We start from the raw sequence: 57,671 nt of genomic DNA on the forward strand, positions 1-57,671 counted from the left end.
ACCCGGGTCCGGATCACGAAGCAGATAGCGCAGCCCGGACAGATTTCGCGGGGCCGTCCACCGGACACTGCCATCGACCGCGGAGCGGTACAGCCGTTGGGTGCAGCCCTCGACCTGCCGCCCCGCCTCGGCATCGGTCGACGCCGCACAGACGGCCAGGTGGGCCGACACCGCATCGCTGACGGCCCCGGCTCCGGTGGCACTCAGTTCGCCGACGACCCGCACCGCCATGGGTCCCCGGGGCGCGGTCGGATGATCGTCGTCCGATGCCCGCGCGGTGAAATCGGTGTCGCGCGAACCCCATCGCTGCGGCCCGGGGAACAGGTGGACCGTGTCGCCCTCCTCGACCTCGGCACCGAAGAGCGTCGGTTGCACGACGTGCAGTGATGCGATCCGCACCGCGACCGCGCCGTCGACGACCGCCCATCCGTCGGCGACCCGCGTCGTCCGGATCTCGGTGTCGATCACCCGCGTCCCCATCCGGTAGCGCGCCGGGACGTCGGTTTCTTGGCCATCGGCTTCTGGGACATCCGATTCCGGTTCGCCCTCAGCCGCAGGCCGGACCTCGATGTCGGTGAGCTGCGCGGCTGCACGTTGTGCGCGCAGGACATTGTCGGTCAGGAACCTGGTGTCAGGGCGGGGGGCGATGACCCCCAGGGCGGAGTCGGCGTCGGCGTCGGCAAGTGCGTGAAGGTAGGTCCGCACCGCGTCCACGGGTGTGGCCGCGTGGTCGTCCTCTCGGGCCAGACCCACGACGAGCGCGGCGACCAGCACGACTGTGAGCACAGCCGCCGAACCGCCGAAGACGATCACTCGTCTCCGGCGGCTCACCGGCGTGACGTCCGTTGTCGGGAGGACGGGATCAGGACTCCGAGCCGGCCGACGACCCGCTCCCGGCAAACGAGTCGGTGAGGCGGCCGGCGAGGATCTTCGCGAACTCGGCCGGGTCGTCGAGCTCGCCGCCCTCGGCGATGACGGCCATGCCGTACAGCAGCTTCGCAGTCGGCACCAACTGCTCGTGATCACCGTCGCCGTAGGCCTTGTTCAGGGCGGCGACCAGCGGGTGATCGGGGTTGAGCTCGAGGGCCCGCTTCGACTTGGGGAACTCCTGCCCGGACGCCCGGTACAGCTTCTCCAACTGCGGCGACATCGAGAACGTGTCCCCGACCAGGCAGGCGGGCGACTCGGTGAGCCGAGACGACAGCCGCGTCTCGCTGACGTCGTCGGACAGGGTGGTCGTGAGCCAGCCCAGCAGATCGGCGTAGGTCTTGTTCTGTTCTTCCTTGGCCGAATCGTCGGTGTCCTCGTCGTCACCCTCGAGATCGACGGCGCCCTTGGCGATCGACTGGAAGGTCTTGCCGTCGAATTCGGCACCCGCCGAGACCCACATCTCGTCGACCGGATCGGACAGGACGAGGACCTCGATCCCCTTGGCGCGGAAGGCCTCCATGTGCGGCGAGTTCACGATCTGCTGACGGGACTCGCCCGTCATGTAGTAGATCGTCTCCTGACCGCTCTTCATCCGGCCGATGTAGTCCGCGAGTGTGGTGAGTTCGTCCTCCGAGTGGGTGGAAGCGAAGGACGACGCCTTCAGGAGCGCATCGCGGTTGTCCGGATCGTTGACGAGACCTTCCTTGAACACCCGGCCGAAGGCATCCCAGAAGGTGCGGTAGTCGTCCGGGCGACCGGCGCGCATCTCGGTGACCGTCGAGATGACCTTCTTGGTGAGACGCCGACGGATCGCACGGATCTGCCGGTCCTGCTGCAGGATCTCGCGGGACACGTTCAACGACAGGTCGGCCGCGTCGACGACGCCCTTGACGAACCGCAGGTACTCCGGCATCAGTTCGGCGCAGTCGTCCATGATGAACACGCGCTTGACGTAGAGATGGATGCCGACCTTGCTGTCCCGCATGAACAGATCGAACGGCGGCTGCGTCGGGATGAACAGCAGCGCCTGGTACTCGAAGGTGCCCTCGGCCTGCAGCGTGATGGTCTCCAGCGGCGCATCCCAGGCGTGGGAGACATGCCGGTAGAACTCCTGGTACTCCTCGTCGGTCACCTCCGAGCGCGACTTCGCCCAGAGCGCCTTCATCGAGTTGATCGTCTCCGACTCGACGACCGTCTTGGTCTCGGGCGTCTTCGGCTCGTCCGACTCGTCGGTCTCGGTCTCGGCGGCGGGGGTCTCGACCGGGACCGTCTTCTCGACGTCCATCCGGATCGGCCACGCGATGAAGTCCGAGTACCGCTTCACGAGCTGACGCAGTTTTGACTGATCCGAGTAGTCGTAGAGGTGATCCTCGGTGTCGACTGGCTTGAGCGCCAACGTGACCGAGGTTCCCTGCGGGGCGTCGGGAACATCGTTGATCGTGTACGTGCCGTCGCCGGTCGACTCCCATCGGGTACCGGTGCTCTCCCCCGCCTTGCGGGTCACCAGGGTGACCTTCTCGGCGACCATGAACGTCGAGTAGAAGCCGATGCCGAACTGGCCGATCAGCTCCTCGGCGGCCGCGTCGGACACCCCGTTCGCGCGTGCTTCCGCGAGCGACCGGCGCAGCTCGGCCGTGCCCGACCGGGCCAGCGTGCCGATCAGTCCGACGACCTCGTCCCGGGTCATGCCGATCCCGTTGTCGGCGACGACCAGCGTTCGGGCCTCCGGGTCCGGGTCGAGCGTGATGTGGAGGTCGGAGGTGTCGACGTCGAGATCCTTGTCGAGCAGGGACTCGAGCCGCAGCTTGTCCAGCGCGTCGGATGCGTTCGAGATCAACTCGCGCAGGAAGCTGTCCTTGTTGGAGTAGATCGAGTGCACCATGAGATCCAGCAGCTGCCGGGTCTCGGCCTGGAACTCGTGGACTTCGGGCTGAGCGCTCATCGCAGACCTCCATGTTCTGTTCTCGTGCACCGTGCGGCGAGGATCCCCGCCCCGGTGCGACACGTGGGGACGGACACCGACTTTACCGAGAGGTGGTGTGGCTACCCTGGGTCGGGGACCGACTAACCCGGACGACATCCGTGCCGTGCGGGAACGATCAGGAAGCCAGGTGGATGGGCACACCGCGACTGCTGTTGGTGCACGCGCACCCCGACGACGAATCCCTGTGGACCGGCGGCCTCATCGCGCGTCACACCGACGCCGGCGGCGAGGTGGACCTCGTGATGTGCACCTGGACCGACGGCACGGTCCGGCACCGCGAACTCACCGATGCCGCGACCATCCTCGGCATGCCCCGGCCACCGATCATGCTCGGCTACGCCGACGACCGGCGACCCGAATCGGCCCCCGACGCGCAACGACTGTGCGCCGCGTCGTTCGACGAACAGGTCCGGGCACTCACCCACCACATCCGTGCCCTCCAGCCCGACATCGTGATCACCTACGACCCGCTGGGCATCTACGGTCACCCCGACCATGTTCATGCTCATCGACTCGCATGCGCGGCCGCCGACGCCGCAGCGTCGACGAAGCTGTACCACCGTGCCGGGCCTGCCTGGCGAGTCCGCTCGCTGTACTTCGCCACGATCCCGGAATGGATGATGGACATCCTCGCGGAGAGCCTGTTCGCAGACATCCCCCGGGCGCAGCTGCCCGGGACGCCGGAGTCCGAGATCGACGTGGTCGTCGACGTGTCCGACCTCGCGGCCCGCAAGCGAGCCGCGGTCACCGCGCATCGTTCCGAGATCGATCGCAGCCGGGCCATCTCGGGGTTCATGTCGCTGCCCGACGACATCCAGGAGAAGTTGCTCGGCGTCGAGTGCTATCAGCGGCGGGACCTCGTCCCCGGTGGTTGCGACCTCATCTAGGACGTCGACGAACACATCGCGCAGTCACATCGCCGCGCCCGCACACCCATTCCTTGTCCGGATTCTCACCGCGCTCGGACCGGGTGGGTTCACGGAGACGGGGTGGGTGTGCCGGAAGGTGGCGACCATCGATCATCCCGGTCGTCGAACGGCGTGACCGTCGATCGCAGACCACTTGCTCGCTGCACGCGACGGTCGACCGCTGCGGCGAGCACCTCCGGCGTGCCGACGATCCGCACGTGTTCGCGGGCACGGGTGATCGCGGTGTACAGCAGCTCGCGGGTGAGCAGCTCCGAACCCGTGGGCGGGAGGATCACCGTCACCTGTCGGAACTGACTCCCCTGACTGCGGTGGATGGTCATCGCGTGGACCGACACGACGTCGGCGAGCTGCGTCGGATGCAACAGTCGCACCGTCCCGCCACGCCGGAAGGCGACCCGGACGGCGTCGACTCCGGACATCCGTCCCTCGGGGTCGGCGATCACGACTCCCGTGTCGCCGTTGAAGGTCGAGGTCTGCCGGTCGTTGGCGGTGACCAGGATCGGCTGTCCCGGATACCATCCGGCGAGTTCGGCACCCGTGGTACCGAGCCACTCGGTGATCCTGGCCGACCACCCTCGGACTCCGGACGATCCCTCCCGATGCGCGCACAGCACGCGGTGGGCGTCCAGTGCATCGAGCGCAGCTGCGGCATCGGCACGGCGGGCGGCAACACGCAGCGTCCTCCCCCACTCGACGAGATCGGCGCGTACATCGTCGAGCTCGTCGGGAGCCACGAGCTCGACATTCGGGACGTCCGCTGCCGCCACGAGCCTCAGGACCTCGTCGGCGTCACCGGAATTCACGGCGGCGGCCACTCGTGAGATACCGCCGCCGAAACGGAACTGCCGACGCAGGGTGATGACGCCGTCGGCGAGCTGATCCCTGTCCGCCGGGTCCGGTTCGTCGTCGGCATCCGCGCCCACCGCCTCGAGCGCGGTCCACGACACCGCCATGGCGGTTTCCGAATCCTCCTGCGCCCCGGTCACATCGGTTCGTTCGACGAGATCGGCGAGCACCGCCCCCGCCTCCACCGAGGCGAGCTGATGCGGGTCACCGACGAAGAGCACCCGCGCGTCGGGTCGGACGGCGTCGAGCAGGCGGCTCATCGCCGTCATCGACAGCATCGAGGTCTCGTCGACGACGATCACGTCGTGTGGGAGCGTACGTCCGCGGCCGTATCTCGGGTTGGCTCCCGGGCGCCATCCGAGCAGCGAATGCAACGTGACGGCGTGTGCCGTGACCGGGACAGTCGACTCCGCCTCCACCGAGGCCTGCAGCTGAGCCGCCGCGCGGCCGGTGGGCGCACACAACCCGATCCGCAGGCCGGGTCCCTGCAGCGCGTCCAGGACGGCGAGAATGCGTGCGACGGTGTAGGTCTTGCCCGTGCCCGGGCCGCCCGCCAGGACGGTGGTCCAGCGGGTCGCGGCCACCGCGGCGGCGAGCTTCTGCAGGTACCCGTCCTCGGGCGAGGTGTACACCGCGGCGATCGCGGCGCGCAGCGCGCCCGCGTCGACCACGGGCGAGGTCTGCGCACGCCGGGCCAGGGTGTCCCGGATCGTCTGCTCCTGCCGGAAGTACTTCTGAAGGTAGACCAGGGGGCCGTCGACGGAGCGCCGTACGACCAACGGACGCAACGGACCCGCCTCGCTGCCGGCCACCAGCGGGCTCTCGAGCAAGGCGTCGAGGACCGCTTCCGACGACGGGACCGTGAGATCCGGGATGGTTTCGCCGGCGAGCTCATCCAGCCGATCCAGCGCCAGGCACGTCGAACCCAGGCGCACGGCACGTACGGCGAGCGCGGCGCCGAGTCGCGCGGTCTCGGACACCGGCTCGGCGCACATGGCGACGAGACGATCGGTGATGTGCACGTCCGCGGCCGCCAGCACCCCGGCCTCGTTCCACTCGGCGAGCACACCAGTGGCCCATTCCGTCACCTGGACATCGGAAATGCTCATCGCGAAACCCCTGCCAGCGCGTCGGACAGGTCGACGACCAGCTCCGCGGGCAGCGCCCACTCGAACACGCCGCAACCGGGCGGCGTGTCCGGACCGGCCATTCCCCGCACGAAGTGGTACTGCACCGGACCGAGGTGCCGGACCGGATCGTAACTCGGTACACGCCATCGCAGATAGCGATGCAACGCAACGGAATACAGCATCGCCTGCAGTGGGTAGTGCGCGGCGGTCATCTCGCCCGCCATCGCCGTGGTGTCGAAGTCCTCGACGAGGAGGTCGCCCGGACGGATCCGGTTCGTCTTGTAGTCGACGATGACATAACGCCCATCCGGGGTCCGCAGCACCGAGTCGATGCTGCCCGTGAGGAACCCGCGCAGCTCCCGGGCGGGCAGTTCGCGGAGGTGTTCGGCGTAGTCCCGCAGCGGATCGTCGTCGGGCAGATGTCGGTCCAGGAGCTCGGCGAACCCACCCGGCGTCGCCCCGGCACCGCCGGGTGTGCGGTCCGACGGTCCCAGCGGGAGCTCGAAGTCGAGTTCGGCGAGGCGATCACCTGGTTCCACACCCCACAGGTCCCCGAACCCGAGTGGCGTGGTGAGAACGCCGACGAGCGCGGTGACCAGGGTGTCGGCGTCGATGTCGGCCGGCAGGACCCCGAGTGCGCGCGAACACAACTCGCGCACATGCGCGTCGATGTCGGGTGCCGAGGTGTCGACGTACTCCAGGACCTCGTGCACCAGGGTTCCGAACGCCGCACCGTAGGGCAGCCCGTTCATCAGCGACGGCGTACCGGTCCGTTCACCATCCGGGGCCTCGTCGATGTCGGCCGGGTCGACGGCCGGCTCGTCGTTCAGGATGTCCTCGGTGGGTTCGCTTCCGGTGGTGACGACCGGGCCACCGGGCGCTCCCGGCGCGCCGTGCGCGACGTCGGCGACGATGGCCGAGTACGACGTCCGACGCCATTCCTGATCGATGGCGCGCCGGAACCGCGCCACCCCGAGCGACGCTGCCTCGTCGACGGCCTGCGCCGGCGTCGTCACCCCGACGGCCTCGATGCGGCCGGCGGGCTCGACCGAGATCGCCGCGTCGCGTTCGGTCAGGGTGCGGAGCACGCTCACGCAGGTGGGGTCGTCGTCCGGGATGGGCACGTCGGAAGCGACCGCCCAGACCGACTCTCCGGTCTCGGACGGGATCCGTGTCGCGGTGTCACGCCCGAAGATCAGCCGGTGCAACGGTCCACTCGTGGTGTTCATCGACGGCGCCCACCACGCCACGACCTGCGACTGCGCCCGCGTCAGCGCCACGTAGAGGAGTCGGAGATCCTCGCCGGCGGTCTCCTCGGCGTACCGTTTGCGTCGGGCCGCACGCCCGGGGGCCTGCCCACCGCCGACGTCGAGCCGCCGCGTACCCGACTCGTCGTGGTAGGTGATGTTGCCGCGGTCGCCGATCCACGTCCCGTCCCAGCCATAGGGCACGTAGACGATCGGGAACTGCAGACCCTTGCTGGCATGCACGGTCATGATCTGGACCGCCTGGGTGTCACGGTCGAGTCGCCGGCTCTGGTCCTCGTACCGCTGTCGGGCGGACGTGTCCGTGATCCGCTCCGCCAGCCACTCCACGAGGCCGCTGAGTCCGGCCGAGGTCTCGACGACGTGCTTGTTGCACAGCGCGGACACCTGCAGGAGATCGGTGAGGACACGTTCGCCGTTCTCGGTGGCCAGCACCCGGGCGGCGACCCCGTGCGAATCGAGGAGCCGCTGTGCCATCGCGGCGAATCCGCCCTGCCCGAACACGCGTGCCAACGACGACATCTCGGCCCCGAGCTCGGCGATCTCGGGTTCGCCCGCGGTCGCCACCCGCTCCGTCGACCAGCCGAGGAGCGTCGTGAGTGTGGCCAGCCGCACCCGCTCGGCACGCGACGGCTGCTCGACGGCGCGCATCACCCACAGCCAGTGCTGGGCCGCGGTCGTGGAGAACACGTTGACCCCCGACCCGATGACGGAGTTGATGCCGCGCTCGGCGAGTTCCCGCTGGAGTGGCTCGATGGTGCTGTTGAGCCGCACCAGGATCGCGATGTCACCGGGGTCGACCGGGCGGGAGGTGCCGTCGACCTCGATCCTGGTCCCCTGGGCGAGTGTGTGTGCGATGTCGTCGGCGACATCGATCGCGATCCGGGTCCGGACGTCCTTCACCGAGGGCAGGTTGTAGGAGTTGCGCGACGAGAAGTCGTTGCGCAGGAACGCGCGGATACGCAACGGCGGGCGGCCGTCCAGACGGCTCCCCGGATGGGCGGCCGAGACCGGATGAACCACAATGCCCGGATGTCCCAGCGCTGCTTCGCCATACAGGTGACCGAGCGCGTCGACCAGGGCGCCGTCGGACCGACGGTTCACGTCGAGCGCCTGGAGGGTGTCGGCGGAGGACACCGCGGCGAGATAGCTGAGGACCTCCGCACCGCGGAACCCGTAGATCGACTGCTTGGGGTCGCCGACGAGGATGAGGCGACGGTGACCGTGGAAGCAGCGCCGCACGATCTCCCACTGCAACGGGTCGGTGTCCTGGAACTCGTCGACCAGGACGACGGTGAAGGTGTCGCGAATCCGCCGGCACGCGCGCTCGCCGACCACCGGGTCGGTCACGATCCGGTGCAGGATGGCCTGCAGGTCGTCATAGGTCCGCACCCGCGCATCGCGTTTCCGGGTCTCGACGATGCGGCGGACCGCGGAGGCGAAACTCACCCGGCGGGCGGCGACCGCGTCGGCGGCGGGCCCGTCGGTCGCCTCGGACTCGTCCGGCGCCAACGCGACCGACGCCTGACGCACCGCGTCGCGGGCGATGGCGCGGGCCTCGGAGAAGTCGAACTCCGGTGTGTCGCTTGCCCAGAAACCCCGGAGGTAGAGGTCCAGGGCCACTTCTTCGGTGAGCTCGTCGACCTCCTCGACGATCGAGTAGACCAGTTCGCGTTCACCGAGGAACCCGAGCGCCTCCAGCATCCGATTGCAGAACGTGTGGGTGGTCGCGATCGTCGACGCGTCGAAGTCGCTCAGGGCCCGGGCCAGATTGCGACGCCGCGCGGCGACCTCGTCCGGTGTGCCCTGCGCCAGCATCTGCAGCAGCGCGTCGTGACCGGTGTCCGCGCCCGGGCGGCCGAGCCCGTCGAGCAACTCCCGCACGCGGTCTCGCATGCGTTCCCGCAGCTCGGCGGTCGCGGCCCGACTGAATGTCACGAGCAGCATCTCCGAGATGGGTACGCCTTCGGCGATGTGCCGGGCGGCGAGACCGACGATGGCATAGGTCTTTCCGGTACCCGCGCTGGCCTCCAGGACCGTGGTGTGGTCCGGCAGGTCGGCAGTGATGTCGAACGTGGCCGGGCGTCTCATGTGCCCTCCCGATGCTGGTTGAGCGGCACCCACACAGTGCGCGCGAGGCCGGCGAACAGCGGTTCGCCGTCGGCCATCGGCAGTTCGACCCCGCCGAGCGTGCGAGGCCCGGAATCGACACCGCCGACCGTCCGGTCCTCGGGTGGCGGACAGGCGAGGAGGTCGTCGAATTCGACGTCGGCCAGCACGTCTCCGCCGAACGCCAACCGCACATGGGGGTCGCGCGCGGGACCGAATCTGTCCTCGAAGTTCCTGCGCGCGTTGGCCAGCGAGAACGTACTGCGCCGACCGGGACCGTCGTTCTCGACGAAGGTGCACGCGGGTTCGAGGGGCAACGGCAGCGGACGACGCAGACCCTCGTCGCGGAGTCGGACGAGGTCGTACAACAGCGGGACCGGGTCCTCGGGGCGCCGGAATCGCACGGTGCTGGTCCCGCCGCCGCGGGCGGCGCGCCCGACCAGGACCGCCGACTCGACCGACCCGGCCGCGTCGTTGCCCTGGGTCGCCGCGGCGGCGACCGCGAGCAGCGTGATCCACCCGCTGAGTTGCTGTTTGGCCTTGAGCTTGGAATAGGTCGCCCGCACCACCGCCGCCGGCCCGGAGTCGCCGAACACCTCGCCGACCGTCCCGTGCACCCGCCGCCCGTCGGGCAGACGGACCAGGATGTCCAGGGTCCGGGGAGTTCCCGACCGCAACGGCTCGACGACACCGTGCAGGCGTGTCACCGCCCGGGAGATGGCGCGGAGCTCGCGGGTGCCGAAGGCGAACGGGGGCAGGGTGCCGCGCCGGAGCTCGGCGGCCTCGCAGTCCGAGATGGGCACCCCGGTCAGCATCCGGGAGAGGAACCGGTCGCCGATCCCCCACTTGTCCAGCGGTTCGAGTTCGACGTCGAGCTGATCGTCGTGCGGCCGGTCGTCGTCGGGAATGCGGGCACCGAGCCGTTGCCGGATGAAGGCGACGATCGGATCGACATGGAAGTCGATGAGGGTGGCGAGGTCGATGTCGTCGGTGTCGAGGGTGCGTTCCGGCGCCGGGAGGACCTCGCGCGCGGCCACCACCGGGCGTCGCGGCGGCTCGCGCAGCGCCTCGGCGCCGGCGAGCATCGACGAATCGTGACTGAAGGGTCCCGAGATCCCTCGAACGCCACCGGGAGTGAAGTTCCGCGCGTCGAATCCGTGCAGAGAGTGTCGACGGACCGGGTCGGCGCCGGTCTGGCCGGTCAGTGTGTCGACGAGCTCGCTGACGACGACGGCGGGCGGGATCCGCCGGCCGGAGACCGGGTCGGCACCGCTGTAGAAGACGAGAAGTGAGTCCTGCGCGGCGCAGATCGCGTCGAGGAAACACTGCCGGTCCTCGTCCCGCGGATTACGTTCGCCCACCAGCGGATCCACCCCGAGGACGTCGTCGCCGTCGATCCGTTGGACGCGTGGGAAGACCTCCGCGTCCACCCCGAGCAGCACGATCACGCGGTGCGGCACCGAGCGCATGGGCACCATCGTGCAGACGGTGAGTTCTCCGGTGCGGAAGTTCGAGCGGGTCGGTCTGCCGGCGACCAGTGCCGCCAACAGGTCTCGCACGTCCGCCAGCCGCAGCACCTCCTCCGGTTCGACCGGCCGGGTGTCTCCGAAGGCCTCGCTCAGCATCCGGATGGCCTGGGCGCGTTGCCAATCGTCGGCGGGCTCGGTCGCCGTGAGCGACGACACGGCGTCGATGAGCGTCTCGGCCCAGCGGTGTGCGGGAGCTGCTTCCCGCAGTTCGGCCAGCACCCGACCCAAGCGGTCGAGGAACTCGTCGAACCGGCCGACGAGGTCGATCCCGGTGCTCTCGACGCCGGCCAGCGGCAGTGCGGTGCCGAGCCACTCGTCGTCGGCCTCCTCGGCGACGACACCGAGGGCGATCCGATCCAGACCGGCATCGAAGGTTCCCTGCCGGAATCGTTCGAGGCCGTACCGGGCCCGTTCGGCGACACCCAGGCCCCAGCGGACGTTGCTGTGCGCCAACCATTCCCGGATCAGGTCGAGGTCGTCGTCGGTCATCGCGAACCGGGTGCGTACCGGCGGGGCGCCGAGGAGGTCGACGACTTCGCCGGCGGTCACGCGACCCGCGGCCAGCTCCACGACCCCGACGATGACGTCGAGGATCGGGTTGACGTGACGGATTCCGCGGTCGGCCAGGCGAACCCGTAGATCGAAGGCGGGGTGCGGCAGACCCGCCTGGCCGAACGCGCCACGGATCAGCGGCGCGAACGTCTCGACATCCGGGCACATGACGAGGACGTCCCGCGGCTGCAGCTCCGGATCGGCCGCGAACAGATGCAGCAATCGGTCCCGCAACACCTCGATCTGGCGCTCGGGTCCGTGACAGGCATGCACCTCGACCGACGGGTCCGCGGTATCCGGGATGTTCGAGCTCGCCGAGGCGGCGGTGAGGTCAGCCGCGGGGGCCAGGTCGTCGCGGATCCCCGACTGCACGGCGTGCAGTGCCGTATCCGCCACAACCGGCTGCCGCGGGGCATGGTGCAGATCCCGGTCCACGATCGGGGCCAGACGCAGCTGCAGTTCCTGGAGATCCCGGGAGAGGCCGGCCAGCAACGGGTTTCGTAGTTCGGGGAGCTCGCGCTCCCCGCGCCGCGGCGGGACCCCCTCGCCGGCATCGGCATCGACGAGGGCGCCGAGTTCCTCCCACAACCGGGGACTCGGGTGCGGCACGAACAGGTGGACATCGTGGTGGACGGCCGCGGCGGCGGCGATCCGACGGAACGACTCGGTGATCCGGGTGGGCCCGAACACCGACAACCGTTCCGGCAGTCCCCCGGCTTCGGGGTCGGTGCGCAGGCGATCGCAGACGGCGGGGAGATTCTCCGCGGGATGCGGGCGGCCGATCTCGTCGCGGACCGCGCGCCAGAATGCGGGTTGCCAGGCGAGATCGTCCCGCAGGGGTCGACCGGCGCCGTCGAGGTCGTGACCGGCGGCCCAGTCGGCGATCAGGGACGGTCGCGACCGCCCGTAGCGGTCGAACAGCTCGGCCAGATGCCGTGCGGTGGCGTAGCGGCGTCCGATCCGGGGCGAGGAGGCGTCGCCGGCACCGATGTGCCGCGCGATGACGTCGAGAGCGGGATCGTCGATGCGGTCGTCGAGGACACGCAGGACCGGCCATGTCAGCTCGGCCGCGCGCCACGGGTCGTCCGGCGCGGTGAGCGAGGCGGCGGTGTGCAGACGGGTATCGCCGAGCACCGCGGCGCCGATCGCATCCGCAAGCCGGGACGGCCCGGTGAAGTCGATGTTCGCGGCGATACCGTCCTCGCCGGTCCCGGTTCCCAGCCGTCGCGCCAGATGCTGGGCGAGCCATCGCTCGACCCCGGCAGCGGGAACCGAGACGATCTCGGGCCGCATGGGATCGCCGAGCGGACGCGCCAGCACCTCGGCCAGCGCATCGGCCAGGGTGTCGGTGCGTTCGGCGCGGTGCAGGATCAGCATCGGGTGGGTGTGCCGGTCGGGCGCGGGCCGGTCAGCCCGCTGCGTTCGTCCGAGGTGTGTGGAACCGCACCGGTTCCCCGAGCCGCGCGGACAGCAGACCCCGCGCGTCGTCGGGGATGGGGGTCGGCCTGCCGGTGTCCGGGTCGACGACGACCATCGTGGTCTCGGCGGTGGCGCACAACGTCCCGGACTGGTCGAACAGGCGCAGGGCCATGACGAACGACGACCGGCCGACGCGTCCGATGCAGGTGCGGACGTGGACGGGGTCGAGCGCGTAGTGGACGGGCGCGGAGAACTCGATGTCCTGGCGTGCGACGAGGAACGAGAACTTCCGCGGCCGGTCGGGCATCCACTCGAAGAACGATCGCACGCGGCTCTCCTCGAAGATGCGCGAGATCTGCACGTTGTTGATGTGGTTGTTGATGTCCATGTCGCCCCAGCGCAGAGCGACCGGGATGTCGAGGTGATAGCCGGAACCGGCTGCGCGCGCGTTCGGATCGAGGGCGTCGGTATCGAGGGCGTCTGGGTCGAGGGCCACGGCGCAGATCTTAGTGCGGGACACGCGTGGGACGAACTGCAGGAGTCACCGTCATCCAGACCGTAGACTCACTCGCCGGGGCAGGACGACAAGCGAATCGGTGCGCGCACCCCCGCGCGCGGTGAGGGGCTCGGGTGAACATCGACACGGCACGGGCTCGTCTGCGCCCGGTGTCCGCGGTCGACGTCGACGAGCTCGTCCATCTCGACAGCGATCCCGAGGTCATGCGCTTTGTCAGCGGCGGCGCCGCGACACCGCGCGCCGTCATCGAGGAGTGGGTGGTGCCCCGCGCCGAGACCGAGCACCGGAGATACGGCACCGGCACCTGGGTGCTGTGCGACCCCGCCACCACCGCCTTCCTCGGCTGGATCTCGCTGCGCACCCCCCGCCACAGTTGTCGCGCGGAACTGGAACTGAGTTATCGCCTCCGCCGCACGGTGTGGGGTCGTGGACTGGCCACCGAGGCGGCGTTCGCCCTCGTCGCCTTCGCCTTCGATCACCTCGGGACCGACCGGGTGTTCGCGAGCACCGTCGCGCGCAACGCTTCCTCGCGTCGTGTGATGGAGAAGCTGGGCATGACCCTCTGCGCGATCCACCTGTGCGACGACGCGGCCGACTCGGCCGAACTGCTCACCATCCACCCGGACCGGGACCGGTCCGAGGTCGAATACGAGCTGTTGCGCGCCGACTGGCAGGAGCGGTCCCAGCGCTGGTCGGCGGCCGGTGGTCTCACCGCGTGAACCCAACACCCCTCTGGCCGCGCCCATCGGATCATCATTGACTACCGTTGAGAACATGCACGGTCGTACTCCGGCCCCGGCGCTACGCGGCTCCCCCGGGTAGCGCCCCCACCGGGTCCGCCGAAGTCCGCACGACCGTCGCCCAACGACCTAGAAGGAGATGTCTGGAGATGAGCAGCCCCGCCGTCCAGGCCCCCGCTGGAGCAGCCACGACCCGCCGGAAAGTGGTCATCATCGGTTCGGGCTTCGGCGGATTGTTCGCCGCCCAGCGACTGGCCAAGGCCGACGTCGACGTCACCCTGATCGCGAAGACCACGCATCATCTGTTCCAGCCGATGCTCTACCAGGTCGCGACCGGCATCGTCGCCGAGGGCGAGATCGCGCCGGCCACCCGCGTGGTCCTGCGCAAGCAGAAGAACACCGCCGTCCTCATGGGCGACGTGTTCGACATCAACCTGGAGGCCAAGACCGTGACCTCCCGGCTTCTCGAGCGGATCACGGTCACCCCGTACGACGATCTGATCGTGGCCGCGGGCGCCGACCAGTCGTACTTCGGAAACGACCACTTCGCCGAATACGCACCCGGCATGAAGACCATCGACCACGCCCTCGAACTGCGCGGCCGCATCCTCGGCGCCTTCGAGCAGGCCGAGCTGTCGCACGACCCCGCCGAGCGGGCCAAGCTGCTGACCTTCGTGGTCGTCGGCGCGGGCCCCACCGGCGTCGAGCTGGCCGGGCAGATCGCCGAGATGAGCGACAAGACGCTCAAGGGCGCGTTCCGCAACATCGACCCGACCGAGGCACGGGTGATCCTGCTCGACGCCGCGCCGGCCGTCCTGCCGCCGTTCGGTCCGAAGCTGGGCGGCAAGGCCGCGGCCCGCCTCGAGCGCATGGGTGTCGAGATCCAGCTGAACGCGATGGTCGTCGACGTCGACTACGACGGCCTGGTCGTCAAGGAGAAGGACGGCACCACCCGCCGCATCGAATCGCAGTGCAAGGTGTGGTCGGCCGGTGTCCAGGCCAGCCCGCTCGGCCAGCAGCTCGCCGAGCAGTCCGGTGTCGAACTCGACCGCGCCGGCCGCGTCAAGGTGCTCCCCGACCTCACCATCCCCGGTCACCCCGAGGTATTCGTCGTGGGCGACATGATGGCCGTCGACGGGGTGCCGGGTGTCGCGCAGGGCGCGATCCAGGGCGGCCGGTATGCGGCGGATGCCATCAAGGCCGAGCTCAAGGGGCAGACTCCCGACCAGCGCAAGCCGTTCAGCTACTACGACAAGGGGTCGATGGCGACCATCTCGCGGTACTCCGCGGTGATGCAGGTCCCGATCCCGGGCATCAAGAAGACGTTCGAGACCGAGGGTTACTTCGCGTGGCTCGGCTGGCTGGCACTGCACCTCGTCTATCTGGTCGGGTTCCGCAACCGGTTGAACACGCTGATCAACTGGTTCTTCGCGTTCACCACGCGTGGTCGCTCGCAGCTCGCGGTGACCGAGCAGCAGGTCTACGCGCGTACCGCCATCGGTCAGCTGTCGGCTCTCGAGAAGGCCGGGACCTCCTCGGAGTCGGAGTCGGAGTCGGCCAAGACCGATTCCGGGACCGTGGACTCGGCGTCGACCGGCCCCGAGACCACGGGTTCGGTGCCCACCGAGGGCAAGGACGCCGACGGCAAGGAATCCGAGGCCGAGGCGAGCTGAGGCGCTTCGGCACCGGCCGCTACTGCACCGGGACCAGTGATCTGATCTCGAGGTCGTCGGCCAGCCGCTGCGCATCGCTGACCGATGGTGCGAGCGCCGTCGTCAGGCTGGCTCCGCCGGCCAGCTGGAGCCGAGCGGCGAACTCCGTCGCATGCACCTCGCCCGACCGGTCGTCCGGGTAGCGAAAGACGCTGCTGGCCGCACGGTGGCCGGCCGCGCCGGCTGGGGTGCCGTGCCCCAGCGTGAGGCGATGCGCCAGCACCACCTCGCCGTCCACGTCCACCCGCAGTCCCCCGGTCCAGGCACCCGCCCGATCGCGGTCGGCCAGCGTCGAGTCCGTCATCGTGGCAGCCCGGCCTATCTGCACGTGCTCGTGCAGGTCGAGGGTGGCGCCGGACGCCAGGCGCACCGTGACGTCGGACCGATGCCGGGCACCGCCCGCGACGACGGTGGGTTGCGGGTCGAAGCGCAACCGGCCACCGTCACCGACCTCCATCTCCCACCGGGCCGACGAGTCGGCGCGGTCACGGGCGGGCAGTGCGATGGTCGCGGCGACGCTGCTCACCCGTAGGTGCGCGCCGGGTTCGACCTCGATACGGACCACGATCTCGTCGCCGCCCAACGGTGTCGCGGCCGTACCGATGAGCTGCACATGGCCGGGAGCGGTGACCCGCACGCCGAGGCCCCCGACCGCCCGGTGGCGCACACCGCGGTCGACGGTGGCGACGATGTCGACCTCGGTGCGCATGGTCACCCGGCGACGACCGGGGCAGCCAGCTGGGTCCGGACCCACGCCAGTACGTCGGTCGCGGCGGGATCCTCGGTCAGCGAGATCATGGCGGTCTGCCGGCCGTCACGGACCTTCGCCGCGTCCCGGCGCATGACGTCGAGGTCGGCGTTGACACGTTCGGCCAGATCGATCTTGTTGATCACCAACAGATCCGAGAACGTGACGCCGGGACCGCCCTTGCGCGGCACCTTGTCCCCGCCGGCCACGTCGATCACGAAGATCTGCACATCGATCAGACCTGTCGAGAAGGTTGCGGTGAGGTTGTCGCCGCCGGACTCCACCAGGATGAGGTCGAGCGGCGGGTTCGCCTCGACGAGATCATCGATGGCGTCGAGATTGGCGGTGATGTCGTCGCGGATGGCGGTGTGCGGGCATCCGCCGGTCTGGACAGCGGTGATCCGCTCATCGGGCAGAACGGCGTTGCGACGGAGGAAGTCGGCATCCTCGGTCGTGTAGATGTCGTTGGTCAGCACCGCCACCGACAACTCGTCCCGGAGCTGCCGGCACAGCGCGGCCACCAGCGCGGTCTTGCCGGACCCGACGGGGCCACCGATGCCGATCCGCAGGGCCTCGCCGGGTTCCCGCTTACGGCGCGGCCGGTCGTGATCGTGGGTGTGCGGCTGCCCGTCGATGAGATGCGGGGGCATGGGAACTCCTCTCGGTCGGCGATGTCCGGTTGCGCGACATCGTCTGGTCAGGTCGGGCGGGGTCAGGACATGAAGAGCGGCATCGGTTGCCGCTCATGACGTTCGGCGAAGATGTCGAGGACCGGGTCGGACAGGTCCGCCAGACCGACCGCGGCCTCGGCGGCGACCCGCTCGCACTCGGCGCCGAGTTCGGCGATCATGATCGACACGTCGGCGGGGTCGAGTGCGAGCAGACGCTGACCGGCGGTCGCCGACCCGCTCATCGTGGTGTACACGAGGATCAGCGCGGTGTGGAATCCCGAGAGCGCCGACACGGCGCCGATCGACCCGCTGATGACCGGGAGATGCGTCGCCGGCCGATGAGCCGACCAGTCGGTGTCCGGCCACATCCGGCGTGCGAGGCGCGCCATGCCACGGCCCTGCGCGAGCGACGCCTTCCGCGCTGCGGATGACGGTGTGCGCGCGTCGGTCTCGCGCTGGGCGCGGGACACGTCGAGTGCACCGTCGGCGACCGCCGCCGCCACCGACGCCGCGACCAGACCACTCGTGGTCACCCGGCGGTACAGGAAGGATGCGAGATCGCTTGCAGTGCGGATGAATCCGTCGGCGATGGCCTGTTCGACCCCGCCGGAGTGCACGTGCCCGCCCACCGGCAGTCGCGAATCCGCCAGTGCGAGCATCATCGCCAGGGGCGCGGAGGTGGTGTCGCCGGATCGCATCAGAACAGGAAATACCGTTGCGCCATCGGGAGTTCGGCGACCGGTTCGGATTCCCAGACCTCACCGTCGACCCTCACCGTGAACGTGTCGGGATCGACCTCGATCGTCGGGCACGCGTCGTTGTTGATCATGTCGGCCTTGCCGACGCCGCGGGTGTTCTTGACGGGAACGAGCCTGCGGTCGACGCCGATCCGGCCGGCGAGGTCGGCGTCGGCACCCGGGGCCACGAAGCTGACCGACGTGGCGGCCGCGAGTTTCGGTGCGGCGCCGAACATCGGGCGCGGGAAGACCGGTTGCGGCGTGGGTATCGAGGCGTTCGCGTCGCCCATCGCCGCCCAGGCGATGGCGCCGCCCTTGATGACCAGATCCGGCCGGATCCCGAAGAACGCGGGATCCCACAGCACCAGGTCGGCGAGCTTGCCGACCTCGACCGAGCCGATCTCGTCGTCGAAGCCGTGCGCGCGCGCCGGGCAGATCGTGTACTTCGCGACGTAGCGCCGTGCGCGCGTGTTGTCGGCACGCCCGTCGCCGGGAAGGGACCCTCGCTTGCGCTTCATCACGTGGGCGGTCTGCCACGTGCGCAGCACGACTTCGCCGATCCGGCCCATCGCCTGCGAGTCCGACCCGATCATCGAGATGGCACCCAGGTCGTGCAACAGGTCTTCGGCGGCGATCGTGGACGGGCGGATCCGGCTCTCGGCGAAGGCCAGATCCTCGGGGACCGTGGGATTGAGGTGGTGACAGACCATCAGCATGTCGAGGTGTTCGTCGAGTGTGTTGACCGTGTGCGGACGAGTCGGATTCGTCGACGACGGAAGCACATTCGGGTATGCCGCGACCGTGATGATGTCCGGCGCGTGACCACCGCCGGCGCCTTCGGTGTGATAGGCGTGGATGCCCCGGCCCGCGATCGCGCCGAGAGTGGTCTCCACGAACCCGGCCTCGTTCAGGGTGTCGGAGTGCAACGCGACCTGGACGCCGGTCTCGTCGGCGACCCGCAGGCAGGCGTCGATGGCCGCGGGTGTACTGCCCCAGTCCTCATGCAGCTTGAAACCCGAAGCGCCCGCGCGGATCTGCTCGTGCATCGACTCGGCGCTGACCGTGTTGCCCTTGCCGAGGAGTGCGATGTTCATCGGCCAGTGATCGGTGGCGGCGAGAATCGACGCCAGGTGCCACGCGCCGGGCGTCACGGTGGTCGCCTTGCTGCCCTCGGCCGGTCCCGTCCCGCCGCCGACCACGGTGGTGATCCCGTTGCCCAGCGCCTCGTCCATGATCTGCGGACAGATGAAATGGACGTGGCAGTCGATCGCGCCGGCGGTGACGATCTTGCCGTTGCCCGCGATGATCTCGGTCGACGGTCCGATGACGAGGTCCGGATGCACCCCGTCCATGGTGTCGGGGTTGCCCGCCTTGCCCATCGCGACGATGCGGCCGTCGCGAATACCCAGATCCGCCTTGATGATTCCCCAGTGATCGAGGACGACGACACCGGTGATAATCGTGTCGGGAGCGCCGTCGGCGCGGGTGGCCCGGCTCTGTCCCATCGACTCGCGGATCACCTTGCCGCCGCCGAAGACCGCCTCGTCGCCGGCGCGTCCCGGCCCACCCGACAGATCGTCGGTCACCTCGATGAGCAGGTCGGTGTCGGCGAGCCGGATCAGATCGCCCGTCGTCGGGCCGAACAGTTGGGCATAGCGGTCGCGTCCCAGGATGGCCATGCGTCACTCACTCTCGTCACTGGGGACGGCGCCGACCGGGCCGCAGGCGCCGGGAGGATCGAGGGATATCCCGTACACCTCGCGGGTGCCGCCGAGCGGGACGAGGCCGATGGTCATCTCGATTCCCGGCTCGAAGCGCACCGCGGTGCCGGCGGGGATGTCGAGCCTGCGGCCGTGGGCCCGCGCACGGTCGAAGACAAGCGCCTCGTTCGACTGCGGAAAGTGCACATGACTGCCGACCTGCACCGGGCGATCACCGGAGTTCACGACGCGGAGCTCGACGGCGTCGACGCCCGCGTTGAGTTCGATGGTCCCGTCGGCGGCGATGACCTCGCCCGGCACGATCGTCGATCGCGGGCCGGTGGAGTGCGTACCCGACATCTCGGTCCTTCCTGGAATGCTGCGGTTCGGCGGACGGGACGGGTCGCGAACGGACCGTCCACCACCTGTCTCGTTCGGTCGGGGCTCAGGCGATCGGGTCGTGCACGGTCACCAGCTTGGTGCCGTCGGGGAAGGTCGCCTCGACCTGGACGTCGTGCAGCATCTCCGGTACGCCGTCCATCACGTCGTCGCGCCGCAGGACCTCGCGTCCCGAGGTCATCAGCTCGGCCACCGAGCGGCCGTCACGGGCGCCTTCGAGGACGTGATCGGTGATCAGCGCAACCGACTCCGGGTGGTTGAGCTTCAGACCGCGCGCCTGCCGCCTGCGGGCCAGTTCGGCCGCATACGAGATCAGCAGCCGTTCTTGTTCATGGGGCGACAATCGCACCGGGAGCGCTCCTCGGGGGTGTTCGGCCGGCGGTCGATCGGTGTGGTCCGGCCGGGCAGTAGGAGACATCCTGCCATGCCGGGACAGGGTTGGCGCGCCGAGCGACGCCGGCGTGACGCGGGCCTCAGCGGCCTACTTGACCTCGATGTTCTGCAGTCGCACCTGCGACCGGGCCAGCAGCGCGCCGTCCTGGTCGACCATGTCGACGGCCCAGAGTTGCTGGCGGCGGCCCCGGTGGATCGGGGTGGACGTCGCGGTGACCGTGCCCGCCCGTACCGACCTCAGGAAGTCGGTGTTGTTGTTCACCCCGACGGCGGTGCCGCCGATACCGGAGTCCTGCAGCCACAGGAAGCCGCTCATGCTGGCGACACTCTCGCCGACCGCGCAGTAGACCCCGCCGTGCACGATCCCGAACGGCTGATGGTGACTCTCGGTGATCTCCATCGTCGCCACGATCCGGTCGGGCCCCGCCTCGACGACCCCGAGTCCGAGGACGCCGTCGAGTCCCTTGCCGAATGAATCCCGGAGAACCTCGTCCGCACTGTTCGCAGTCATGACGTCAACAGTCGCATGAAGCCTTCGGACGTCGCGACACCAGTCCGGCTCGCGATCGGTGCCCCCGCGGGAACACGAGGAGGGGGCGGGCCGTTGTCCATCTGTGGATACCGAAAGGCCCCGCACCTCTGGGAGATGCGGGGCCTTCCGTGCCGTGGACCGGGGGTCTCTGCAGCCCTCAGGACTCTCACGCGGTCCGACGTGACACTTAATGTAGGCTAGCCTTACCAACGTGTCAAGCGCCGCGGGAATGTCCACGTCAGAGGCGTGATCGCTCCTCGGACACGGGCACGGCACGCATGTGAGCAACAACTGGGTATCCAGCGGACCCACTATCGGAGGCAGAGCAGTAAAATGCGAAAGATGAATGGCCTGGGCGACCTCGAACGCGCTGTGATGGACTCGTTGTGGGAGAGTTCTGCCCCGCAGACGGTGCGGCAGGTGCATGCCGACCTGTCGCGTGACCGTTCCCTCGCCTACACCACCGTCATGACCGTGTTGCAGCGGCTGGCGAAGAAGAACCTCGTGACGCAGATCCGCGACGACCGGGCGCACAAGTACGTACCGACCCACCCTCGCGAAGACCTCGTGGCGAGTCTGATGGTCGACGCGCTGAGCGAGGCCGATGCACCCGGGTCGCGTCACGCGGCGCTCGTGTCGTTCGTCGGCCGCGTCGGCGCCGACGAGGCGGCCGCCCTCCGTTCCGCACTCGATGAGCTCGAAGCCGCACGCGGAACGAGCGACACCGGTTAGATTCGCGACACCACCACTCGCAGCCCACTTTTAGGAATCACCAGATGACCGCCTTGCTCTTCGGCATCGTCAGCCTGGTGCTCGCCGGACCCGTACCCGAGGCACTGTCGCGGGCACGATGGCCGATCCGAGCGCCACGCGCGGCGATGACGCTGTGGCAGGCCATTGCCCTGGCCGCCGTGTTGTCGGCGTTCAGCTGTGGTCTGGCGATCGCGGCGAACATCCTCGTGATCGGTCCGGACGGCACGCCGACCACCCACCCGGTCCGCGAGATCGAGCGGCTCGGCTGGCCGCTGTGGCTCCTCTGCGTCGGCGTCTTCGTCCTGACCCTCCTGGTCGGCGCGCGCCTGTTCTACACGGTGATCCGCGTCGGCGTGCGCACCCGCGCCCGACGCAAGGCACACCGCCAGCTCATCGACATCCTCGACCGCTGCGATCGGACCGACGACGCCGACGACCCGCTCTACGCTCGTGACGTCCGGATGATCGACGTCGAGCAGCCCCTCGCCTACTGCCTGCCGGGCCTGCGGCAGCGCGTCGTGGTCAGCGAAGGCGTCGTCCATCGCCTGACCCGAGACGAACTCGTCGCCGTGATCGCCCACGAACGCGCCCACCTGCGTGCCCGGCACGACCTCGTGCTCGAGGCCTTCATCGCCCTGCACGAGGCGTTCCCCCGATTCGTGCGCAGCAGCTCCGCGCTCGGCGCGACCGAGCTCCTCGTCGAGGCGCTGGCCGATGATCAGGCCGTTCGCGCGACCACCCCGACCACGCTGGGCCGAGCCCTGGTCGCCTGCGCCGACGCGGTGGCCCCGCGCGGTGCGATGGCGGTCGGCGGACCGACCACCCTTACGCGCGTCCACCGTCTGCGCGACGACCGCCCCGCCCGGGTCGTCGCCGCCGGCGCCTACGTCGCGGCCGCCGCGATCCTGGTGCTCCCGACCCTCGCGGTCGCCATCCCGTGGCTCACCGAGCTCAACCGCCTCATGTCGGCATTCTGACCGCCCGTCGCACCCGGCTGCGTCGGACCGGCATCACACGCGGAGGCAGATCGCCGGTTCGGACACAGAGGCAATAGGCTGTCCGCATGAACAACGTCGACTCCTCGTCCTCCTCCGCGAAGGCCCAGATCGGTGTCACCGGCCTGGCCGTCATGGGTTCGAACATCGCACGCAACTTCGCCCGTCACGGGTACACGGTCGCGCTGCACAACCGGAGCATCGCCAAGACCGATGCACTGCTCGAGAACCACGGCAGCGACGGTGAATTCATCCGCACCGAGACCGTGGCCGAGTTCGTGGCGGCCCTCGAGCGCCCACGCCGGGTGCTCATCATGGTCAAGGCCGGCGACCCGACCGACGCCGTGATCGAAGAACTCGCCGACGCGATGGAGCCGGGCGACATCATCATCGACGGTGGCAACGCCCTCTACACCGACACCATCCGTCGCGAGGCCGCGATGTCGGCTCGAGGACTCAACTTCGTCGGCGCCGGCATCTCCGGTGGCGAAGAGGGGGCGCTGAACGGCCCGTCGATCATGCCGGGCGGCCCCGTCGAGTCGTACGAATCGCTCGGACCGCTCCTCGAATCCATCGCCGCCCAGGTCGACGGCGAGCCGTGCTGTACCCACATCGGCCCCGACGGCAGCGGCCACTTCGTCAAGATGGTGCACAACGGCATCGAATACGCCGACATGCAGCTCATCGGCGAGGCCTACGACCTCATGCGCAAGGCCTTGGACATGCCGGTCTCGGAGATCGCCGACGTCTTCCGCGACTGGAACACCACCGAACTCGAGAGCTACCTGATCGAGATCACCGCCGAGGTCCTCAGCCAGGTCGACGACGAGACCGGCAAGCCGCTGGTCGACGTCATCGTCGACGCCGCGGGCCAGAAGGGCACCGGTCGCTGGACCGTGAAGTCCGCCCTCGATCTCGGTATCCCGACGACCGGGATCGCCGAGGCCGTCTTCGCCCGCGCGCTGTCGAGCGCCACCGATCAGCGCGTCGCGGCCCGCGGGCTGTCGTCGGGCAACCTCGGCTCGGCCCCCGCCGATCGCGAGACCTTCGTCAACGACATCAAGACCGCCCTCTACGCCTCGAAGGTCGTCGCCTACGCGCAGGGCTTCGATCAGATCGCCGCCGGCAGCGCCGAATACGGCTGGGATGTCGACCGCGGCGCGCTGGCCACCATCTGGCGTGGCGGCTGCATCATCCGGGCGCAGTTCCTCAACCGCATCCGCGAGGCCTACCACGACGACCCCGCCCTCCCGAGCCTGCTGCTCGCCCCGTATTTCCGCGAGGCCGTCGAGGTCGGCATCGACAGCTGGCGCCGGGTGGTTTCGACCGCGACCCTCCTCGGTATCCCGGTGCCGGCGTTCGCATCGTCGCTGTCGTACTACGACGGTCTGCGTGCCGACCGCCTCCCGGCCGCGCTGACCCAGGGTCTGCGCGACTACTTCGGCGCGCACACCTACCAGCGCATCGACAAGGAGGGCACGTTCCACACCCTGTGGAGCGGTGACCGCTCGGAAGTGACCGAATAGGAGCCTGCGAACTCCAGTGCGATTCATCGAAGGCCACCGGCCGACACACGATCTGACGTACGACGATCTGTTCATCGTCCCGGGCAGGTCGGACGTCAGTTCGCGCTTCGACGTCGACTTGTCGACGTCCGACGGCAGCGGGACCACGATCCCGCTGGTCGTGGCGAACATGACGGCGGTCGCGGGCAAGCGGATGGCCGAGACGGTGGCCCGCCGCGGTGGGCTCGTGGTTCTCCCCCAGGACCTGCCCATCGAGGCGGCCGCCGCATCCATCGCGTACGTGAAGTCGCGGCATCTGGTCGCCGACACCCCGGTCACCCTGGATCCGGGGGCGTCGGTGACCGACGCGGTCGCGTTGATCCCGAAGCGGTCACACGGGGTGGCCGTCGTGGTCGAGGACGGCCGCCCGGTGGGGGTCGTCACCGAGAAGCGCTGTCGCGACGTCGACCGGTTCGCGCGAGTGCGTGACGTCGCCGACCCCGACATCGTGACGCTGCCCGTCGACACCCCGCCCCGTGAGGTCTTCGACGCACTCGGCGATCTGCACCTCGGCCTCGCGGTGCTCGTCGAACCCGACGGTCGGCTCGCCGGGGTCCTCAATCGGGTCGGCGCCCTGCGCCACGCGATCTACACCCCGAATGTCGACGCGGCCGGCTCGCTGCGCATCGCGGCGGCCGTCGGCATCAACGGCGATGTCGTGGGCAAGGCTCGAGCGCTGGTCGCCGCGGGCGCCGACCTGCTTGTCATGGACACCGCGCACGGTCACCAGGAGAAGATGCTCACGGCGCTGTCGGCGGTCGCCGGCGCGGACCTGGGCGTTCCGATCGCCGCGGGCAACGTGGTCTCGGCCGAGGGCACCCTCGATCTCATCGATGCGGGGGCGTCGATCGTCAAGGTCGGTGTCGGACCGGGCGCGATGTGCACGACCCGGATGATGACCGGCGTCGGACGCCCCCAGTTCTCGGCCGTCGCCGAGTGTGCCGCCGTCGCGGCCGGACACGGTGCGTCGGTGTGGGCCGACGGCGGTGTCCGGCACCCACGCGACGTGGCCCTGGCCCTGGCCGCGGGGGCGTCGAACGTCATGGTCGGCTCGTGGTTCGCCGGCACCCACGAGTCGCCGGGCGACCTGCTCGTCGATGCGCAGGGCCCGTACAAGGTCAGCTTCGGCATGGCCTCGAAGCGCGCGGTCGCGGCGCGGTCGAGCGGCGACAGCACCTACGACCGGGCACGCAAGAGCTTGTTCGAAGAGGGCATCTCGAGTTCGCGGATCCGTCTGGACCCGGAGCGTCCCGGCGTCGAGGACCTGATCGATCACATCTGCTCGGGTGTCCGCAGCACCGCCACCTACACCGGTGCGCGAAACCTACGCGAACTGCACGACAAGGTGGTGCTGGGGATCCAGTCGCCCGCCGGCTTCGCCGAAGGACGACCCCTGCCGGGCGGGTGGTGACGTGGAGATCCTCCTCCTGGTCGCGAGTCTCGTCGGATTCATCGCCCTGACGCTGGGGACCGCCCTGTTCGTGGCGGCCGAGTTCTCGCTGACCGCGCTGGAACGCTCGACCATCACCGCCGATGTCGCCGATCGCGGGGACCGACGAGCGCGGATGGTCCAGCGCGCGCACTCCACCTTGTCGTTCCAGCTCTCCGGCGCCCAGTTGGGCATCACCATCACGACGCTGATCACCGGTTACATCGCCGAACCGGTCCTCGCCCGGATCCTGCGACCACCACTGAACGCACTGGGGGTCGGCGACTCCGTCGCGTCGGCGACGTCGCTGATCCTCGCGCTGGTGATCGCGACCTCGCTGTCGATGGTCCTCGGCGAGCTGATCCCGAAGAACCTGGCGATCGCCAAGCCGCTCGCGGTCGCACGGGCCACCGCGGGTCCGATGACCGTGTTCTCGGCGGTGTTCCGCTGGGCGATCAACGGACTCAACGGCACCGCGAACTGGATCGTGCGCCGTCTCGGCATCGAACCGACCGACGAGCTGGCCTCGGCGCGGTCGCCTCAGGAACTCGTCTCGCTCGTCCGCAATTCGGCCCGCCGCGGCGCCCTGGATCAGCAGACCGCGACCCTCGTCGACCGGTCGCTGCGTTTCGGCGAGCTCACCGCCGAGGATCTGATGACCCCCCGCGTCACGATCGACTGCCTCGATCGCGCCGACACCGTCCGCGACCTCGTCATGGCGTCGTCGCGCACCGGCCACTCCCGGTTCCCGGTCGTGATCGACGGTGACCTCGACGACCTCGTCGGGGTCGTCCACATCAAGCAGGCCTTCACCGTCGCACCGGAGCGGCAGGCCACCACGTCGGTCACCTCGATCGCCCGACCGGTCCCGCGGGTGCCTGCGAGCCTCGACGGCGATGCGCTCATGGAGCGGATCCGCGCAGACGGCATGGAGCTGTGCGTGGTGATCGACGAATACGGCGGCACCGCGGGCATCGTCACCACCGAGGACCTCATCGAGGAGATCCTCGGCGACGTGACCGACGAACACGACGACGAACGAGCCGACGTGGCTGTCGACGGCAACGGCTACCTGTGCGCCGGGTTGTTGCGGATCGACGAGCTGTACGACGCCACCGGCTACCACGCGCCCGACGGGCCGTACGACACGCTGGGTGGGCTCATCATGTACTGCCTCGGGCGCATCCCCGCCGTCGACGACGCGGTGGACCTCCCGCGCCGGTCGCCCGTCGGCGAGACCGACGACGACACCTCACAGTCGCCGGACCGCGGGCCGGACATCACCTGGCGGGCGACGGTCGCCCAGATGGACGGACGCCGGGTCGACGTCGTCGCCATCCGGCCCGCGCCGGAGGGACAGGATCTCCCGGTGCCCGCCCACCAGGGCATCAACGTGCCGACGGACGAGGGGAACCCCCGTGGGTGATCTCTGGGCGGTCGGCCTGACCGTCGTCCTCCTCGCCGGCAACGCGTTCTTCGTGGGCGCCGAGTTCTCCCTGATCTCGGCACGTCGCGACCGCCTCGAAGCGCTCGCCGAGAGCGGGAAGTCCCGTGCGCGCACCGTGATCCACGCCGGCGAGCGGCTGTCGTTGATGCTGGCCGGGGCACAACTCGGCATCACGATCTGCTCGATCCTGCTCGGCCGGGTCGGCGAGCCCGCGGTCGCGCACCTCATCGAGGCACCCTTGCACCTCGCACACGTTCCCGACGCCCTGCTACACCCGATCTCGTTCGCCATCGCACTGTCGCTCGTCGTCGTGTTGCACATCCTGTTGGGTGAGATGGTGCCGAAGAACATCGCACTCGCCGGACCGGAGTCGTCGGCGATGCTGCTCGTGCCGGCGCACCTGCTGTTCATCCGGCTGGTCCGGCCGTTGATCGCCTTCTACAACTGGCTGGCGAACATCTCGCTGCGACTCCTCCGCGTGGAGCCGAAGGACGAACTCGAATCCACGGTGTCGCTCGGCGAACTGGCCGAGATGGTCGGCGAGTCCAAGCAGGAGGGTCTGCTCGACGCCGAGGAGCACGAACGTCTAACCCGGGCCCTGCAGTCCATCGGCCGGACGGTGTCGGAGGTGATGATCCCGCTCGAACAGATGCGCAGCGTCGGCGTGCAGGTGTCCGGCACCGGCGGCATCGGGCCGACGCTGGGCGCAGTGGAGAAGGCGGTCACCGAGACCGGATTCTCCCGATTCCCGGTGCGCGGGCCCGACGGCACGTTCACCGGCTACCTGCATCTGAAAGACGTGCTGGACGAGATCCTCGACGAGCACATCGGATCGGACACCATCATCGGCGTCGACAAGATCCGGCCGTTGCCGGTCATCGACTCGACCACCCCGCTCGACGAGGCCACCGGGGTGCTGCGTCGGTCCAGTTCGCATCTCGGCGCCGTGGTCGACGACAGCGGCCGGACCATCGGCATCGTCCCCCTCGCCGATCTGGTGGAGGAGTTCGTCGGCAACGTCCGCGACGAGACCCATCGGGTGTGACGACGGTGGCGAGTTCACGACTGCCGTCCACGGCCCCGGTTCGCGGCGCCTCCGTCCTGACGGCCGACCAGTGGCGATCGCGGCGTGCGGCGCATCACCGGGCCGTCGACGAACTGATCGGTCCCTACCTCGACGCGCGCCGCCGCGGTGCCCGACATCCGGTGATCGACTTCCTGTTCACCTACTACTCCTCGCGACCCGCGCACGTGCTGCGCTGGCATCCCGGCTACGGCGTGGTCCTGGAAGACGCAGACGAATTCCTCGGCCTGCGCGGCTACGAACAGACCGACGCCGGGGTGCGCGTCGGAGCAGCGCACCTCCGGCACCGGGCCGACGCTCTCGTCGCGGCCGTGGACATGCTCGGTGCCACCGCCCGGCGGCCCGTCCGGCTCGGCTGTTTCGGCCTGCACGAGTGGGCGATGGTCTACCGCACCGACGACACCCGGCACGATCTCCCGCTGCGTCTGGGGGGTGCGGGCACGGATGCCGTCGTCGAATCCATGCCGCTGCGGTGCACGCACTTCGACGCCTTCCGGTTCTTCACCGACCCGGCGCGGCCGCGCAACGACGCCACGCTCACCCGGGCGTCCCAGATCGAGCACGAACAACCCGGTTGCCTGCACGCGACGATGGATCTCTACCGGTACTGCTTCACCCTGTCGCCGCTCGTGCCATCGGACCTGACTCTCGACTGCTTCGCGCTGGCCCTCCGCGCGCGCGACCTCGACATGCGAGCCAGTCCGTACGACCTCGGCGGCCTCGGGTACGAGCCGGTTCGCATCGAGACCCCTGCGGGCCGGGCCGACTACGTCCGCGAACAGTCGGCGATCGCCGAGCTCGGGACGACTCTGCGGTCTCGGTTGCTCACCCTCTGCACCGAGCTCGCGGAGCGCGCTCACCACACGTGACGGGAGGCGCCTGCCGCCCACCGTTACCGACGAGTAGCATGTATGCGTTGTCATTTCGCTCGAGAAAGGCTGCCATGTCTGACCGGATCACCGTCAACGGGTTGCAGGTCGCTACCGTCCTGCACGACTTCATCAACAACGAGGCGTTGCCCGGTACCGGTGTAGATGCGGACGCCTTCTGGGCCGGCGCGGCATCGGTGATCACCGATCTCGCCCCGCGCAACCGCGAACTCCTCGCCGTCCGCGACGACCTGCAGAGCAGGCTCGACGCCTGGCATCGGGATCACAAGGACGCCGACCTCACCCCCGGGTCCGCCGACTTCGACGCGTACAAGTCGTACCTGACCGAGATCGGTTACCTCGTCGAGGTGCCCGCGGACTTCCAGATCACGACCGCCGGCGTCGACCGCGAGATCGCCGACACCGCCGGGCCGCAGCTCGTCGTCCCGGTCCTCAACGCGCGCTTCGCGCTCAACGCCTCCAACGCACGCTGGGGTTCGCTCTACGACGCGCTCTACGGCACCGACGCGATCCCCGAGACCGACGGAGCCGAGAAGGGCAAGTCGTACAACAAGGTCCGCGGCGACAAGGTCATCGCCTACGCCAAGGACTTCCTCGACAAGGCCGTGCCGCTCGAACAGTGCAGCTACACCGATGTGCGGTCCTTCGCCGTCGTCGACAGCGCGCTCCAGGTCAAGCTCGACGGCGACAAGACGTCGACTCTCGCCGACCCGACCGCCTTCGTCGGGTACCGGGGCGACGCCGCCTCGCCGACGTCGATCCTGCTGCGCAACAACGGACTGCACCTCGACATCGAGATCGACCCGTCGTCGCCGATCGGTTCCACCGACCCGGCAGGCATCAAGGACGTCGTCGTCGAGTCCGCGATCACCACGATCATGGACTTCGAAGATTCCGTCGCCGCGGTCGACGCCGAGGACAAGGTCATCGGCTACCGCAACTGGCTCGGCCTCAACAAGGGCGATCTCGCCGAAGAGGTCAGCAAGGGCGGCAAGACCTTCACCCGTGTGCTCAACGGCAACCGCGAGTACACCGCGCCCGACGGCACCACGTTCGACCTGCACGGCCGCTCGCTGCTCTTCGTCCGCAACGTCGGACACCTGATGACCAACGACGCCATCCTCGACGCCGACGGCAACGAGGTCCCGGAAGGAATCCTCGACGGCCTGATCACGTCGCTGATCGGCATCCACGGCATGTCCGATGACGGACTGCAGAACTCGCGAACGGGTTCGGTCTACATCGTGAAGCCGAAGATGCACGGGCCCGACGAGGTCGCCTTCACCGTCGAACTGTTCGGCCGCGTGGAGAAGGTTCTCGGCCTGCCCGAGAACACGCTCAAGGTCGGGATCATGGATGAGGAGCGCCGCACCACGGTGAACCTGAAGGCGTGCATCAACGCGGCTTCCGAGCGCGTCGTCTTCATCAACACCGGGTTCCTCGACCGCACCGGCGACGAGATCCACACGTCGATGGAAGCCGGCGCGATGGTGCGCAAGGGCGAGATGAAGCAGCAGACCTGGATCGGTGCCTACGAGAACTTCAACGTCGACACCGGTCTGCACGCGGGCCTGCAGCACAAGGCGCAGATCGGCAAGGGCATGTGGGCCATGCCCGACCTGATGGCCGACATGCTCGAGCAGAAGATCGGGCACCCGAAGGCCGGCGCCACGACCGCATGGGTTCCGTCGCCGACCGCCGCCACCCTGCACGCGCTCCACTACCACCAGGTGGACGTGTTCGAGCGCCAAGACGAGATCGCCAAGCGCGACCCCGCCTCCGTCGACGACGTCCTCACGATTCCCCTCGCCCCCAAGACCGATTGGTCCGACGAGGAGAAGCAGCAGGAACTCGACAACAACTGTCAGTCGATCCTGGGTTACGTCGTCCGCTGGATCGACCAGGGCGTCGGTTGCTCGAAGGTGCCCGACATCCATGACGTCGCGTTGATGGAAGACCGTGCGACACTGCGCATCTCGAGTCAGTTGCTCGCCAACTGGCTGCGGCACGGCATCGTGACCGAAGCCGACGTCGTCGCATCGCTGGAGCGGATGGCCCCGGTCGTCGACCGTCAGAACGCCGGCGACCCGACCTACCGTCCACTGGCGCCGGACTTCGACTCCAACATCGCCTTCCAGGCAGCGAAGGAGCTCATCCTGGAGGGCACGACACAGCCCAGCGGCTACACCGAGCCGATCCTGCACCGCCGTCGCCGCGAGTACAAGGCGGCGAACCCGGCGGGCTGATCGCGCCGGCCTCGACGTAGGCGATACGACCGTGCCGAACCGCCCAGGATCGGCACGGCGTATCGTCGTACCCTGCACTGCGCACCGGGTCGCCACGGCCGACCGGGCGAGGGACGCACCGAGCAGGGAGGGCATCGGCGTTGGCACATCATCGGAGTAGCGGCGGGGAGAGCATCCGTAGCCGCGGCGTGAGCCGAGGTGTCGTCGCCGCCCTCTTGTCGATCCTGCTCATCGCCGCAGTCGTCGTCACCTGGCGAGACCTCGGCGATCGGATCGATCGCCAGGCCGAACAGGCCGCCGCGCAATGCGTCGAAGGCCGTGAGTCGGTCCCGATCATCGCCGACCCCGACATCGCGCCGGGACTCGCCGCGGTCGCCCGCAACTTCGGTGCGACCAATCCGGTCGTACGCGACAAGTGCGTCACCGTCGACGTCCGCCCGGGCGACGCCAAGATCACCCTCGACGGTCTGTCGGGGTCGTGGGACACCGAGTCGATGGGCGCTCATCCGGCCGCCTGGGTCCCGCAGTCGTCGGTGTGGTCGGCAGATCTCGCGGCGGCGAGACCCGATGCGATCGAGGGCAACACACGCTCCCTGGTCTCGACACCGGTCGTTCTGGCCGTGTCGCCCGAACTCGACACCGCCCTCGACGGACGTCTCGACTGGTCCCAGATCCCCACGCTGCAACGTCGGGACAACTCGCTCACCGACTTCGGCCTCCAGGGCTGGGGGTCGCTGCGGATGGCGATGCCGATCGGGGCACAGTCCGACGCGAGCGCACTCGCCGCCCAGGCGGTCGCCACCCGCGTCACCCGGACCACCGGTCCGCTGACCACCGCCGACGCCGAGTCCCCGCGGGTGAGCTCCAGCGTCCGCGCCATGCTCGAGGGCGCCCCGCTCTCCCCGGACGGGACACCCCAGGGCGCCGCGACAACGATCGCCGATGCCCCCGATGCCGCTCGGGCGCCGATCCACGTCGTACCCATCACCGAGCAGCGCCTGTTCCAGATGACCCGCGACGACGACCGTGCGCGGCTGGCCGAACTGATCCCGTCCGGTCCGACACCGATCGCCGACTATCCGGTGATCCGTCTGTCGGGACCGGAGGTGACCGAATCGGCGACCGATGCCGTCGCCGAGTTCATCCAGTTCGCCTCCGAACCCGAGCAGCTCCGATTGCTCACCGAGCTCGGTTTCCGGGGCGACGCCCCGATGCCCGCGGCCACGCCGACGGTGACCTTCCCCCGGACTCCGAACCCGATGCCCACCCCCGAGGACGGCGCGATCGTCGCGATCAACCGGCTGGTCTACGGGCCGGCCAGCGTCCCGGCGAGCTCGACGGCATCGTCGGTGCCGTCGGGAACCGCGGGCGGTTAGAAGCGACGGCCGGGGTCGTTTCGATACGGCTCGTCGCTACGCTCCTCACCTACTCAACGAGCAGTAGGCGGCTCGTCGCTACGCTCCTCACCTACTCAACGAGCAGTAAGCGGCTCGTCGCTACGCTCCTCACCTACTCAACGAGCAGGCGAGGAGCTTCCCGAGCGTCGGGTCAGCTGCTGTAGGCCTCGATGGGCGGGCAGCTGCACACCAGGTTGCGATCGCCGTACACCCCGTCGATCCGCCGGACGGCCGGCCACACCTTCGCCCGGCCACCCGCGGACGGCAGCCCCTGCGGGTAGACGGCGAGTTCGCGCGAGTACGGATGTTCCCACTCACCGACCAGCGACTCGGCGGTGTGCGGGGCACCGCGGAGCGGGTTGTCCTCGGCGGGCCACTCCCCTCGTCCGACGAGTTCGATCTCCCCGCGGATCGCGATCATCGCGTCGCAGAAGGCGTCGATCTCGTCGAGGTTCTCGCTCTCGGTGGGCTCGACCATCAGGGTGCCCGCAACCGGGAAGCTCATGGTCGGGGCGTGGAAACCGTAGTCGGCGAGCCGTTTTGCGACGTCGTCGACGGTGACGCCGGTCGCCTTGGTGATGGCCCGCAGATCCAGGATGCACTCGTGGGCGACGAAGCCCTCCTCGCCGGTGTAGAGCACCGGGTAGTGCTCACCGAGCCGCTTGGCGACGTAGTTGGCAGCGGTGATGGCCGTCAGCGTCGCCCGGCGCAACCCGTCTGCCCCCATCATCGCGATGTAGGCGTAGGTGATCGGCAGGATCGCCGCCGAGCCGTACGGTGCGGCGGCGATGGTCGCCGAGCCGGGCAGCTCGTCGGCGAGCGGGTGTCCCGGCAGGAACGGGGCGAGGTGCTCCCGGACCGCGACCGGTCCGACGCCCGGTCCGCCGCCGCCGTGCGGGATGCAGAAGGTCTTGTGCAGGTTCAGGTGACTGACGTCGCCACCGAAATGACCCGGTCGTGCCACGCCGACCAGCGCATTGAGGTTGGCGCCGTCGACGTAGACCTGTCCGCCGGCGTCGTGGACGGCGCCGCAGACCTCACGCACGTCGTGCTCGAAGACCCCGTGCGTCGACGGGTACGTGATCATGATCGCCGCGATGCGACCCTCGTTGGCGTCGATCTTCGCGCGCAGATCGTCGAGGTCGACGTCGCCGTTGTCTCGGCACCCGACCACCACGACGCGCATTCCCGCCATGACCGCCGAGGCGGCATTGGTGCCGTGGGCGCTCGACGGGATCAGGCAGACATCGCGGTCGCCGTCGCCGCGGCTGAGGTGGTATCCCCGGATCGCCAGCAGGCCGGCGAACTCTCCCTGCGACCCCGCGTTCGGTTGCAGGCTGACGCGGTCGTATCCGGTGACCGCCACGAGCCAGTTCTCGAGGGTGGCGATGAGCTCTCGGATCCCCGCGGTGTCGTCGGCCGGAGCGAACGGGTGCAGCTGCGCGAAGCCGGGCCAGGTGATGGGTTCCATCTCGGTGGTGGCGTTGAGCTTCATCGTGCACGACCCGAGCGGGATCATGCTGCGGTCGAGCGCGATGTCCTTGTCCGACAGGGCTCGCAGGTACCGCAGCATCGCGGTCTCGGTGCGGTACCGGTTGAACGCCGGGTGGGTGAGGAACTCGCTGGTGCGGTTCTCGATCGGCTGCGTGAACGCACGCGGCGTGACGCCGGCGACGTCGAAGGCACGCAACACCGCATCGAGGTCGGCATCGACCGTGGTCTCATCGCAGGCGATGCCGATGGTGTCGGCGTCGACCCGGCGCAGGTTGACACCCTCCTGGCGAGCCCGGGCAACGACGGTATCGGCCTGACCCGGGGCGTGCACCTCGATGGTGTCGAAGAAGTTCGCGTGCGCGACCGAGAATCCGCCGGCCGCGAGCGAGTCGGCCAGCCGGGCCGCCGCGGCATGGGTGCGGCGCGCGATGGCGCGCAGCCCCTCGGCGCCGTGGTAGGAGGCGAACATGGCGGCCATCACCGCCAGGAGTACCTGCGCGGTGCAGATGTTGCTCGTGGCCTTCTCGCGGCGGATGTGCTGTTCGCGGGTCTGCAGCGCGAGCCGGTAGGCCAGGTTGCCGTCGGCGTCCTTGGAGATCCCGACCAGACGGCCCGGGAGTTGCCGGGCGTGCTTCGAGCCCACGGCGAGGTATCCGGCGTGCGGCCCGCCGAAGCCCATCGGCACGCCGAAGCGCTGCGTCGTGCCGAAACAGACGTCGGCGCCCTGCTCGCCGGGCGGTGTCAGCAGGGTCATCGCCAGGAGGTCGGCACCGGCCGCGACGAGTGCGCCGCGGTCGTGCGCCGCGTCGATGATCGCGGTGGCGTCGACGATGCGACCCGACGCACCCGGTACCTGGAGGATCACGCCGTAGAACTCGCAGTCGGGAAGTCCGCATCCGGGGAGCTCGGGATGCAGTGAGGCCTCGACGATCTCGATGCCCAGCGGCTCGGCGCGCGTGTCGAGCACCGCACGCGTCTGCGGAAAGAGGTCGGCGTCGACGACCACGCGCGGAGACTTGGACCTGCCCGCACGGCGCATCAGCGTCATCGCCTCGGCGGCCGCGGTGGCCTCGTCGAGCATCGAGGCGTTGGCCACTTCCATCCCGGTGAGGTCGGCGACCATGGTCTGGAAGTTGAGCAGCGCCTCGAGACGTCCCTGGCTGATCTCGGGCTGATAGGGCGTGTACGCGGTGTACCAGGCCGGATTCTCGAGCACGTTGCGGAGGATGACGCCGGGCGTGTGGGTGCCGTAGTAGCCGAGCCCGATCATCGACCGAGCGACGGTGTTGCGTGCGGCCAGGTCGCCGAGCTGAGCGAGAACCGCACTCTCGCTGAGGGGCTCGGGTAGTGCGCCGAGTACGTCGGAGTCGAGTTCGTCGGCGATGACCGCCGGGATGACGCGGTGGGCGAGGTCGTCGAGTGAGGTGGCGCCGATCGCTTCGAGCATGCGCCGGGTCTCGTCGGCGTCCGGGCCTACATGGCGGTCGACGAAGGCGGCCGAGACCCCGGGGGCGGGGGCTGCGGACGGGTCCGGGGTGTCGGACGGGGTCGCATCGGTGGTGGACACGGGTGGAGGGCACCTCTCGCAGGCGCCGGTGCGCGCACCGGCTGCTGGCCCTCCCCCTCTGTCATGTCGTCGGCGGCAGCCGATGTGACGCCTGAGAGATTCGGTGCCCCGCAGCGCTGCGCGACGACCTTTCACCGTGGGCGGACGACGGATCGTCACTTTCCAGAGACGTCGTCACCACCGCGGTCCTGGGTGCCTGAGAGTTTGACGGAGAGGTGTTGCTCCTTCGGCGGCCGCCGGCATCTCTGCCGTCGGCGCTCTCCCGCAGCGTAGCGACGCGGGGCCAGTCTACGCGGAACGCGGACTAGCCGGTGCGACGGGCGCGGTTCTTGCGGCGCGCCGCGAGTTCGTCCTCGGGCGCGGTCTCGCTGACACCGCCGTCGGCCCGTTCGCCGGGGAAATCCGCGATGGTGCCGGTCAGCTCACGCATGGCGCCGCTGACCGCGATCCCGAACACGCCCTGCCCGCCTTGGAGCAGGTCGACGACCTCTTCGGCCGACGTGCACTCGTACACCGTCGTGCCGTCCGAGAAGAGGGTGATCTTGGCGAGGTCCTCGACACCGCGCTGGCGCAGGTGGTCGACGGCGACTCTGATGTTCTGCAGCGAGATGCCGGTGTCCAGCAGACGCTTGACGATCTTGAGGACGAGGATGTCCTTGAACGAGTACAGGCGCTGGCTGCCGGATCCCGCGGCTCCGCGGATCGACGGGACGACCAACGACGTACGGGCCCAGTAGTCGAGCTGACGGTAGGTGATCCCGGCGATCTGGCACGCGCTCGGCACGCGGTAGCCGACGAGCTCGTCGGGCACGGTGTCGTCCGGGAACAGGCCCGGGGCGATGTCTCCGAGACTGCCCTGGGTCGGGACGGCGTCTACACGCTCGGTCACCGGACGATCGGGTGACTGGTCGCTCGACGTCGTTTCGTTGTCGACCGGACGATCGCCCACTTCTGACTCCCTCGCAAAGCTCGGATCGGACGCCGCACCACGGTGCCTGACGTCCACGTCCACAGTACGCGGTCCAGGCTGTTTCCGGTCGGCCGATCATCTTCATCGGCCCGTGTCCGGTGCTCGATGTCGCTGATGACGCTATGCGGCGGATGACCGGGGATCAACGCGACTCGCCACGACACTGAACCTCAACTTGAGATCGAGACAATCGGTGACCGGCCGGTGTCGATTCTGTGATCTGGCTTTCGGCTGCACAGCCGGCAAGTCTGCTCCGACCTATGGAACGAACCGCTCAGGCCCCGCTCGCCTTGAAGTCGTCGGGCGAGACGTTGTCGAGGAACTCCTTGAACTTCTCGACCTCGTCCTCTTTGACCTCGTCGGCCTGCGCCTCGGGCGCCTCGTCCGAGTCCTCGTCCGGGATGAGCAGGCCGGCCTCGGCGAGCACCTCTTCGTCGGCGATGATCGGGACCTCGGCGCGCATGGCGACCGCGATCGAATCCGAGGGCCGCGCCGACACACGCAGATCGCCGGTGAAGATCATCTCGGCATAGAAGGTGCCCTCTTGCATGTCCACGATCCGGACCTCGAGCAGGGTCTGCCCGAACTCTTTGATCAGGTTGACGATCAGGTCATGTGTGAGAGGGCGGGGAGGCTCGATCCCCTTCTGTCGCAATGCAATCGACGCCGCTTCGCTCTGGCCGATCCAGATCGGCAGGTAGCGTTCGCCGTCGACCTCACGCAGCAACAACACCGGCTGGCTCTGCGGGGGTTCGACCCTGATGCCCACCACACGCATCTCGCTCATCTCGCACCTCCCAGACGCCTTGTACGGCGCTCGATTCAGTGACCTCGACGCTACACCGACTGAGTGAACAGCGGCGGCCGACTCGCGGCGGTCTTCCGACGGTCGTTGCTGTTCAGTCCGGTGCGACGACGCGCACCGGAGGCCGACGACGCGCCGGGAATTCAGTCCAGCGCGCCCTTGACCGCAGCCTTGACCAACTGCGTGTGCAGCGTCACCGACAGCGCGGCGATCTCGCGTACGAGTTCCTCGGCGCGATCCCGCGCACCCGTGCCCTTGCCCTTCGCGATCGGGCCGGCGATCTGGGCGACCAGACCCGCCTCCCGATCCGCGGAGACCTTGAAGGCCCGCAGATGGCGGGTCTCGAGGCCGTAGCTGGCCAATGCGGCCGCCGCCTCGACGAGCCGCACCGCGTCCTCGTCGAAGAAGCCGGCCGGGCCGGCGATCAGCAGACCGTTGCGCTGCAACTCGGTGACGAACGCCGAGTCGACGCCGGTGCGTTCGATCAGCGTCTCGCGCGACACACGCCCGGCTCGAGCACCGAAATCGGTGGCCGGCGCCACGGTCCCCCGGGCCGCGGAGAGCACCCGCGTCCCGCCGGGACCGAAGCCGCCGTTCCCGTTGTCGATCGCGTCGAGTTGTTCCTTGATCACCTTGAGCGGGAGATAGCGATCCCGCTGGGCGGTCAGCACGAACCGCAACCGATCGCAGTCGGCCTGGCTGAACCGCCGATACCCCGACGGTGCCCGTTCCGGGGTCACCAGACCCTCCGACTCCAGGAATCGGATCTTCGAGATCGTGATGTCGGGGAAGTCATCACGCAACTGGGCGAGGACCGTGCCGATCGACATCGATCCTTCGCCGCGGGGGGCCGTGGACGCCGTCACGGGTGTCAGGCGTCTGCTTCGTCGCGGGGACCGCTGAGGAAGACCAGGCGGAACTTGCCGATCTGGACCTCGTCGCCGTTGCTCAGGGACGCGGTGTCGACCGGTTCCCGGTTGACATAGGTGCCGTTCAGGCTGCCCACGTCGACGACCTGAAACTCGTTGTCGCCGAGACGGAACTCGGCGTGACGACGACTGACGGTCACGTCGTCGAGGAAGATGTCGCTGTCGGGGTGTCGACCGGCCGAGGTGGTCGGCTGATCGAGGAGGAACCGCGACCCGGCGTTGGGTCCTCGCTTCACGACAAGCAGCGCGGTCCCGGGAGCGAGTCGCTCGACCCCCGTGTCGGCCGGCTCACTCGAGGTGCTGGTCCCGGCGTCGAGTTCGTTGATGAACTCCTCCCGGAACACCGATGTGGTCTCCACCGGCGCCTCGAAGTCCCTGTCGTTTTCGCTCACCACTTCTCCTTCGTCGTCGTCAGTGCCAACCGCATAGTCGTCAACCGCGTCCTCGGAACCGTCGGAACAGCCCGGGACGATGCCCGCCCGATGTCACCGCGACGGCCGGTCGAATCTACATGACTTGTGCGGCCGGGTAGTTCTCGGCACGAGATCGTGAGCATCGGTGTCACGCCGCGCCTCGTTCCCACTGCCGTAACCGTACCGGTCATGCCGATCGCACCGGCGGGCGAGTCGACTCCGGCAACGACGATCATATCGTTCCGAGAGCCGTCAGCCGGGCCGATCGGGTCACCGGCCGCTCACGGCCGTCGGGAACTCACCCCTCGATGACGGCGCGGTAGCCCGCGGCGTCGAGTACCTCACCCAGGTGTTCGTCGAGGATCGCCTCGTCGGCGGCTTCGATCTCGACCAGCCAGCCCTCCCCGTACGGGTCGGAGTTGACCAGTTCCGGCGATGCGTCGAGCGCCTCGTTGACCGCCGACACCGTGCCCGCAAGGGGACCGAAGATGTCCGACACGCTCTTGGTCGACTCGACCTCGGCGAACGACTCCCCGACCGTCACCTCGGCGCCGCTCTCCGGCAACTGCACGAACACCACGTCGCCGAGGGCGTCCTGCGCGTAGTCGGTGATCCCGACGCGCACCGTGGTCGGCCCGAGTCGCTCGATCCACTCGTGCTCCGCGGTGTAGCGCAAGGTCTCTGGCACTTTGCTGTCGGTCACGCGAACCCCTTTCGTTCTCGGTCAGACCCTGCTGTCTGCCGAGGCGCCTGCCGGGTGACGCGGCGGCATGCGCCGCACCACCAGGATCGTCTGATACCAGTACAGGACGAAGGACCACAGATACAGTCCGACACCCCAGATCATGAAAGCCCAACCGATCGGGTAAGCGATGGTTCCCACGATCGAATCGAGTTGTCCGGCAAGAAGCCACGGGAAGGCACTCATGAGCGCGAACGTCCCGGCCTTGCCGATGTAGAGCACCGGGAGCGCCAGCACCCCGCGCGACCGCAACAGCGGCGCCGACGCGAACAGCAGGACGTCCCGCGCGATGATCACACCGATCAGCCACCACGGCAAGAACTCCCGGATGCCGAACGCGATCGGGATGATCACGATGTAGAGCCGGTCGGCGGCCGGATCCAGCAGCGCGCCGATCCGCGACGACTGATCGAGCAGACGCGCGATCTTCCCGTCGGCCCAGTCGGAGAAGCCGGAGAACATCAGCACGGCGAAGGCCCACCCGTCCGCCTTCTCGACGAGCAGCAGCCACACGAACACCGGGATGAGTGCGAGCCGAAGCACACTCAGCGCGTTCGGGACCGTGACGATCCGGTCCGGAGCCGGCGTGATCGCCGCCTCCGGCTCGGTCACCGGAAGATCCCGATGATGCCCTGCAGTGTTTTCGCTCCGCCCGAGGAGAACAGATTGTCGTGGACCATGTAGGTCCACGTGGTCGTCGAGCGGTGCAGATCGGCGGAGCCGAGGTCGACGCCGTCGGGGGTGATGTCGGCCTCCCGGAACGTCTCACGCGCCTTCGTGAGCGCCGTGCCGGGGAGGTCGGCGAACTCGGCGAGGATCAGCCGATGGAATTCGTCGAGCGGGCTCTCCTTGCCCAGCGACCGCAGGTGGATGCTCGCGCGCACGTCGGAGACGAACGCGAGATGGTCGGCCCAGGCGCGGTCCAGATGGTAGAGCACGATCTCGCGAGCGACCTGCGACAGCACCTCCCGGGAGACCGGTGACACCGCCCGGGCGGTGCCGGGATCGGTCGTGCCGGGGTCGGCGTCGGACTTGTCGCTGTCGGCCGTGTCGGTCGTCGTCTCGCCGGTCAGCTGCGCATAGCGTTCCGGTTCCAGATCCGCGAGTTCGTCGAGTGCGACGTCGGTGGTGAGGATCTGCATCCGGCGTTCGACGATGATGTCGCGCTGCTGGTTGACCAGCTTGTTGTAGCGCCAGGTGTTCGCGTGGAGTTCGAGCATCACGCCCTCGGCGATCCGCTGGGCCTGCTCGATGAGATCGATGCCCTTGCTGCCCATCGAACCGTCTTCGTTGGGCGACACCGGGTCTCGTTTGAACGCGAGGTTCTTGGTGACGACCGGGTCCTCGAGACTCGAGAAGAACACCGACGTACCCGGATCACCCTGACGGCCGGCGCGACCGCGCAGCTGGCTGTCGAGTCGCTCGGTGTCGTGCCGGCCCGTTCCGACCACGCACAGCCCGCCGAGTTCGATGACCTCGTCGTGGGCGTCCGCATCGTCCTTGGAGCCGCCCAGGCGGATGTCGGTGCCGCGGCCGGCCATCTGGGTCGACACGGTCACGGCCCCCCGCGCACCGGCCTCGGCGATGATCTTGGCCTCTTCCGCGTCGTTCTTCGCGTTCAGCACGACCGACGGCACCCCCGCCTTGTCGAGGAAGTACGCGAGTTCTTCGGACTCGGCCACGTCGTGGGTGCCGATGAGGACCGGCTGTCCGGTCTCGTGGATCTCCTTGACGTAGGCCACGATCGCCTCGACCTTGTTGGCCTTGGTGTCGTAGACCCGGTCGGGCAGGTCGGTCCGGACGTTGGGGGTGTTCGGCGGGATCTGGGAGACGCGCAGTTCGTAGAACTGCCGGAACTGCTCGCCCGCGGCGAGCGCGGTGCCGGTCATGCCGCACACCTTCGGGTAGCGGCCGACGAGCGCCTGGACGGTGATGGTGTCGATGACCTCGCCCGAATCGGTCTGGGTGAGACCCTCCTTGAGCTCGACCGCGGCCTGCACGCCGTCGGGCCAGCGCTGCAGCTGGGCGACCCGGCCGCGTGAGGCGTTGATGAGGTGCACCCCGCCGTCGCGCACGATGTAGTGGATGTCGCGCTCGAGGAGGTAGTGCGCGTGCATCGCGATGCTGACGTGCACGAGGGTCGTGCCGACGTGCTCCTCGCTGTAGAGGTTGATACCGCCCAGTTCTTCCTCGACGAACGCCGCACCCTCGTCGGTGAGGGTGACGTTGCGACCCTCCGCGTCGACCTCGTAGTGCTTGTTCTTCATCCGCGACACGACGTCGTGGATCGCCTCGTCGGGCACCTCGGTCTCGGTCGACCCGGCGAGGACCAGCGGCACCAGCGCCTCGTCGACGAGAACCGAGTCCGCCTCGTCGATGATCGCGACGTCGGGTGTGGGCGACACGAGGTCCGATTCGGACAGCGCGAGCTGATCTCGCAGGACGTCGAAGCCGATCTCGTTGACCGACCCGTAGGTGACGTCGGCGGCGTACGCGCGGCGACGTTCCTCCCGGTCGGAGTTCTCCGACACCGCGTGCACGGTGATGCCGAAGACCTCGAAGAGCGGCTTCATCCACTCCGCGTCGCGGGTCGCCAGGTAGTCGTTGACCGAGATCACGTGGACCTGATGTCCCTGCAGAACATGACCGATCGCGGCGATCGCGCCGGCGAGCGTCTTGCCCTCACCGGTGGCCATCTCGACGATGTCGCCCTCGAGAAGGCGCAGGGCGCCCTGCAACTGGACGTCGAAGGGTCGCAGGTCGAGGGCGCGGTCGGCGGCCTCCCGGACCAGGGCGAGGAACTTCGCGCGGTCGGCCGGCTTCTCGGTGATGTCGAGTTTCTCGGCCTCCGCGCCGAACGCGTCGTCGGCGAGGTCGGCGGCCCAGTCGGTGTGGGCTTCGGCGTCCTTGATCACTCCCAACGACTTCGACTGATTGCGAGTCGACTGGGCGCCCAGAAGTCGCCACATGCTGTTGCTCAGCTTTCCCACCGAAACATTTCTCCTGATCGTTCCCGGTTTGCGTCGCGACCCGCCCACTCTCGGCGGCCAGGTCAGCAACAACGGTACGCGGCCGCTGGTCGACCGAGGACGCCGACATTATGATCAGTCCACCGATTCGGCTCGAGGACTAAGGACGGCCCATGACCAGGACTCGCCGGAACAGGGTTCGACGCCGCCTCGTCCGGGCGGTGGTCGCCGGATCACTGATCGCGGTGGGTGTGGGCCTCGGTGCGTTCAACGACTGGTGGGTGGCGCTGTTCTTCGGGATCCCGCTGGTGTTCGCCGGTATCGCGATCAGTCCGCGCGCGTCGCGGGTGTCGGAGCTGCCGGAATTCAGGCGAGCCACCTCACCCGACGCCCCGCAGGTCGAGGTGGAGGCACTCACACGCAGCAGCCTCACGGCCGACGACGTGCAGCCGACGATGGTCACCGCGACCATCAACCCGCCGGACGACACCGCGTATCGGGCCCGCTGGATCACTTCGATGACCAAGGGCAACTTCCAGTCGCTGACCGACACCCCGTTCACGACCCTGCCGCCGGACGCACTTCCGCCGCGGGATCAGACCGACACCCCCGAGTTCGACGACCAGCCCGGGCGCTGGGCGCTCGCGTACCCGGCGGTGACCCTGTTCGTGGCCGGCGCACTGCTGTTCGGCGTCGCCGGCGGGTGGCACGTGGAGGGGCCCTCGCTGTCCGGCTTCGACTCGGCGGTCGACTCCGACGACGAGTCGTCGGACGAGGAGGACGCCACGAGTCTCGCCGACCAGCACCGCCGGATGCTCGACGCGATCGCCGAAGAAGTGGGCCCGCAGGGTGTGCGCAACGTCCTGTCACTCAACTATCAGATCGACTCTCCTTCCGCCTACGCGCGCGTCTTCGATCCCGCCACCGGCCGCGCGACGAACATCAACATCGGTGACGGGTACTCGAATTCATCGATCGTGCCCAACACCGAACGGGCGAACAAGACCTTCGACGCAGCGGCCATCGACCCGAACGTCCTCGGCGCGCTGGTTGACCCGATGACCGCGGCGGTCCGGCCGTACTCCACCGAACCGGAACTCGAGAAGGTGGAGATCGAACGGCGCGGACCGGATGGCCCGGTCCTGATCGAGGGCACCATCGAACCGGGTGAGGGCGTCGTCGACGACTACGTCGTCCAGGCGACCCCCGACGGCACCGTCGCCGAGTTCTTCGACCCCGCGGACTTCGCCAAATCCTTCGAGTTGGCGCGGCGTGAGCTCGTGGCAGCGAGGGTCCCACTGAACGCGCCCGTCATCGAGGAGTTCATCATCCAGGGGATCGCGGACGGGGTCTCCCCGGTGACGGCAAGCGTCATCCAGAATTCGGGCGGGGTCCTGGTCCGGTACCGGCTCGGCGACCGCGGCGGCGAAGTCGCCGTCGCACCCGGCGAGTTTCCGGTGGCCACCACCAGTGCGGGCCGTTATCGAAGCGAGGGCTTCCGCTTCGACAGCATCTCAGCGGACACGTTCGACCGAGTCAGGGCCGACTTGATGAGACGTGCCTCGGTTCCGGAGTATGACCGGAATGCGGTGGGTGTCGAGGTCGAACGCAACCGCGTCGACGAGGCTCAGCAGTTCGTCATCCGGATGGACATCGCCAACACCGACGACGCCGAGGCGGTCTACTCGTTGGACGGACTCTTCATCAGGAAAGGCCGGTACTGAGGCCGGACCCCGCCGGTACGACCGCAGGGGTCGCCCTCACACCTTCGGCGTACCCGCTTCGAGCGCCCTTCTCGTGACCGCCTGCAGCTCGGCGACCGCCGCCTCGGGTGGGTGGAGCACCCCGCGATCGGTCATGGTGCTGACGATGTCGCGGACGCGACCGTAGTAGGTCGCCTGTTCGGCGGGCGTACTGCTGGCGGCTGCGTGGTTGTACAGCTTGAGCGCGCGATCGAGGTCGTCCTGATCGTTCTGCTCCAGGTAGCTCGCGCCCACCCGCCGGCCGTTCTTCTCACAGGCGATCCAGGCCCGCCGCAGCCTGGCGACCGATTGCTGATAGGCGTCCGCGCGCGAGCGGTTCCCCGGGTACTCGTCGGTGCGCAGGGCCATCGCCTCGTCGAGCGCGAGATGGAAGGTCTGTGTCTGGTCGACGGTCACGTCGGTGACGGCCGGGTACCGCAGCAGCATGGCGGGATCGAGTTCATAGGTGCCGTAGGCGCCGAGGACCTCGTCGTGGCGACGCGCCGCTTCCTCCCACAACCGTTGCGCCGCTTCGTCGGACCCCGCGTCGGCGATCCGTGGACCGCCCGACGGCGGCCGCGTCAGGTCGACCGGGTCGTCCGCCGCACCACTCGCCTCAGTGCCCGGCTTCGGCCCGGACGGCGTCGCAGCCTTCTTCTTCGTCGCGACCCGTTCGGGAGCGTGCCGCCGAAGGCGGGCCAGGATCTCCGCCACCGCGGGGTCCCCCTCGACCACTGCCACCCGCCAGAAGTCCGTCTCCGATGCGGAGTCGGCGCCGTTCTCGCGGTCACGTCGGGTCGCCTCGGCGGCGACCGGCTTTCCGTCCTGTGTCGCGAAGGTCAGCTTGAGGTACTTCTGCCCGAGCACCGTCAGGTGCCGGGCGCGTTCGCCCGTCATGTCCGAGGTGGCATCGGCCGGCCCGCCCACCGCGACCGTGACCAGCGAATCGAGCGGATAGCTGACGAGCGTGCGGTCCTCGTTGCCGAAGTAGACCGCGTCCTCGTCGACGGTCAGCAGGACAGCACCTCGTTCGCCGAGTCGCCCGTAGGCCGCGCCGAGCAGCGACGCCACGAGCGCCCCGCCGACCACCGCCGAGGTGACCAGGCCGTCGACGCCGGCGACGTTGAGCGCCACGAGCGCGACCATGCCGGCGACCATGAGGAGCCAGGCGGCGGTCGCCGAACGATGGTGGCGACCGGTCAGGAACTCGGTCCGGCAGGTCACCGGGACCATGGAGCACCCACATTCGTCATATCCATACCCCTGTCCGGTCGGCTACCGTTGTGCACGTGAGTTCCGGCGAACGCCGTCAACCGGCGCAGAGACGTCAACCCGTATGGGGACGTCGATCCGCACACGACCGTCACCCAGCCCGCGAACACCGCATCAGCTTACGCATGGCGCTGCTGCTCAGCGCGGTGATCGTCGCCCTCGGTACGACGATCGTCGGCACCGGCTCCGCATCCGCCGCTCCCCCGGTCCCCGGCTTCGTCGGCAAGACCTACACCTCGACGGCGGTGACCGGAGAGCAGATCCCCGGTGGCGGGCCGCTGGAGGTCAGTTTCCCCGCCGCCAATCGGATCGCCCTGTCGGCCGGCTGCAACCGGCACATCGGCGACCTCCGCGTCGACAACTCGCTGCTGCGCCTGGGCTCCCTCGCCTCGACGATGATGGCCTGCCCCGGCCCGCGCGCCGACGCCGACGCCTGGGTCACCGAGTTCACGAAGGAACCGCTCACCTGGTATTCGGTGGGCCACGCCCTCGTCCTCGTCGGGCCCGCTGCGCAGGTCCTCCTCACGGAGAAGCCCGCGTGACCCGGCGGATGCCGGTGACGGTGACCGTGACGGGCGCTGCCGGCAGCATCGGATACGCGAGTGTGTTCCGCATCGCCGCCGGCGCGATGCTCGGTCACGACCAGCCGGTCGCACTGCGGCTCCTGGAGTTGCCGCAGGCGATCTCCGGTGCGGTGGGCACCGCCATGGAACTCGACGACGGCGCCTTTCCCCTCCTGACGTCGGTCGACGTCCTCGACGATCCGCGCAAGGCGTTCGACGGCGCGAGTTTCGGACTGCTCATCGGGGCCCGACCGCGCACCAAGGGCATGGAGCGCGCCGATCTGCTGGCGGCCAACTCCGACATCTTCGCCGCCCAGGGCTCGGTGATCAACGAGGTTGCCGCGGATGACATCCGGGTGATCGTCGTGGGCAACCCCGCCAACACGAACGCCGCGGTGGCCGCCGCCCACGCCCCCGAGGTACCGGCCGAACGGTTCACGGCCCTGACCCGTCTGGATCACAACCGCGCGATCGCGCAGCTCGCCCGACGCACCGGCGCCGGCGTCGCCGAGATCAGCCGGGTCACCGTGTGGGGCAACCACTCCGCGACGCAGTACCCGGACATCTTCCATGCTCGGGTCGGCCATCGGAGCGGCTCGGACATCGCCGCCGACCGTGACTGGCTGGTCGACGACTTCATCCCCACCGTCGCCCGGCGCGGCACCGCGATCATCGAGGCCCGCGGATCGTCGTCGGCCGCGTCGGCGGCGAACGCCGCGATCGACCACGTCCACGACTGGGTTCTCGGCACCCGTCCGGACGACTGGACGTCGGTGGCGTTGCCGTCGCCCGGCGTCTACGGAATCCCCGAGGGACTCGTCTGCTCGTTCCCGGTGCGTTCGGTCGACGGCCGGTGGCAGATCGTGGAGGGTCTCGAGATCAACGACTTCTCCCGGGCCCGCATCGACGCGTCGGTCGCCGAACTGCAATCCGAGCGCGAGGCCGTCCGCACCCCGTAGTGTTTCTGCTCATGTCGAAGAAGGACAAGGCGAAGCAGCCCAAGGTCGGGAACGAGGTCTACGAGGCGGAACTGTTCCGGTTGCAGACCGAGCTCGTGAAGCTCCAGGAGTGGGTCCGCGAGAGCGGCACTCGCGTCGTGGTCGTCTTCGAGGGGCGCGACGCCGCGGGCAAGGGCGGAACGATCAAACGGATCACCGAGTACCTCAGCCCACGGATCGCGCGGGTCGCCGCATTGCCCGCCCCGACGGATCGTGAACGCGGGCAGTGGTATTACCAGCGGTATGTCGCGCACCTACCGGCTCCCGGTGAGATCGTGCTGTTCGACCGGTCTTGGTACAACCGGGCGGGCGTCGAGAAGGTGATGGGCTTCTGCACGCCCGAGGAGCACTCACGGTTCCTGCGACAGACGCCGATCTTCGAGCAGATGCTCATCGACGACGGCATCCTGCTGCGCAAGTACTGGTTCTCGGTATCCGACGACGAGCAACTCAAGCGGTTCCGGTCCCGTATGAACGACCCTGTGCGGCAATGGAAATTGAGTCCGATGGATCTCGAGTCGGTGTACCGGTGGGAGGAGTACTCGCGCGCCAAGGACGAGATGATGGTCCACACCGACACCGCTCTGAGTCCGTGGTACGTCGTCGAATCCGATGTGAAGAAGCATGCGCGGCTGAACATGATCTCGCACCTGTTGTCGACCATCGACTACACGGAGGTCCCGCGCCCCAAGGTGACCCTCCCCAAGCATCCGATCGAGTCGGGCAACTATCACCGCCCACCGCGTTCGTTGTCCAAGTACGTACCCGACCACGTGGCGACGCTGATCCGCACCGATCACTGATGTGGATCGGGTTCTGCGAGTTCGACTATCTGCTCGGCGACGTGCACTCGCTCAAGCAGAAGCGGTCGGTGGTACGGCCGATCGTCGCCGATCTCCGTAAGCGGTACACGGTCTCGGCCGCCGAAGTCGGTCACCTGGACGTGCATCGTCGGACCGTCATCGGGGTCAGTGCGGTGGCCGCCGACCGCGGACATGTCGTCGACGTGCTCGACGCCGTCGAGCGGTCAGCGGCGGGTCATCCCGAGGTGGAACTGCTGTCGGTGCGGCGCCGGGTCGTCAGCTCGGAGGACTTCTGAGGTCGTCGACGACCCCGGCGGCGACCGCGGCTCGACGGTAGGCGGCGGCCAGGGTGTCCACCGTCTCGTGGGCGTTCAGCCCGCTCGGGTTCGGGACCACCCACAACTGCGCGCCGTCCCACGTCTCGTCCTGCCGTCCCGCCACCGCGTCGCGGTGGCCGAACGCACTGCGATAGGCGGTGATACCGGCGACCGCGACGACGCGGGGGCCGATCACGCGGACCCGCTCACGCAGGCGGCGTCCGCCGTCGCGGAACTCGTCGACGGTCAGTTCGGCGGCGGTCGCGGTGGCCCGCGATACGACGTTGGTGATTCCCACGCCGCGGTCGAGCAGCAGGGTCCGATCGGCGTCGGCCATCCCCCCGGAGGCGTCGATCACGTGGTCGACGATGCCGGCCCGGGCGAGCGCGGGGTAGAACCGATTGCCCGGACGGGCGAAATGCGCTCCGGTGGCCGCCGTCCACAGCCCCGGGTTGATCCCGACGAACAGCAGCTTGCAGTCCGCACCCACGAGGTCGTCGACGGTGCGGTCCTGGAAGGCGAGCAGTTCGGCTCGGGTGAAACCCATCAGCGCCGTCCGGCGTACGCCCGGCGCAGGCTGCGACGTGTCAGGATGCCGCCTCCGCGTCGTGCCTGGCCGACACACAGAACTGGTTGCCGTCGGGGTCGGCGAGCGTCACCCACGCGAACCCGGGCATCTCACGATCGGCGATCCGGGTCGCGCCGGCGGCCACGAGTCGGTCCACCTCCGACTCGAGATCGTCGGTCGTCAGGTCGAGGTGGATGCGGTTCTTCCCGGGTGTGGGGTCCGCGACCTTCTGGAAGGCGAACAGCGGCGCGCCCTCCCCGACCGCGACGACGACGAAGTACCCGTCGTTGTCCTCGACGACGCGGCCGCCGAGCCGGTCGGCCCACCAGTTCGCCAGCGGCGCCGGTGCAAGCGCGTCGACGGTGATCATGCCCAGTGCGAGAGTCATGGCTGTCAAGCTACTCCCGACCGCCGACATCTCCCGAGCGATCGGGGGCCGGATCGCCGGGCACGTTCGCCACTACTCGCCCGGAAGGTCGCCGGCAGCACCTAGACTCACGCTGATGCCCGAACTCTCGTACACGATCATGGGCGGTCTCGGCGCCCAGATCGGTTCCGATGCCGTCGAACTCGGCACGCGCAAGCAGCGGGCGACGCTCGCCCAGCTGATCCTTGCCGAGGGCGCGCCGGTGCGTGCCGACAGTCTGATCGAGGGCATCTGGGGCGATTCGCCACCCGAGCGCGCGGACGTGTCACTCCAGTCCTACATCTCGGGTCTGCGCAAGGCCCTCGAACCACACCGCAGGCCACGGACTCCCTCCACGGTCCTCCTCACCCACGGCACCGGATACAGCCTCCCCGTGACCGGCGAGCAGGTCGACGTGCGCCGGTTGACGACCCGCGTCGTCACCGCGCGCGCTCTGATGCAGCAGGGCGAGGCCGCGGCGGCCGCCCCGCTGCTGGCGCAGGTGCTCGACGACTATCGCCCGCTGCTGCCGGAGTTCGAGGGCCTGGCCTTCCGGGACGAGGCCGCCGACCAACTCGACCGCATGCTGCAGGCCGCCCGGGAGTTGTCGTTCGAGGCACGGATGGCCGACGGCGACCACCGTCTGCTCGTCACCGAGCTCGAGAGCGAAGTCGAGCGTTCACCTCTCGACGAGGGACTATGGGTCCTGTTCGCGACCGCGCTCTACCGTCTCGGTCGCCAATCCGACGCGCTCGGCGCGATCGCGACCGCCCGCCGAGTCCTGGCCGACGAGATCGGCGTCGACCCCGGGCCTCGGTTGCGGACCCTCGAAAGCGACATCCTCGACCACGCCCCGCATCTCGATCTCCCCACCGCCGCCCGTCGGGACATCACGACGACCGTGTCGGACGTCGCCGAACACGGCCTGACGACCCCGGCGGGCCCCGCTCACGACCCTGACGTCCGCGACCCCGAACCCGACGAGGCGCCGTCGATCGTGGGCCGAACCGAGGAACTGGCCGCATTGCATCGAGCGGTGCTCGCCTCGATGTCGGGGCACGGCGGCGTCGTCGTGGTCGAGGGTGAGCCGGGCGCGGGCAAGACCGCGCTGATCGACGAAGCCGGCCGCCGTGCCGCGGGTGCCGCCGATCTCCGAGTGCTGTGGGGCCGTTGTGTCGACGACCCGGCGGCCCCGTCGATGTGGCCGTGGGTCCAGATCCTCGGTGCCGTGCTGCCCCGACTCGATCCGGCCGATCGGGAGCGACTCCTCGACAGCTCGCTCGGCCGGATGGTGACCGAGGGCGTCAACGTGATCCCGCCGCCGCGGCAGATGCCCGACGCCGCCGCACGATTCCAGTTCTACGACCAGGCAGCCGATCTCCTCGACGGCGTGGCCGCGACGTCGAAGCTCATCATCGTGCTCGACGACCTGCAGTGGGCCGATGGTGCATCGCTGGAACTGTTCGCACACATGGCCGCGCGCCGGACCGCCGGGGTGACCTTCTTCGCGTCGCTGCGCGCGCCGTCCACCCGACCGGTCGTCGCCGGCACGCTGGCCACGCTCGCCCGGCTTCCGGAGCACCGGCGTCTCCACGTCGGCCCGCTCGACGGCGACGACATCTCCGAACTCATCCGGCGCGAGACCCGCCAGTGGCCGGAGGTCGCCACCGTCGCCTCGATCGAGCGACGTACCGGGGGCAACGCGTTCTTCGTCCGGGAACTCGCCCGCATCCTGGCCGATCGCGGGTCCATCGCGGGCAGCGCGGTCCCCTCCGGTGTCCGTGACGTCATCCGCCAGCGGTTGGTCGGTTTGTCTTCGGAGACGACGGAACTCCTCGAACTGGCGTCGCTCATCGGCACCCGCGTGGACCTCGTCCTGGTGGCGGCCGCCGCGAGTCGGCCGGTGGACGAGGCGCTCGACCTGCTCGAACCCGCGGGCGAGGCGGGCGTCATCGATCTCGGACCCGACGACCCGTTCGGTTTCGGGTTCAGCCACGACATCATCCGGGAGGCGATCGCCGACGGTATCGCCGCGATGCGCGCCCGGCGACTGCATCTCGCGATCGCGGATGCGCTCGCCGGCAACTCCTCACCCCATGCGGTGACCAGGGTCGCCCGGCATCTGTGGTCCGCCGGTCCGCTGGCCGACCGGAAACGCACCACCACCGCCCTTCTCACCGCAGGCGACATCGCCTTGCGCACCTACGACTTCGACGGTGCGCGCCGGCATCTCGGAGATGCGGCGACGCTGGCCCGGGCGACCGGCGACCAGCAGGCGGAGCTCGTCGCGATCACCACACAGCTGGCCGGCGAGGTCGCGGCGCACGGCTACTTCGCCGCCGACCCCGATCTCCAGGACCGTGCCCGGACGCTCGCATCCACTCTGGGCGACACGCGCCTGCTCGCGACACTCGACTACGCACGCTGCGCGGCCCACATCCAGATCGCGGACACGCACACCGGGCACCGCCTCGCGCTCGATCTGCGTCGTCGCGCCGAACGGTCCGACGACCCGGTCGTCACCCACCTGGGCATGCACGCCGCGGCCATCGACGAGTTCCACCGGGGGAACTTCGGTGCGGCGCATCGCATCCTGGAGACCTACGCGCCGATCGACGTGGATGTCGAGGGCCTCCGCGACGACCAGCTCGCGATGGCCCGCGGCTTTCGCGCCTGGGCGGCGACCGTGCATCTCGGCAGCGCTGCCGGCCGAGCAGTGTTCGCGACGATGACCGACGCGCACCCGGATCCGCGGTCGCAGCTCGGCATGGCGATCTTCGCGGTCGGGGCGGCGTCCATGCTCGGTGACGCGGAGTGGGTTCTGGAAGCCGGCCCGGCCATCACCTCCGACGGCGCCGCCGCGCTCGCCTACCTCCGCCGCGGCGGCGAACGCATGTACTGGTGGGCGCGGGCCATGACCGGCGACCTCGACGACGCCCTCGAACACATCGACCGGCTGGGGACCCAGGACCCCGCCATGGAGGACCATCCGCGTACCGGTGAGAGCTACTGGCTCGGTCTGCATGCCGAGGTGCTCGTGGTCGCCGGCAAGCTCACCGACGCCGCGACACTCCTCGATCGGGCCGCCGACGTCGCCGACCGGACCGGCGAACGGTACGCCGACGCCCACCGCCTCGTCGTCCGCGCACGCTACGAGTACGCCAACGGTCGTCCGGCCTCGGTGGTGGCCGCGACCCTGTCCGCCGCGCGCGACACCGCACTCGCGCAAGAGGCGGCGGGGCTGGTCCGCAGGATCGACGCACTGTCGACGACCTGGGGACTCACCTCGCCCGCCTGAGGCGCACCAAGTCCGTCTCAAGTCGCTGTCAAGGACCCTCGGCGACCCTGGTCGGGAATCCGGCACCGCCCGGAGACCGTCGAACCCGCCGGATCGATCCGGCCGCAACCGAGGACCTGCCGATGACCGCAACCCCCGCCTCCTCGCCCGAGCACACCGAGCGACTGACCGTCCGCACCCGCACCTCTGTGCTCGCACAACTCCGCGACCGGATCGCCGGCGACGTCTACGGTCCCGGTGACGCGGGCTACCTCGACGCACGGTCCGGATTCAACCGGCTCGACGTGCATCGGCCCGCCGTGATCGCCGTTCCCGCCAATCACTTCGACGTCGTGGAAGCCGTCCGGTTCGCCACCGAGGAGGACCTGCGCGTCGCGGTGCAGGCCACCGGCCACGGCACCGGGCGGGTCGCTGACGGCGGGTTGCTGATCAACACCTCCCGACTGTCCTCGGTGAGCGTCGACCCGATCACCCGGACCGCGCGCGTGGGCGCCGGCGCCACGTGGCGGACCGTTGTCGACGCCGCCGCCCCGTTCGGATTGGCGCCGCTGATGGGTTCGGCGAGCGGTGTCGGCGCGGTCGGTTACACGCTGGGCGGTGGTTTCGGCTGGCTCGGCCGACGCTTCGGTCTCGCGTCGGACACCGTGCGCTCGGTCGACCTGGTCACCCCGGACGGCACACCGATCCGGGTCACCGACACCAGCCACCCGGACATCTTCTGGGCGCTGAAGGGTGCCGGCGCAGGCGGCTTCGGGGTCGTGACGTCCATGGAGATCGGCCTCGTCGACGTGTCGACCGTGTACGCGGGCAACCTGTTCTACCCGATCGCCGACGCCGAGGAGATCATCCGCCGCTTCCGGGACTGGGCACCGGCGCAGTCCGACGAGCTGACGTCCGCCGTCGCGATCGTCAACCTGCCACCCACCGACGACGTCCCGGCACCGTTGCGCGGCCGGAGCTTCGCGGTCGTGCGCGGATGCTGGTCCGGAGATCTCGACGCCGGTCGCGCGGTCCTCGACGAGTGGCGGGCGTGGCGCGCGCCGATCGTCGACGCGTGGAATGTGCTGCCGTTCGCCGCGATCGACGCCGTCAGCATGGACCCGACCGATCCGATGCCGGTGATGGTCACCACCGAGTGGTTCGACGATCTCCCGGACGCCGCCATCGACATCGTCGCCGGCCGGGTCCGGCCGGCCCCCGCATCCGCGCCGCTCATCGTGTGCGGCGAAATCCGCCACGCGGGTGGGGCGATCGCGCGCGGGGCGCGGCAAGCACCCAATGACCGGGGCCGGGCGGGACGATTCCTCCTCGAACTGGTCGCTGCGGTGCCCGACCCCCACATCGCGCTGGCGGTCGAGTCGACGCTGCGGGTGACCCGCACCGAGCTGGCGCCGTACGTCACCGGCGCCGCCTATCCGAACTTCACCTCGGGTACCGAACGGGTGGCCCGCGCCGCCCAGGCGTTCAGCGCCGACCACCGGCAACGGCTCGACGCGATCAAGGCTGCCCTGGACCCCGCGAACCGCTTCTGTCACGGCGACATCTGACGGTCGCAACCGGAACGCGCTTGCCCTCGACGCGCGGGTGTGGGCTGATGGTTCCATGTCCGACCCGTCCGGTGACCGATCCCCCTGCGCGGCACCCACACCCCTGCTGATCGTGGACGGCGCCAACGTCGTCGGATCGGTGCCCGACGGGTGGTGGCGCGACCGTCGCGGAGCCGCCGAGAGGTTGCGTTCGCGACTCGAGTCCGTCGCGGCCGGCGGCCTCGAGGGACTGCCGGGACCGCTCGAGGTGGTGCTCGTCGTCGAGGGACGGGCCCGCGGTGTCGAGGCGAGCGAACACGTCCGGGTCGTCGACGCATCCGCCGTGGGCGACGACACGATCGTCGACGTCGTCGCCGAGGCGGACCCGCACCGGGACCGGATCGTGGTCACCGCCGACCGCGAGTTGCGGGCCAGGGTGGCGCGACTGGGCGCCCGGGCAATCGGTCCCGGGGCCATCCCGAGGTAGTCCGCCGCTGTGACGAGGACTGTTCGGGCGTCCGATTTCTCCGATCTCGCATCACGTCGGCGTCCGGTCGGTCGATAATCCTCACAGCGTCGGCGAGTGCCGACAACGGGAGGAATCCATGACCGAAGTCGATGTCCTGATCGCCGGTGCCGGACCCATCGGCTTGACCGCTGCAGTCGAACTGCGCAGACGCGGAGTGCGAGTACGTGTCGTCGACCCGCTTCTCGAGCCCCCGCAGTACGCCAAGGCCGTGGGCATCCAACCCCGCACCCTCGAGGTGTTCGAGAGCATGGGCATCGTGGGATCGGTGCTCGACGCGGGCCTGGAGATGCGTGGTCAGCTCGTCTACGTCAACGGCAACCAGGTCTCGCGAGTCGATCTCACGACACCGCCCGATGTCCCCTACCGTTTCCACCTGCTCCCCCAGTACGCCACCGAACGCATCCTGCGCGAGCGCCTTTCCGATCTGGGCACCGAGATCGACCGGGGCTCAGCGGTATCGGCGTTCGAGCAGGACGCCGACGGGGTGACCGTCACCCTCACGGGTCCGGACGGCGAGACCACCGTCCGAGCGGATTATCTGATCGGCGCCGACGGTGCGCACAGTGTGGTGCGCAAGGGATTGGGGCTGACCTTCGAGGGTGCTGCCTTCACCGAGCAGTACATGCTCGGTGACGTCGTGGTGGACTGGTCGATGCCGCGCGGATACGCCATCCGGTCGATGCATCAGACCGCGGACGGCACCACCGACGACCAGCTGGTGTGCATCCCGCTGCCCGGCCGTGGCCGCTACCGGATGTCGATGCTGGTCCCCGACGAGCTGGCCGTCGCGCCCACCACCGGCGGAGACGGTGTGGCGCACGGGTTCGAGGGAACCCGGGCACCGGAGTTGTCCCACATCCAGGCCGTGGTCGATCGACTCGCGCCGGAACCTGCGGCGGTCTCGGACCTGCGATGGTCCTCGGTGTTCCGGATCAGTCATCGCATCGTCGACTCCTACGGCCGCGGACGCGTGTTCGTCGCCGGCGATGCCGCACACATTCATCCGCCGACGGGTGCGCAGGGCATGAACACCGGAGTGCAGGACGCACACAACCTCGCGTGGAAGCTCGCGCTCGCCGTGGCCGGGGACGCCTCCGCAGCACTCCTCGACAGCTACGACCTCGAGCGCCGGCCCGTCGGCGAAGAGGTCGTGGGCCGCACCGTCCGGGACGCCCGCGAGGGCATCGGTACCGATTCCACCGACATCGACTTCGTCATGCGGCGCGAGGCGCAGTTGCTGATCTCCTACGCCGACAGTCCCGCCGTCGCGGGGTCGACGGTTCCGTCGGCCCCCGCCGCGCCGCGGGCAGGTGAACGCGCACCGGACGCCGCAGGCCTCAGTCGCGAGTCGGTCAACCACGCGCTTCGTCTGTTCGACGTGCTGGGTGGCGTCGACCACTCCCTCATCCTCTATGCGGACGCCGCCGCCGGTACCGGCGATGTCGCCGTTCTCGAGTCGCTCGCCGACGAGGTCTCCGCGAACGCCCACGGCCACATCGACATCCACGTGGTCGCGGCACCGACGGCGCAGGTCGGCAGCACCGAGTTGCCGCTGCTGCGCGACACCGACGGCCGGTTCGCCGACGGCTACCTCCCCGACGGTTCGACGGTGTTCGTCATCCGCCCCGACGGCTACGTCGGATACCGCGGACCCGTCACCGACACCAAGGGCGCGCTCGCCTACCTCGAGGGCACGTTCCGGTAGCTCTCGCGGACCACCTGCCCGACCACCGTGCGGGCGGCACCGGGTTCGCGCGCACGCCGTAACCTTGGGGACCGTGACCAGACGACCGGCGACCGCCCGCCCGCTGTTCCGGACCGCGGGCATCCTGGCCGATCGGATCGGCACCGCGGTCCGGCACCGCACCGCCGATTCCCGTCTCGCCCGCGAGATGGGGGCTGACGAGGTCATCTATCTGGTGGCGCCGGCCGGTCATCCCAACTACGGCGACGAACTCATCGCCAGGACGTGGCTGCGGCACCTGGCACGGGTGCGGCCCAACGCCACGGTCGTGCTCGACTGCCACAGCCCCGGCACGGCCACGACGCTGTTGCGCGATGCCCACCCCGACCTGCTCGTCGTCGACACCCTGTGGCAGATGACCACCTACGCGGCGGAGGCCGAATCGCAGTCGCCGTGGAGTTGGGTCGCGTCTGCCGTCAGCGACGCCGGCCTGGCGCCGCGTCTGACCGCGGGCATCGATCTGCTGCACTCGGCGACTTCCATTCATCTACTCGGTGGTGGTTACCTCAACACCGTATGGCCGCACCATGTCTCGCTGTTCGTCGCCGCTGCCGCAGTGGCTCGGGCATCTGGCGCCCGACTCGCCGCGACCGGTCAAGGACTCGTGCCCACACTGCAGGGCCGGGCCTGGGCGGCGCTGACCGAGGCCTTTGCCGCGTTCGACATCGTGGACGTGCGTGACACCGCGTCGTACGCCGAGATCGCCGACATCGGCGGCGCACGGCATTCCGGCGACGACGCGTGGCTGGCTCTGCACCGGCCCCGACCTCCGCTGTACCGGGAGACCGATCCGCCGGCCGAGCACGGCGTCGTGCTCTGCCTGCAATCCGATCTCACCGAGAGATTCGCCGGGCCGCGATCGACCGGCGTCGAGGCGCTGGCCGATTTCGTGCGTACGACGCTCGACGCGTGGGACGTGCCCGGTTCGGCGGTGACCGTCGTCGAGGGAATCCCCGGACACGACAACGAGGTCCCGTTCCTGCTCGGCTCGCGCCTGGACGGGGCGACCGTGCTCAACTTCCGCGATGTCTGGCTCGGCGGGTTGCCCGCCGGGCACCGCAACACGTGGATCAGCACTCGGTTCCATCCGCACCTGATGGCCGCGGCCGCGGGCGATCCCGGGGTCGCGGTCGTGGCGATGCCGGGGTACTACTCCACCAAGCACCGGTCTCTGATCGATGCCGGCTCCGACTGGACCGTCGTCGATTCCGGTACGACCGTCCCGGGCCGGCCGAACGGTCACGGGTTCGACGCGATCGCGCGCGACCGAGCGGTCTCGGCCAAGCTCGCCACGGCGGTCGACATCTACCCGGTCCCGCCGGTGCTGGCACACCGTATCTGAGCTCCCCCATGGCCACTCGGCTTTCG

The 57,671-nt window shown here is 69.2% G+C and carries 46 protein-coding genes and 1 riboswitch (1 of these 47 running past the window's edge); of the genes, 22 read left to right on the plus strand and 24 right to left on the minus strand.

From position 1 onward, the window contains the following. A protein-coding gene (locus ABIC25_RS21290) for a hypothetical protein (RefSeq protein ID WP_354563049.1) crosses the window boundary here: on the minus strand, nucleotides 1-831 show its 5' portion. It extends 195 nt beyond the left edge of the window; the window shows 831 of its 1,026 coding nt (coding positions 1-831); the start codon lies at nucleotides 829-831; its stop codon lies beyond the left edge, outside the window. A gap of 31 nt (nucleotides 832-862) precedes the next feature. Beyond that, complete coding sequence (htpG, locus tag ABIC25_RS21295) at nucleotides 863-2,872, minus strand: molecular chaperone HtpG (protein ID WP_354563051.1); 2,010 nt, start codon at nucleotides 2,870-2,872, stop codon at nucleotides 863-865. Nucleotides 2,873-3,045: 173 nt separating this feature from the next. Here htpG and ABIC25_RS21300 point away from each other — a divergent pair, with 173 nt between their 5' ends. Beyond that, nucleotides 3,046-3,801: a PIG-L family deacetylase gene (locus ABIC25_RS21300; protein ID WP_004018721.1), complete on the plus strand. Its 756-nt coding sequence runs from the start codon at nucleotides 3,046-3,048 to the stop codon at nucleotides 3,799-3,801. 89 nt (nucleotides 3,802-3,890) lie between these two features. On the opposite strand, the gene recD is transcribed toward ABIC25_RS21300, so the two are convergent. The 4 genes from recD to ABIC25_RS21320 are packed head-to-tail and all read right to left on the minus strand — an operon-like array spanning nucleotide 3,891 to nucleotide 13,189. Next, nucleotides 3,891-5,798 carry an exodeoxyribonuclease V subunit alpha gene (recD, locus tag ABIC25_RS21305; protein WP_354563053.1) on the minus strand — a complete coding sequence of 636 codons (1,908 nt, stop codon included), beginning with the start codon at nucleotides 5,796-5,798 and terminating at the stop codon, nucleotides 3,891-3,893. Next, the gene (locus ABIC25_RS21310) at nucleotides 5,795-9,175 is read right to left on the minus strand and encodes a UvrD-helicase domain-containing protein (RefSeq protein WP_354563054.1); all 3,381 of its coding nucleotides are present in this window, start codon (nucleotides 9,173-9,175) and stop codon (nucleotides 5,795-5,797) included. The genes recD and ABIC25_RS21310 overlap by 4 nt, the downstream gene beginning before the upstream one ends. Continuing rightward, the gene (gene recC / locus ABIC25_RS21315) at nucleotides 9,172-12,651 is read right to left on the minus strand and encodes an exodeoxyribonuclease V subunit gamma (protein ID WP_354563056.1); all 3,480 of its coding nucleotides are present in this window, start codon (nucleotides 12,649-12,651) and stop codon (nucleotides 9,172-9,174) included. The genes ABIC25_RS21310 and recC overlap by 4 nt, the downstream gene beginning before the upstream one ends. 31 nt (nucleotides 12,652-12,682) lie before the next feature. Then, nucleotides 12,683-13,189, minus strand: a complete 507-nt coding sequence (locus ABIC25_RS21320; RefSeq protein ID WP_354563058.1) for an acyl-CoA thioesterase — start codon at nucleotides 13,187-13,189, stop codon at nucleotides 12,683-12,685. A 134-nt stretch (nucleotides 13,190-13,323) separates the two neighbouring features. On the opposite strand from ABIC25_RS21320, the gene ABIC25_RS21325 reads away from it, so the two are divergent. Next, on the plus strand, nucleotides 13,324-13,929 hold the full coding sequence (locus tag ABIC25_RS21325) for a GNAT family N-acetyltransferase (protein ID WP_004022142.1): 606 nt from the start codon (nucleotides 13,324-13,326) through the stop codon (nucleotides 13,927-13,929). A gap of 170 nt (nucleotides 13,930-14,099) precedes the next feature. Beyond that, nucleotides 14,100-15,623 (plus strand): NAD(P)/FAD-dependent oxidoreductase, encoded by a 1,524-nt coding sequence (locus ABIC25_RS21330; RefSeq protein WP_101821459.1) that lies wholly within the window; start codon nucleotides 14,100-14,102, stop codon nucleotides 15,621-15,623. A gap of 19 nt (nucleotides 15,624-15,642) precedes the next feature. On the opposite strand, the gene ABIC25_RS21335 is transcribed toward ABIC25_RS21330, so the two are convergent. The 7 genes from ABIC25_RS21335 to ABIC25_RS21365 all read right to left on the minus strand — a co-directional run bounded on the left by ABIC25_RS21335 (nucleotide 15,643) and on the right by ABIC25_RS21365 (nucleotide 20,821). Then, nucleotides 15,643-16,371 (minus strand): urease accessory protein UreD, encoded by a 729-nt coding sequence (locus ABIC25_RS21335; protein ID WP_239399284.1) that lies wholly within the window; start codon nucleotides 16,369-16,371, stop codon nucleotides 15,643-15,645. 2 nt (nucleotides 16,372-16,373) lie between these two features. After that, the gene (ureG, locus tag ABIC25_RS21340) at nucleotides 16,374-17,060 is read right to left on the minus strand and encodes an urease accessory protein UreG (RefSeq protein ID WP_064570111.1); all 687 of its coding nucleotides are present in this window, start codon (nucleotides 17,058-17,060) and stop codon (nucleotides 16,374-16,376) included. A 62-nt stretch (nucleotides 17,061-17,122) separates the two neighbouring features. After that, nucleotides 17,123-17,779 (minus strand): urease accessory protein UreF, encoded by a 657-nt coding sequence (locus ABIC25_RS21345; RefSeq protein ID WP_354563060.1) that lies wholly within the window; start codon nucleotides 17,777-17,779, stop codon nucleotides 17,123-17,125. Continuing rightward, nucleotides 17,779-19,497: an urease subunit alpha gene (locus tag ABIC25_RS21350; protein WP_248642761.1), complete on the minus strand. Its 1,719-nt coding sequence runs from the start codon at nucleotides 19,495-19,497 to the stop codon at nucleotides 17,779-17,781. The genes ABIC25_RS21345 and ABIC25_RS21350 overlap by 1 nt, the downstream gene beginning before the upstream one ends. Before the next feature lie 3 nt (nucleotides 19,498-19,500). Next, nucleotides 19,501-19,878 carry an urease subunit beta gene (locus ABIC25_RS21355; protein ID WP_004022148.1) on the minus strand — a complete coding sequence of 126 codons (378 nt, stop codon included), beginning with the start codon at nucleotides 19,876-19,878 and terminating at the stop codon, nucleotides 19,501-19,503. Nucleotides 19,879-19,963: 85 nt separating this feature from the next. Then, complete coding sequence (locus ABIC25_RS21360; RefSeq protein ID WP_004022149.1) at nucleotides 19,964-20,266, minus strand: urease subunit gamma; 303 nt, start codon at nucleotides 20,264-20,266, stop codon at nucleotides 19,964-19,966. Between the two features lie 132 nt (nucleotides 20,267-20,398). After that, nucleotides 20,399-20,821 carry a PaaI family thioesterase gene (locus ABIC25_RS21365; RefSeq protein WP_004022150.1) on the minus strand — a complete coding sequence of 141 codons (423 nt, stop codon included), beginning with the start codon at nucleotides 20,819-20,821 and terminating at the stop codon, nucleotides 20,399-20,401. Nucleotides 20,822-21,175: 354 nt separating this feature from the next. Here ABIC25_RS21365 and ABIC25_RS21370 point away from each other — a divergent pair, with 354 nt between their 5' ends. The 9 genes from ABIC25_RS21370 (at nucleotide 21,176) to ABIC25_RS21410 (ending at nucleotide 32,627) form a co-directional block, all read left to right on the plus strand. After that, nucleotides 21,176-21,574 (plus strand): BlaI/MecI/CopY family transcriptional regulator, encoded by a 399-nt coding sequence (locus tag ABIC25_RS21370; RefSeq protein ID WP_004022151.1) that lies wholly within the window; start codon nucleotides 21,176-21,178, stop codon nucleotides 21,572-21,574. A 44-nt stretch (nucleotides 21,575-21,618) separates the two neighbouring features. Continuing rightward, nucleotides 21,619-22,572 carry a M56 family metallopeptidase gene (locus tag ABIC25_RS21375; RefSeq protein ID WP_004022152.1) on the plus strand — a complete coding sequence of 318 codons (954 nt, stop codon included), beginning with the start codon at nucleotides 21,619-21,621 and terminating at the stop codon, nucleotides 22,570-22,572. Between the two features lie 86 nt (nucleotides 22,573-22,658). Continuing rightward, on the plus strand, nucleotides 22,659-24,116 hold the full coding sequence (gnd, locus tag ABIC25_RS21380; protein ID WP_004022153.1) for an NADP-dependent phosphogluconate dehydrogenase: 1,458 nt from the start codon (nucleotides 22,659-22,661) through the stop codon (nucleotides 24,114-24,116). A gap of 16 nt (nucleotides 24,117-24,132) precedes the next feature. Next, the gene (gene guaB1, locus ABIC25_RS21385; protein ID WP_354563062.1) at nucleotides 24,133-25,566 is read left to right on the plus strand and encodes a GMP reductase; all 1,434 of its coding nucleotides are present in this window, start codon (nucleotides 24,133-24,135) and stop codon (nucleotides 25,564-25,566) included. Nucleotide 25,567: 1 nt separating this feature from the next. Beyond that, nucleotides 25,568-27,010: a hemolysin family protein gene (locus ABIC25_RS21390; RefSeq protein ID WP_354563063.1), complete on the plus strand. Its 1,443-nt coding sequence runs from the start codon at nucleotides 25,568-25,570 to the stop codon at nucleotides 27,008-27,010. Further along, nucleotides 27,003-28,076 carry a hemolysin family protein gene (locus ABIC25_RS21395; RefSeq protein WP_004022157.1) on the plus strand — a complete coding sequence of 358 codons (1,074 nt, stop codon included), beginning with the start codon at nucleotides 27,003-27,005 and terminating at the stop codon, nucleotides 28,074-28,076. Before ABIC25_RS21390 ends, ABIC25_RS21395 begins: the two co-directional genes overlap by 8 nt. A gap of 5 nt (nucleotides 28,077-28,081) precedes the next feature. After that, complete coding sequence (locus ABIC25_RS21400) at nucleotides 28,082-28,984, plus strand: 3-methyladenine DNA glycosylase (RefSeq protein WP_435529115.1); 903 nt, start codon at nucleotides 28,082-28,084, stop codon at nucleotides 28,982-28,984. 74 nt (nucleotides 28,985-29,058) lie between these two features. Continuing rightward, on the plus strand, nucleotides 29,059-31,251 hold the full coding sequence (locus tag ABIC25_RS21405) for a malate synthase G (protein ID WP_354563067.1): 2,193 nt from the start codon (nucleotides 29,059-29,061) through the stop codon (nucleotides 31,249-31,251). A gap of 140 nt (nucleotides 31,252-31,391) precedes the next feature. Then, the gene (locus ABIC25_RS21410) at nucleotides 31,392-32,627 is read left to right on the plus strand and encodes a substrate-binding domain-containing protein (protein ID WP_354563068.1); all 1,236 of its coding nucleotides are present in this window, start codon (nucleotides 31,392-31,394) and stop codon (nucleotides 32,625-32,627) included. A 172-nt stretch (nucleotides 32,628-32,799) separates the two neighbouring features. On the opposite strand, the gene gcvP is transcribed toward ABIC25_RS21410, so the two are convergent. From gcvP to secA2, 8 genes are all read right to left on the minus strand, one after another. Then, entirely contained in the window at nucleotides 32,800-35,709 is a 2,910-nt protein-coding gene (gcvP, locus tag ABIC25_RS21415; protein ID WP_354563070.1) for an aminomethyl-transferring glycine dehydrogenase, read from the minus strand. Nucleotides 35,710-35,882: 173 nt separating this feature from the next. After that, nucleotides 35,883-35,984, minus strand: a riboswitch (glycine riboswitch). A 29-nt stretch (nucleotides 35,985-36,013) separates the two neighbouring features. Further along, complete coding sequence (locus tag ABIC25_RS21420; protein ID WP_064570103.1) at nucleotides 36,014-36,658, minus strand: MerR family transcriptional regulator; 645 nt, start codon at nucleotides 36,656-36,658, stop codon at nucleotides 36,014-36,016. A gap of 295 nt (nucleotides 36,659-36,953) precedes the next feature. After that, nucleotides 36,954-37,466, minus strand: a complete 513-nt coding sequence (locus ABIC25_RS21425) for a bifunctional nuclease family protein (protein WP_004022163.1) — start codon at nucleotides 37,464-37,466, stop codon at nucleotides 36,954-36,956. A gap of 161 nt (nucleotides 37,467-37,627) precedes the next feature. Further along, entirely contained in the window at nucleotides 37,628-38,350 is a 723-nt protein-coding gene (gene ftsR / locus ABIC25_RS21430; protein ID WP_435529114.1) for a transcriptional regulator FtsR, read from the minus strand. A gap of 5 nt (nucleotides 38,351-38,355) precedes the next feature. Next, entirely contained in the window at nucleotides 38,356-38,808 is a 453-nt protein-coding gene (gene garA / locus ABIC25_RS21435) for a glycogen accumulation regulator GarA (protein WP_086536550.1), read from the minus strand. 316 nt (nucleotides 38,809-39,124) lie between these two features. After that, nucleotides 39,125-39,529 carry a glycine cleavage system protein GcvH gene (gcvH, locus tag ABIC25_RS21440; RefSeq protein WP_354563072.1) on the minus strand — a complete coding sequence of 135 codons (405 nt, stop codon included), beginning with the start codon at nucleotides 39,527-39,529 and terminating at the stop codon, nucleotides 39,125-39,127. Nucleotides 39,530-39,550: 21 nt separating this feature from the next. After that, on the minus strand, nucleotides 39,551-40,180 hold the full coding sequence (locus ABIC25_RS21445; RefSeq protein WP_354563074.1) for a CDP-alcohol phosphatidyltransferase family protein: 630 nt from the start codon (nucleotides 40,178-40,180) through the stop codon (nucleotides 39,551-39,553). After that, nucleotides 40,177-42,558 carry an accessory Sec system translocase SecA2 gene (gene secA2, locus ABIC25_RS21450; protein ID WP_354563075.1) on the minus strand — a complete coding sequence of 794 codons (2,382 nt, stop codon included), beginning with the start codon at nucleotides 42,556-42,558 and terminating at the stop codon, nucleotides 40,177-40,179. Before secA2 ends, ABIC25_RS21445 begins: the two co-directional genes overlap by 4 nt. Nucleotides 42,559-42,710: 152 nt before the next feature. On the opposite strand from secA2, the gene ABIC25_RS21455 reads away from it, so the two are divergent. Next, nucleotides 42,711-44,261 carry a hypothetical protein gene (locus ABIC25_RS21455; protein WP_354563077.1) on the plus strand — a complete coding sequence of 517 codons (1,551 nt, stop codon included), beginning with the start codon at nucleotides 42,711-42,713 and terminating at the stop codon, nucleotides 44,259-44,261. Nucleotides 44,262-44,297: 36 nt separating this feature from the next. Here the strand turns inward: ABIC25_RS21455 and ABIC25_RS21460 are convergent, their stop codons facing one another. Further along, on the minus strand, nucleotides 44,298-45,512 hold the full coding sequence (locus ABIC25_RS21460) for a hypothetical protein (protein ID WP_354563079.1): 1,215 nt from the start codon (nucleotides 45,510-45,512) through the stop codon (nucleotides 44,298-44,300). Between the two features lie 164 nt (nucleotides 45,513-45,676). Between ABIC25_RS21460 and ABIC25_RS21465 the strand changes: the two genes are divergently transcribed. Genes ABIC25_RS21465 through ABIC25_RS21480 form a run of 4 tightly spaced genes read left to right on the plus strand, consistent with a single transcriptional unit; the run spans nucleotide 45,677 to nucleotide 48,211 of the window. Then, complete coding sequence (locus ABIC25_RS21465; RefSeq protein ID WP_004022171.1) at nucleotides 45,677-46,093, plus strand: META domain-containing protein; 417 nt, start codon at nucleotides 45,677-45,679, stop codon at nucleotides 46,091-46,093. Further along, nucleotides 46,090-47,073 (plus strand): malate dehydrogenase, encoded by a 984-nt coding sequence (locus tag ABIC25_RS21470; protein WP_064570098.1) that lies wholly within the window; start codon nucleotides 46,090-46,092, stop codon nucleotides 47,071-47,073. The genes ABIC25_RS21465 and ABIC25_RS21470 overlap by 4 nt, the downstream gene beginning before the upstream one ends. A gap of 11 nt (nucleotides 47,074-47,084) precedes the next feature. After that, nucleotides 47,085-47,915 carry a polyphosphate kinase 2 gene (ppk2, locus tag ABIC25_RS21475; RefSeq protein WP_354563081.1) on the plus strand — a complete coding sequence of 277 codons (831 nt, stop codon included), beginning with the start codon at nucleotides 47,085-47,087 and terminating at the stop codon, nucleotides 47,913-47,915. Beyond that, nucleotides 47,915-48,211 (plus strand): DUF503 domain-containing protein, encoded by a 297-nt coding sequence (locus ABIC25_RS21480; protein WP_004022174.1) that lies wholly within the window; start codon nucleotides 47,915-47,917, stop codon nucleotides 48,209-48,211. Before ppk2 ends, ABIC25_RS21480 begins: the two co-directional genes overlap by 1 nt. Here ABIC25_RS21480 and ABIC25_RS21485 read toward each other — a convergent pair. Then, a complete protein-coding gene (locus ABIC25_RS21485; RefSeq protein WP_354563082.1) occupies nucleotides 48,192-48,779 on the minus strand; it encodes a mismatch-specific DNA-glycosylase in 588 nt (195 codons plus the stop codon). The two genes, ABIC25_RS21480 and ABIC25_RS21485, sit on opposite strands and share 20 nt — an antisense overlap. A 40-nt stretch (nucleotides 48,780-48,819) precedes the next feature. Next, nucleotides 48,820-49,188, minus strand: coding sequence for a VOC family protein (locus tag ABIC25_RS21490; protein WP_354563084.1), 369 nt, complete (start codon nucleotides 49,186-49,188; stop codon nucleotides 48,820-48,822). Nucleotides 49,189-49,303: 115 nt separating this feature from the next. On the opposite strand from ABIC25_RS21490, the gene ABIC25_RS21495 reads away from it, so the two are divergent. The 5 genes from ABIC25_RS21495 (at nucleotide 49,304) to ABIC25_RS21515 (ending at nucleotide 57,645) form a co-directional block, all read left to right on the plus strand. After that, the gene (locus ABIC25_RS21495; RefSeq protein WP_354563086.1) at nucleotides 49,304-52,504 is read left to right on the plus strand and encodes an ATP-binding protein; all 3,201 of its coding nucleotides are present in this window, start codon (nucleotides 49,304-49,306) and stop codon (nucleotides 52,502-52,504) included. A gap of 122 nt (nucleotides 52,505-52,626) precedes the next feature. Further along, nucleotides 52,627-54,051 (plus strand): FAD-binding oxidoreductase, encoded by a 1,425-nt coding sequence (locus ABIC25_RS21500; RefSeq protein WP_354563087.1) that lies wholly within the window; start codon nucleotides 52,627-52,629, stop codon nucleotides 54,049-54,051. Nucleotides 54,052-54,106: 55 nt separating this feature from the next. Next, the gene (locus tag ABIC25_RS21505; RefSeq protein ID WP_354563088.1) at nucleotides 54,107-54,517 is read left to right on the plus strand and encodes a PIN domain-containing protein; all 411 of its coding nucleotides are present in this window, start codon (nucleotides 54,107-54,109) and stop codon (nucleotides 54,515-54,517) included. Between the two features lie 118 nt (nucleotides 54,518-54,635). Beyond that, complete coding sequence (locus tag ABIC25_RS21510) at nucleotides 54,636-56,264, plus strand: FAD-dependent monooxygenase (protein WP_064570093.1); 1,629 nt, start codon at nucleotides 54,636-54,638, stop codon at nucleotides 56,262-56,264. A gap of 73 nt (nucleotides 56,265-56,337) precedes the next feature. Continuing rightward, nucleotides 56,338-57,645: a polysaccharide pyruvyl transferase family protein gene (locus ABIC25_RS21515; RefSeq protein WP_354563090.1), complete on the plus strand. Its 1,308-nt coding sequence runs from the start codon at nucleotides 56,338-56,340 to the stop codon at nucleotides 57,643-57,645. Nucleotides 57,646-57,671 lie beyond the last annotated feature (26 nt).

It is taken from the genome of Gordonia sp. PvP123 (genome assembly GCF_040547295.1).
Lineage (GTDB): Bacteria > Actinomycetota > Actinomycetes > Mycobacteriales > Mycobacteriaceae > Gordonia > Gordonia terrae.

What these genes read in the sequence shown, in the direction of transcription:
- ABIC25_RS21500 (WP_354563087.1), top strand. Translation starts at nt 52,627, where the DNA reads ATGACCGCAACCCCCGCCTCCTCGCCCGAGCACACCGAGCGACTGACC.
- ABIC25_RS21375 (WP_004022152.1), top strand. Translation starts at nt 21,619, where the DNA reads ATGACCGCCTTGCTCTTCGGCATCGTCAGCCTGGTGCTCGCCGGACCC.
- ABIC25_RS21490 (WP_354563084.1), bottom strand. Translation starts at nt 49,188, where the DNA reads ATGACTCTCGCACTGGGCATGATCACCGTCGACGCGCTTGCACCGGCG.
- ureG (WP_064570111.1), bottom strand. Translation starts at nt 17,060, where the DNA reads ATGCCCCCGCATCTCATCGACGGGCAGCCGCACACCCACGATCACGAC.
- ABIC25_RS21355 (WP_004022148.1), bottom strand. Translation starts at nt 19,878, where the DNA reads ATGTCGGGTACGCACTCCACCGGCCCGCGATCGACGATCGTGCCGGGC.
- recD (WP_354563053.1), bottom strand. Translation starts at nt 5,798, where the DNA reads ATGAGCATTTCCGATGTCCAGGTGACGGAATGGGCCACTGGTGTGCTC.
- htpG (WP_354563051.1), bottom strand. Translation starts at nt 2,872, where the DNA reads ATGAGCGCTCAGCCCGAAGTCCACGAGTTCCAGGCCGAGACCCGGCAG.
- ABIC25_RS21425 (WP_004022163.1), bottom strand. Translation starts at nt 37,466, where the DNA reads ATGAGCGAGATGCGTGTGGTGGGCATCAGGGTCGAACCCCCGCAGAGC.
- ABIC25_RS21335 (WP_239399284.1), bottom strand. Translation starts at nt 16,371, where the DNA reads ATGCGCACCGAGGTCGACATCGTCGCCACCGTCGACCGCGGTGTGCGC.
- ABIC25_RS21495 (WP_354563086.1), top strand. Translation starts at nt 49,304, where the DNA reads ATGCCCGAACTCTCGTACACGATCATGGGCGGTCTCGGCGCCCAGATC.
- ABIC25_RS21365 (WP_004022150.1), bottom strand. Translation starts at nt 20,821, where the DNA reads ATGACTGCGAACAGTGCGGACGAGGTTCTCCGGGATTCATTCGGCAAG.
- ABIC25_RS21480 (WP_004022174.1), top strand. Translation starts at nt 47,915, where the DNA reads ATGTGGATCGGGTTCTGCGAGTTCGACTATCTGCTCGGCGACGTGCAC.
- gnd (WP_004022153.1), top strand. Translation starts at nt 22,659, where the DNA reads ATGAACAACGTCGACTCCTCGTCCTCCTCCGCGAAGGCCCAGATCGGT.
- ABIC25_RS21370 (WP_004022151.1), top strand. Translation starts at nt 21,176, where the DNA reads ATGCGAAAGATGAATGGCCTGGGCGACCTCGAACGCGCTGTGATGGAC.
- ABIC25_RS21310 (WP_354563054.1), bottom strand. Translation starts at nt 9,175, where the DNA reads ATGAGACGCCCGGCCACGTTCGACATCACTGCCGACCTGCCGGACCAC.
- ABIC25_RS21460 (WP_354563079.1), bottom strand. Translation starts at nt 45,512, where the DNA reads ATGGTCCCGGTGACCTGCCGGACCGAGTTCCTGACCGGTCGCCACCAT.
- ABIC25_RS21405 (WP_354563067.1), top strand. Translation starts at nt 29,059, where the DNA reads ATGTCTGACCGGATCACCGTCAACGGGTTGCAGGTCGCTACCGTCCTG.
- ABIC25_RS21505 (WP_354563088.1), top strand. Translation starts at nt 54,107, where the DNA reads ATGTCCGACCCGTCCGGTGACCGATCCCCCTGCGCGGCACCCACACCC.
- recC (WP_354563056.1), bottom strand. Translation starts at nt 12,651, where the DNA reads ATGCTGATCCTGCACCGCGCCGAACGCACCGACACCCTGGCCGATGCG.
- ABIC25_RS21345 (WP_354563060.1), bottom strand. Translation starts at nt 17,779, where the DNA reads ATGCGATCCGGCGACACCACCTCCGCGCCCCTGGCGATGATGCTCGCA.
- ppk2 (WP_354563081.1), top strand. Translation starts at nt 47,085, where the DNA reads ATGTCGAAGAAGGACAAGGCGAAGCAGCCCAAGGTCGGGAACGAGGTC.
- ABIC25_RS21300 (WP_004018721.1), top strand. Translation starts at nt 3,046, where the DNA reads ATGGGCACACCGCGACTGCTGTTGGTGCACGCGCACCCCGACGACGAA.
- ABIC25_RS21350 (WP_248642761.1), bottom strand. Translation starts at nt 19,497, where the DNA reads ATGGCCATCCTGGGACGCGACCGCTATGCCCAACTGTTCGGCCCGACG.
- ABIC25_RS21330 (WP_101821459.1), top strand. Translation starts at nt 14,100, where the DNA reads ATGAGCAGCCCCGCCGTCCAGGCCCCCGCTGGAGCAGCCACGACCCGC.
- ABIC25_RS21455 (WP_354563077.1), top strand. Translation starts at nt 42,711, where the DNA reads ATGACCAGGACTCGCCGGAACAGGGTTCGACGCCGCCTCGTCCGGGCG.
- ABIC25_RS21465 (WP_004022171.1), top strand. Translation starts at nt 45,677, where the DNA reads ATGGCGCTGCTGCTCAGCGCGGTGATCGTCGCCCTCGGTACGACGATC.
- ABIC25_RS21510 (WP_064570093.1), top strand. Translation starts at nt 54,636, where the DNA reads ATGACCGAAGTCGATGTCCTGATCGCCGGTGCCGGACCCATCGGCTTG.
- ABIC25_RS21485 (WP_354563082.1), bottom strand. Translation starts at nt 48,779, where the DNA reads ATGGGTTTCACCCGAGCCGAACTGCTCGCCTTCCAGGACCGCACCGTC.